The 55145-nt window shown below is 71.4% G+C and carries 57 protein-coding genes and 3 tRNA genes (1 of these 60 only partly in view); 24 read left to right on the top strand and 36 right to left on the bottom strand.

Going from position 1 to position 55145, the window contains the following annotated elements; translation table 11 throughout:
* Positions 1-321, top strand: partial view of a hypothetical protein gene (locus ABZ937_RS26930; RefSeq protein ID WP_361695891.1) — the 3' portion only. 795 nt of this gene lie to the left of the window's left edge; the window shows 321 of its 1116 coding nt (coding positions 796-1116); its start codon lies beyond the left edge, outside the window; it ends in the stop codon at positions 319-321.
* Here ABZ937_RS26930 and ABZ937_RS26925 read toward each other — a convergent pair.
* Entirely contained in the window at positions 318-851 is a 534-nt protein-coding gene (locus tag ABZ937_RS26925; RefSeq protein WP_361695890.1) for an HAD hydrolase-like protein, read from the bottom strand. The genes ABZ937_RS26930 and ABZ937_RS26925 overlap by 4 nt on opposite strands.
* Between ABZ937_RS26925 and ABZ937_RS26920 the strand changes: the two genes are divergently transcribed.
* From ABZ937_RS26920 to ABZ937_RS26910, 3 genes are all read left to right on the top strand, one after another.
* Positions 846-2084 (top strand): MFS transporter, encoded by a 1239-nt coding sequence (locus ABZ937_RS26920; RefSeq protein WP_361695889.1) that lies wholly within the window; start codon positions 846-848, stop codon positions 2082-2084. The genes ABZ937_RS26925 and ABZ937_RS26920 overlap by 6 nt on opposite strands.
* Before the next feature lie 98 nt (positions 2085-2182).
* A complete protein-coding gene (locus tag ABZ937_RS26915; RefSeq protein ID WP_361695888.1) occupies positions 2183-2446 on the top strand; it encodes a hypothetical protein in 264 nt (87 codons plus the stop codon).
* A 52-nt stretch (positions 2447-2498) separates the two neighbouring features.
* Complete coding sequence (locus ABZ937_RS26910; RefSeq protein WP_361695933.1) at positions 2499-2906, top strand: hypothetical protein; 408 nt, start codon at positions 2499-2501, stop codon at positions 2904-2906.
* Here ABZ937_RS26910 and ABZ937_RS26905 read toward each other — a convergent pair.
* The 3 genes from ABZ937_RS26905 to ABZ937_RS26895 form a co-directional block, all read right to left on the bottom strand.
* A tRNA-Ile gene (locus ABZ937_RS26905) sits at positions 2863-2939 on the bottom strand. The two genes, ABZ937_RS26910 and ABZ937_RS26905, sit on opposite strands and share 44 nt — an antisense overlap.
* Before the next feature lie 174 nt (positions 2940-3113).
* Positions 3114-3186 (bottom strand) — tRNA-Asn (locus ABZ937_RS26900).
* 6 nt (positions 3187-3192) lie between these two features.
* A tRNA-Asn gene (locus ABZ937_RS26895) sits at positions 3193-3265 on the bottom strand.
* Positions 3266-3423: 158 nt separating this feature from the next.
* Between ABZ937_RS26895 and ABZ937_RS26890 the strand changes: the two genes are divergently transcribed.
* From ABZ937_RS26890 to ABZ937_RS26875, 4 genes are all read left to right on the top strand, one after another.
* Entirely contained in the window at positions 3424-3729 is a 306-nt protein-coding gene (locus ABZ937_RS26890) for a YtxH domain-containing protein (protein WP_361695887.1), read from the top strand.
* Positions 3730-3802: 73 nt separating this feature from the next.
* Positions 3803-5254, top strand: a complete 1452-nt coding sequence (locus ABZ937_RS26885) for an FGGY family carbohydrate kinase (RefSeq protein ID WP_361695885.1) — start codon at positions 3803-3805, stop codon at positions 5252-5254.
* Positions 5255-5368: 114 nt separating this feature from the next.
* Positions 5369-7102, top strand: coding sequence for an ABC transporter ATP-binding protein (locus tag ABZ937_RS26880; protein ID WP_361695884.1), 1734 nt, complete (start codon positions 5369-5371; stop codon positions 7100-7102).
* Positions 7102-9030 carry an ABC transporter ATP-binding protein gene (locus ABZ937_RS26875; RefSeq protein WP_361695883.1) on the top strand — a complete coding sequence of 643 codons (1929 nt, stop codon included), beginning with the start codon at positions 7102-7104 and terminating at the stop codon, positions 9028-9030. Before ABZ937_RS26880 ends, ABZ937_RS26875 begins: the two co-directional genes overlap by 1 nt.
* A gap of 31 nt (positions 9031-9061) precedes the next feature.
* Here ABZ937_RS26875 and ABZ937_RS26870 read toward each other — a convergent pair whose 3' ends face one another.
* On the bottom strand, positions 9062-10264 hold the full coding sequence (locus tag ABZ937_RS26870; RefSeq protein WP_361695932.1) for a sigma-70 family RNA polymerase sigma factor: 1203 nt from the start codon (positions 10262-10264) through the stop codon (positions 9062-9064).
* A 146-nt stretch (positions 10265-10410) separates the two neighbouring features.
* On the opposite strand from ABZ937_RS26870, the gene ABZ937_RS26865 reads away from it, so the two are divergent.
* Entirely contained in the window at positions 10411-10677 is a 267-nt protein-coding gene (locus ABZ937_RS26865; protein ID WP_361695882.1) for a hypothetical protein, read from the top strand.
* 6 nt (positions 10678-10683) lie between these two features.
* On the opposite strand, the gene dnaG is transcribed toward ABZ937_RS26865, so the two are convergent.
* The 4 genes from dnaG to ABZ937_RS26845 all read right to left on the bottom strand — a co-directional run bounded on the left by dnaG (position 10684) and on the right by ABZ937_RS26845 (position 16216).
* A complete protein-coding gene (dnaG, locus tag ABZ937_RS26860) occupies positions 10684-12588 on the bottom strand; it encodes a DNA primase (protein WP_361695881.1) in 1905 nt (634 codons plus the stop codon).
* Between the two features lie 47 nt (positions 12589-12635).
* Positions 12636-13901 carry an FAD-dependent oxidoreductase gene (locus ABZ937_RS26855; RefSeq protein ID WP_361695880.1) on the bottom strand — a complete coding sequence of 422 codons (1266 nt, stop codon included), beginning with the start codon at positions 13899-13901 and terminating at the stop codon, positions 12636-12638.
* A gap of 137 nt (positions 13902-14038) precedes the next feature.
* The gene (locus tag ABZ937_RS26850; protein ID WP_361695879.1) at positions 14039-15313 is read right to left on the bottom strand and encodes a deoxyguanosinetriphosphate triphosphohydrolase; all 1275 of its coding nucleotides are present in this window, start codon (positions 15311-15313) and stop codon (positions 14039-14041) included.
* Positions 15314-15427: 114 nt separating this feature from the next.
* Positions 15428-16216 (bottom strand): sirohydrochlorin chelatase, encoded by a 789-nt coding sequence (locus ABZ937_RS26845; protein WP_361695878.1) that lies wholly within the window; start codon positions 16214-16216, stop codon positions 15428-15430.
* A gap of 165 nt (positions 16217-16381) precedes the next feature.
* Here ABZ937_RS26845 and ABZ937_RS26840 point away from each other — a divergent pair, with 165 nt between their 5' ends.
* The 3 genes from ABZ937_RS26840 to ABZ937_RS26830 all read left to right on the top strand — a co-directional run bounded on the left by ABZ937_RS26840 (position 16382) and on the right by ABZ937_RS26830 (position 20333).
* Complete coding sequence (locus ABZ937_RS26840) at positions 16382-17059, top strand: ElyC/SanA/YdcF family protein (RefSeq protein WP_361695877.1); 678 nt, start codon at positions 16382-16384, stop codon at positions 17057-17059.
* Positions 17060-17162: 103 nt separating this feature from the next.
* Entirely contained in the window at positions 17163-19445 is a 2283-nt protein-coding gene (locus ABZ937_RS26835; protein WP_361695876.1) for a molybdopterin-dependent oxidoreductase, read from the top strand.
* A gap of 57 nt (positions 19446-19502) precedes the next feature.
* On the top strand, positions 19503-20333 hold the full coding sequence (locus ABZ937_RS26830) for an arylamine N-acetyltransferase (protein ID WP_361695875.1): 831 nt from the start codon (positions 19503-19505) through the stop codon (positions 20331-20333).
* 1 nt (position 20334) lies between these two features.
* On the opposite strand, the gene ABZ937_RS26825 is transcribed toward ABZ937_RS26830, so the two are convergent.
* Entirely contained in the window at positions 20335-20766 is a 432-nt protein-coding gene (locus ABZ937_RS26825) for a gamma-glutamylcyclotransferase family protein (RefSeq protein ID WP_361695874.1), read from the bottom strand.
* A gap of 137 nt (positions 20767-20903) precedes the next feature.
* Here ABZ937_RS26825 and ABZ937_RS26820 point away from each other — a divergent pair, with 137 nt between their 5' ends.
* The 3 genes from ABZ937_RS26820 to ABZ937_RS26810 all read left to right on the top strand — a co-directional run bounded on the left by ABZ937_RS26820 (position 20904) and on the right by ABZ937_RS26810 (position 24234).
* The gene (locus tag ABZ937_RS26820) at positions 20904-22553 is read left to right on the top strand and encodes a M4 family metallopeptidase (protein ID WP_361695873.1); all 1650 of its coding nucleotides are present in this window, start codon (positions 20904-20906) and stop codon (positions 22551-22553) included.
* A 322-nt stretch (positions 22554-22875) separates the two neighbouring features.
* On the top strand, positions 22876-23424 hold the full coding sequence (locus tag ABZ937_RS26815; protein ID WP_361695872.1) for a hypothetical protein: 549 nt from the start codon (positions 22876-22878) through the stop codon (positions 23422-23424).
* A 120-nt stretch (positions 23425-23544) separates the two neighbouring features.
* The gene (locus ABZ937_RS26810) at positions 23545-24234 is read left to right on the top strand and encodes a class F sortase (protein WP_361695871.1); all 690 of its coding nucleotides are present in this window, start codon (positions 23545-23547) and stop codon (positions 24232-24234) included.
* A gap of 4 nt (positions 24235-24238) precedes the next feature.
* Here the strand turns inward: ABZ937_RS26810 and ABZ937_RS26805 are convergent, their stop codons facing one another.
* Positions 24239-24586 (bottom strand): helix-turn-helix domain-containing protein, encoded by a 348-nt coding sequence (locus tag ABZ937_RS26805; RefSeq protein ID WP_361695870.1) that lies wholly within the window; start codon positions 24584-24586, stop codon positions 24239-24241.
* Positions 24587-24683: 97 nt separating this feature from the next.
* Here ABZ937_RS26805 and ABZ937_RS26800 point away from each other — a divergent pair, with 97 nt between their 5' ends.
* The 4 genes from ABZ937_RS26800 (at position 24684) to nirD (ending at position 29943) form a co-directional block, all read left to right on the top strand.
* The gene (locus ABZ937_RS26800; protein WP_361695869.1) at positions 24684-25568 is read left to right on the top strand and encodes an NAD(P)-binding domain-containing protein; all 885 of its coding nucleotides are present in this window, start codon (positions 24684-24686) and stop codon (positions 25566-25568) included.
* Between the two features lie 119 nt (positions 25569-25687).
* Positions 25688-26995: an FAD-dependent oxidoreductase gene (locus tag ABZ937_RS26795; protein WP_361695868.1), complete on the top strand. Its 1308-nt coding sequence runs from the start codon at positions 25688-25690 to the stop codon at positions 26993-26995.
* Positions 26996-29593: a nitrite reductase large subunit NirB gene (nirB, locus tag ABZ937_RS26790; protein WP_361695867.1), complete on the top strand. Its 2598-nt coding sequence runs from the start codon at positions 26996-26998 to the stop codon at positions 29591-29593.
* The gene (nirD, locus tag ABZ937_RS26785) at positions 29590-29943 is read left to right on the top strand and encodes a nitrite reductase small subunit NirD (protein ID WP_361695866.1); all 354 of its coding nucleotides are present in this window, start codon (positions 29590-29592) and stop codon (positions 29941-29943) included. The genes nirB and nirD overlap by 4 nt, the downstream gene beginning before the upstream one ends.
* Positions 29944-30069: 126 nt before the next feature.
* On the opposite strand, the gene ABZ937_RS26780 is transcribed toward nirD, so the two are convergent.
* The gene (locus tag ABZ937_RS26780) at positions 30070-31053 is read right to left on the bottom strand and encodes an NADPH:quinone reductase (protein WP_361695865.1); all 984 of its coding nucleotides are present in this window, start codon (positions 31051-31053) and stop codon (positions 30070-30072) included.
* A 93-nt stretch (positions 31054-31146) separates the two neighbouring features.
* Between ABZ937_RS26780 and ABZ937_RS26775 the strand changes: the two genes are divergently transcribed.
* On the top strand, positions 31147-31731 hold the full coding sequence (locus tag ABZ937_RS26775) for a TetR/AcrR family transcriptional regulator (protein WP_361695864.1): 585 nt from the start codon (positions 31147-31149) through the stop codon (positions 31729-31731).
* 70 nt (positions 31732-31801) lie between these two features.
* Positions 31802-32605 (top strand): SDR family oxidoreductase, encoded by an 804-nt coding sequence (locus tag ABZ937_RS26770; RefSeq protein WP_361695863.1) that lies wholly within the window; start codon positions 31802-31804, stop codon positions 32603-32605.
* Between the two features lie 4 nt (positions 32606-32609).
* On the opposite strand, the gene ABZ937_RS26765 is transcribed toward ABZ937_RS26770, so the two are convergent.
* From ABZ937_RS26765 to ABZ937_RS26660, 22 genes are all read right to left on the bottom strand, one after another.
* Positions 32610-33443, bottom strand: coding sequence for a carbohydrate ABC transporter permease (locus ABZ937_RS26765; protein ID WP_361695862.1), 834 nt, complete (start codon positions 33441-33443; stop codon positions 32610-32612).
* Complete coding sequence (locus tag ABZ937_RS26760; RefSeq protein WP_361695861.1) at positions 33436-34338, bottom strand: sugar ABC transporter permease; 903 nt, start codon at positions 34336-34338, stop codon at positions 33436-33438. The genes ABZ937_RS26765 and ABZ937_RS26760 overlap by 8 nt, the downstream gene beginning before the upstream one ends.
* Positions 34335-35588 (bottom strand): sugar ABC transporter substrate-binding protein, encoded by a 1254-nt coding sequence (locus tag ABZ937_RS26755; RefSeq protein ID WP_361695860.1) that lies wholly within the window; start codon positions 35586-35588, stop codon positions 34335-34337. Before ABZ937_RS26755 ends, ABZ937_RS26760 begins: the two co-directional genes overlap by 4 nt.
* An 86-nt stretch (positions 35589-35674) precedes the next feature.
* On the bottom strand, positions 35675-36595 hold the full coding sequence (locus ABZ937_RS26750) for an oxidoreductase (RefSeq protein ID WP_361695859.1): 921 nt from the start codon (positions 36593-36595) through the stop codon (positions 35675-35677).
* Between the two features lie 37 nt (positions 36596-36632).
* Entirely contained in the window at positions 36633-37046 is a 414-nt protein-coding gene (locus tag ABZ937_RS26745) for a hypothetical protein (protein WP_361695858.1), read from the bottom strand.
* 197 nt (positions 37047-37243) lie between these two features.
* Positions 37244-38479 carry a tyrosine-type recombinase/integrase gene (locus ABZ937_RS26740; protein WP_361695857.1) on the bottom strand — a complete coding sequence of 412 codons (1236 nt, stop codon included), beginning with the start codon at positions 38477-38479 and terminating at the stop codon, positions 37244-37246.
* A 61-nt stretch (positions 38480-38540) separates the two neighbouring features.
* Positions 38541-38729 (bottom strand): helix-turn-helix domain-containing protein, encoded by a 189-nt coding sequence (locus tag ABZ937_RS26735; protein ID WP_361695856.1) that lies wholly within the window; start codon positions 38727-38729, stop codon positions 38541-38543.
* Between the two features lie 453 nt (positions 38730-39182).
* Positions 39183-40655, bottom strand: coding sequence for an ATP-binding protein (locus ABZ937_RS26730; protein ID WP_361695930.1), 1473 nt, complete (start codon positions 40653-40655; stop codon positions 39183-39185).
* Positions 40656-40657: 2 nt separating this feature from the next.
* On the bottom strand, positions 40658-41506 hold the full coding sequence (locus ABZ937_RS26725) for a bifunctional DNA primase/polymerase (protein ID WP_361695855.1): 849 nt from the start codon (positions 41504-41506) through the stop codon (positions 40658-40660).
* Positions 41503-42243, bottom strand: coding sequence for a DNA methylase (locus tag ABZ937_RS26720; protein WP_361695854.1), 741 nt, complete (start codon positions 42241-42243; stop codon positions 41503-41505). Before ABZ937_RS26720 ends, ABZ937_RS26725 begins: the two co-directional genes overlap by 4 nt.
* 88 nt (positions 42244-42331) lie before the next feature.
* Positions 42332-42889, bottom strand: coding sequence for a hypothetical protein (locus ABZ937_RS26715; protein ID WP_361695853.1), 558 nt, complete (start codon positions 42887-42889; stop codon positions 42332-42334).
* Positions 42886-43077, bottom strand: a complete 192-nt coding sequence (locus ABZ937_RS26710) for a hypothetical protein (RefSeq protein WP_361695852.1) — start codon at positions 43075-43077, stop codon at positions 42886-42888. Before ABZ937_RS26710 ends, ABZ937_RS26715 begins: the two co-directional genes overlap by 4 nt.
* The gene (locus ABZ937_RS26705) at positions 43068-43349 is read right to left on the bottom strand and encodes a hypothetical protein (RefSeq protein ID WP_361695851.1); all 282 of its coding nucleotides are present in this window, start codon (positions 43347-43349) and stop codon (positions 43068-43070) included. The genes ABZ937_RS26710 and ABZ937_RS26705 overlap by 10 nt, the downstream gene beginning before the upstream one ends.
* Before the next feature lie 150 nt (positions 43350-43499).
* Positions 43500-45581 (bottom strand): cell division protein FtsK, encoded by a 2082-nt coding sequence (locus ABZ937_RS26700; protein ID WP_361695850.1) that lies wholly within the window; start codon positions 45579-45581, stop codon positions 43500-43502.
* An 89-nt stretch (positions 45582-45670) separates the two neighbouring features.
* The gene (locus ABZ937_RS26695) at positions 45671-45877 is read right to left on the bottom strand and encodes a DUF6257 family protein (RefSeq protein WP_361695849.1); all 207 of its coding nucleotides are present in this window, start codon (positions 45875-45877) and stop codon (positions 45671-45673) included.
* Positions 45878-45954: 77 nt separating this feature from the next.
* Positions 45955-46332, bottom strand: a complete 378-nt coding sequence (locus ABZ937_RS26690) for a DUF6251 family protein (RefSeq protein ID WP_361695848.1) — start codon at positions 46330-46332, stop codon at positions 45955-45957.
* A complete protein-coding gene (locus ABZ937_RS26685) occupies positions 46316-46663 on the bottom strand; it encodes an RRQRL motif-containing zinc-binding protein (RefSeq protein ID WP_361695847.1) in 348 nt (115 codons plus the stop codon). Before ABZ937_RS26685 ends, ABZ937_RS26690 begins: the two co-directional genes overlap by 17 nt.
* The gene (locus ABZ937_RS26680; protein ID WP_361695846.1) at positions 46663-47670 is read right to left on the bottom strand and encodes a DUF2637 domain-containing protein; all 1008 of its coding nucleotides are present in this window, start codon (positions 47668-47670) and stop codon (positions 46663-46665) included. Before ABZ937_RS26680 ends, ABZ937_RS26685 begins: the two co-directional genes overlap by 1 nt.
* Positions 47667-48317, bottom strand: a complete 651-nt coding sequence (locus ABZ937_RS26675; protein WP_361695845.1) for a GGDEF domain-containing protein — start codon at positions 48315-48317, stop codon at positions 47667-47669. The genes ABZ937_RS26680 and ABZ937_RS26675 overlap by 4 nt, the downstream gene beginning before the upstream one ends.
* Positions 48317-48763: a Pycsar system effector family protein gene (locus ABZ937_RS26670; RefSeq protein ID WP_361695844.1), complete on the bottom strand. Its 447-nt coding sequence runs from the start codon at positions 48761-48763 to the stop codon at positions 48317-48319. Before ABZ937_RS26670 ends, ABZ937_RS26675 begins: the two co-directional genes overlap by 1 nt.
* Positions 48760-49029: a DUF6284 family protein gene (locus ABZ937_RS26665; RefSeq protein WP_361695843.1), complete on the bottom strand. Its 270-nt coding sequence runs from the start codon at positions 49027-49029 to the stop codon at positions 48760-48762. Before ABZ937_RS26665 ends, ABZ937_RS26670 begins: the two co-directional genes overlap by 4 nt.
* Before the next feature lie 116 nt (positions 49030-49145).
* Positions 49146-49316 (bottom strand): hypothetical protein, encoded by a 171-nt coding sequence (locus ABZ937_RS26660; protein ID WP_361695842.1) that lies wholly within the window; start codon positions 49314-49316, stop codon positions 49146-49148.
* Positions 49317-49820: 504 nt separating this feature from the next.
* On the opposite strand from ABZ937_RS26660, the gene ABZ937_RS26655 reads away from it, so the two are divergent.
* Both ABZ937_RS26655 and ABZ937_RS26650 read left to right on the top strand, forming a co-directional pair.
* Entirely contained in the window at positions 49821-50537 is a 717-nt protein-coding gene (locus ABZ937_RS26655; protein ID WP_361695841.1) for a helix-turn-helix domain-containing protein, read from the top strand.
* 2 nt (positions 50538-50539) lie between these two features.
* Positions 50540-51013: an NUDIX domain-containing protein gene (locus ABZ937_RS26650; protein WP_361695840.1), complete on the top strand. Its 474-nt coding sequence runs from the start codon at positions 50540-50542 to the stop codon at positions 51011-51013.
* Here ABZ937_RS26650 and ABZ937_RS26645 read toward each other — a convergent pair.
* The gene (locus ABZ937_RS26645; RefSeq protein ID WP_361695839.1) at positions 51001-51567 is read right to left on the bottom strand and encodes an HD domain-containing protein; all 567 of its coding nucleotides are present in this window, start codon (positions 51565-51567) and stop codon (positions 51001-51003) included. The genes ABZ937_RS26650 and ABZ937_RS26645 overlap by 13 nt on opposite strands.
* A gap of 1 nt (position 51568) precedes the next feature.
* Positions 51569-52030: a GntR family transcriptional regulator gene (locus ABZ937_RS26640; protein ID WP_361695838.1), complete on the bottom strand. Its 462-nt coding sequence runs from the start codon at positions 52028-52030 to the stop codon at positions 51569-51571.
* Between the two features lie 960 nt (positions 52031-52990).
* On the opposite strand from ABZ937_RS26640, the gene fxsT reads away from it, so the two are divergent.
* A partial coding sequence (fxsT, locus tag ABZ937_RS26635; protein WP_361695837.1) for an FxSxx-COOH system tetratricopeptide repeat protein occupies positions 52991-55145 on the top strand: 2155 nt, incomplete at its 3' end.

Raw genomic sequence — 55145 nt, 5'->3', positions numbered from 1 at the left:
GACTGGGCGGCGGGTTGCCGGCTGCTGGACGAGGCGTTCCTCTGCTTCCCGGACAGCCGTCCGCCGGCCCGCGTGTTCACGCCGGTCGTCCTGTCCGCGTCCGGCGCCAAGCTCTCCAAGTCCCTGATGCGGGAGGGCGGGGCGGCCCTCTCCCCGGACACCCCGCCGTGGATGCTGGACGCGACGCGCTGGCCGGGCACGCCGGAGGGCTACGCCGCGCTGCTGCACCGGCTGGTGTCGCTGATGCTGTCCGAGCCGCGGCACTTCGAGCGCGGGTACACCACCTCCGAGATCGCCCGGCTCATCGCCGGGCCGGGCTAGAGGTCGAGCGCCGCGGGGGCTCGGGCCGGGTCCGGCGGCGCGGGGGCGGACCAGGCCGCCGTGCAGGCCGCCCACAGTCCGGCGCCCAGGTCGCCGCGTCCCGTCAGCAGCAACTCCTCGTCCTCGACCCGGGCGTGCCAGCCCTGGCACCGCCACGACCCGTCGGCCTGCCGGCCGGCGGCCAGTGGCGGCGCGCACAACGCCCGTAGATCCCGGCCGACATGGGTGGGCCTGCGGTGCGGCGGCGCGGTCAGCAGGTCGGCCGGGCCGGTGCGGCCGGTGAGGACCAGCAGGCTGTCGTACCCGGCCCGGCGCGCGCCCTGTACGTCGGTGTCCAGGCTGTCGCCCACCATCAGCGGCCGGCGCGCCTCGGCCCGCTCGGCGGCCTCCCGGAGCAGGGCGGCCGACGGCTTGCCCGCGACGACCGGCTCCGCCCCGGTGGCGGCCCGTACCACCGCGACCAGCGCGCCGTTGCCGGGGGCGACGCCCCGCTGGGTGGGCGCGGTCAGGTCGGTGTTGGTGCCATGCACACCTTCCGCACCGTTCGAAGCTTTCCGCCGACCATCCGCCTGCTCCTCGTCAACCGACTCGGCATCGACGTCGGCTTCTACCTGCTGATCCCCTACCTCTCCACCCACCTCAGCGACGACCTCCACCTGTCCGCGGCGGCCACCGGCGCCGTCCTGGGCGCCCGCCAGCTCAGCCAGCACGGCCTGTTCGTGGTGGGCGGCACGGCCGCCGACCGGCTGGGCGCGCACCGGGTCATCCCGTTCGGCTGCGCGGTGCGCACGGCCGGCTTCGCGCTCTTCGCCTTCGGCGACGGCGTGCCGGCCGCGCTGGCCGCGTCGGTGCTCAGCGGGCTGGCGGGCGCGCTGTTCTACCCGGCGGTGCGGGCCTACGTCGCCGAGGCCGCCGCCGACCGCAAGGCCGAGGCGTTCGCCCTGTTCAACGTCTTCGCCACCACCGGCGGACTGCTCGGCCTGCTGCTGGGCAGCGCGCTGTGCCTCATCGACTTCCGGGTCACCGCGCTCGCCGCGGCCGCCGTGTTCGGCGTCCTGACGGTGGCTCAGTTCTTCGTGCTGCCCGAGCACCACGTCCGGCCCGCCGCGAGCACCGTGTTACGCGACTGGCGCGAGGCCCTCGGCCATCACGCGTTCCTGGCCTTCGCGCTCACCATGTCGGGCATGTCGGCGCTGGAGAGCCAGGTGTATCTGCTCTTCACCGAGAGCGCCCGCCGGGCCTCCGGCTGGGACAGTGCCGCCGCCCTGCTGCCCCTGGTGGGCACGGTGGCGAACCTGCTGCTCCAGCTGCGCGTCACCGCCCTGACCCGGCAGCGCGGCGGCACGGAGACGTGGATCGCGCCCGGCGTGCTGCTCATAGGGCTCGGCTTCCTCCCCCCGGCCCTGACGGACAGCCTCGGCACGACCGGCACCGCCGTACGGCTCGCCCCGCTCGTCCTCGGCGCGCTCCTGCTCCACCTGGGCGTGATGGTCGCCCAGCCGCCGGCCATGGAACTGGTCTCGCGGTACGCCACCGACCCTACGACGGGCGCCTACTTCGGCCTGTTCCACGTCCTGTCGGGCACCGTCGGCGCGGCCTGCACCGGCGGGGTCGGCTGGGTGATGGACCGGGCCGCCGACACCGGCCGGACCTGGCTCCCCTGGGCCTGCTGCGCCGCGCTCGGCACCCTGTCCGCCGCCGCGGTCGCCGTGCTGCAACGCCGGCACGCCCTGCCCACCGATCCTGCGGCGACGTACGCCTGACGCGGCGTCCGCTCGGGCGAACACTCGGTAAAGAGCGGGGAACAAATCAAACAGATGGGGAGGAACCGCACAGAAGCACGGATCGAAGGGACAGCATCGTGCGCACGTTCCTCGCCGCCGTCGGCGCCTGTCTCGCCACCGCTCTCGGCGCCGCCGGCACGCCCGCGGCGGGCGGCTTCCTGGTGTCCGTCGTCAACAACACGAACCGGACGGCCTACGTCTACCCGAACGCCGGCTGCTTCGGCCCGTACGAAGGCTGGGTGCTGCCCGGCGGACAGGCCACCATGAACGGCGCTTACGTCTCCATCGACCAGCGGCCGATCACCGCCAACGGCCCTCAGCAGAAAGGGACTTGCGGATGATCCCGCGTACTGGTGACAGGTTTCGATCCGTTAGACGTTCCGTTCAACTGCCGTGCAAGTACGCGAGTCCCTGAAGGTGCTGCGCAAGCCGGTACTGGAGACGGACCCGGACCTCGTCATGTCGCTCGGCCTCTCCCCCCGCGCCGGCATCTCGATCGAGCGTGTCGCCATCAACGTCAACGACTGTCCCGCCGCCGACAACGCCGGCCGGACGGCGAAGGGCGAGCCCATCGTCGCCGACGGCCCCACCGCCTGCTTCTCCACCCTCCCGAGCAAACGCTGCGTTGCGGAGGTGCCGTCGGGGCGAGTCACTGATGATCTCGGCGCCGCTCGGGTGAACGGTGGCCGCCCTCTCGGCGTGGCGGCCACCGTCCCCGCGTCACCACAGGTCACATCGTTTCTGCGCCTGCGGTGCCTGGTGGGGCGGGTGGGACTCGAACCCACGGCCGACGGATTATGAGTCCGCTGCTCTAACCGGCTGAGCTACCGCCCCATAGCGGCGTGTCGCGTACATGTGTGCGCGCCGTCTGCCGCAGCATAGCCGCTCATACGATCTCCTGCTTCGGATGGTCGGCTTCTGCGCTGCTCATGACCTTGAGGACAGCCCCGCGGGCGCGGTGGTTCCCGCGGACATGAAAAAGGACCCCGGAGGGGTCCTCGTTCAGCGCTCCCCCGACTGGACTCGAACCAGTAACCTGCCGGTTAACAGCCGGCTGCTCTGCCAATTGAGCTACGGAGGACCGAAGCTCCCCCGACTGGACTCGAACCAGTAACCTGCCGGTTAACAGCCGGCTGCTCTGCCAATTGAGCTACGGAGGATCGCCTCGTTGCATCGAACGTACCTACCTGGGTATTCGCCAGGGGGCGCTCGCTCGCTGCGACACATACATTAGCGCAAGCAGGGGGGTGCTCCGCCAATCGGTACCCCTCGGCACCAGCGCCGCACCACAGACCTACGCACGGGAAGGGTGGCAGCCATGCGCTACCGGCTCACGTTCCTCGCCGGACTGGCCCTCGGTTACGTACTAGGTACGCGGGCCGGACGGGAGCGCTACGAGCAGCTGAAGAAGTCGGCCCGCGGGATCGCGCAGAACCCCGCGGTCCGCAACACCGCCGAGACGGCCGCCCAGCAGGGCCGCGTCTACGTCGGCAAGGCCTTCCACACGGTCAGCGACAAGGTCGGCGACCGGGTCCCGGAGTCGGTGGCCCAGCGCGTCCGGTCCCTGCGCGAGCGCAGCGTCAACGGCACGCCGGAGGACGACTGGGGCACGAGCGACACGTAGGTCCGCGGCCGGCGGCCAGGGCGACTGGGCGTCCTGGCCGAACCATGCGCAGGGATGCTGCAAAATTCTCAGCATGGGGATAGTCGCCGGCTTGGACAGTTCACCGGACTTCACGCGCATCGTGGTCTGCGACACAGACACCGGCGCCGTACTCCGCCAGGGATACGCGCCGCATCCGGTCGAAGCGCCGGACGGCGCGCGCCCGAGCGACGTCGACCCGCAGGCCTGGCTGCTGTCCCTCGGCGAGGCCGCGGGGGGCGGCCTGCTGGAGGGCGTGCAGGCCATCGGCGTGTCGGCGCAGCAGAACGCGGTGGTCCCGCTGGACGCCCAGGGCAACACCGTCCGCCCCGCCCTGGTCGGCGGCGACAAGCGCGCCCAGGTCGCGGCGGCGGACCTCGTGGACGCGCTCGGCGGCCGGGAGGCATGGGCGCAGGCCGTCGGCTCCGTGCCCCAGGCGGCCCGCCCGGTCACCAAGCTGCGCTGGCTCGCGAAGAGCGAGCCGGAGAACGCGCTGCGCACGGCGATGCTGCTGCAGGCCCACGACTGGCTCGTCTGGCAGCTGCTCGGCCGGCCCGTGCGCCGGACCACCGACCGCGGCGGGGCCTCCGGCACCGGGTACTGGTCGGCGGCCACCGGCGCCTACCGGCCCGACCTGGTCGAGCTGGCGCTCGGCCACCAGGCGATGCTGCCGGAGGTGATCGGCCCGGCGGACGCGGCCGGTACGACCCCGGAGGGGCTGCTGATCTCCGCCGGCACCGGCGAGACGATGGCCGCCGCGTTCGGGCTCGGCATCGGACTGGGCGACGCGGTCGTCTCCCTCGGCGCGTCGGGCTCGGTGATGGCCGTGCACCCGGAGGCGCTCGCCGACCAGAGCGGGATGATCACCTCCCTGGCCGACGCGACCGGCATGCACCTGCCGGTCGTCACCACCCTGAACGCCGTACGCGCCCTGCGCGGCACCGCCGAACTCCTCGGCCTGCCGGATCTGGAGAGCCTGTCCGACCTGGCGATGAAGTCCACGCCGGGCGCCCATGGCCTCGTCCTCCTCCCCTATCTGGAGGGTGAGCGGACGCCGAATCTGCCGCACACCGCCGGGACCCTCGCCGGACTGCGGCGCGAGTCGATGAAGCCCGAGCATCTGGCGCGGGCCGCGTTCGAGGGCATGCTGTGCGGGCTCGCGGACGCGCTGGACGTGCTGCGCGGGCGGGGCGTGGACGTACGGCGGATCTTCCTGCTCGGCCCGGCCGCCGAGCTGCCCGCCGTGCAGGCCTCGGCGCCGTCGCTGTTCGGCGCCCAGGTCGTCGTACCGCAGCCCGCGGACTACGCGGCGATCGGCGCGGCCCGGCAGGCGGCCTGGGCGCTCGGGGTGTCGCAGGGCACCCTCGATCCGCGCACCCCGCCGGCCTGGCAGGGCGCGGCGGCGCAGGTGCTGGAGCCGGGCGACGAGCTGGCCGTCGGGCAGGCGGTCCGGCAGCAGTTCACGGCGGTGCGGGAGCAGACCCATCCGGGCGCGTTCCACGCCTAGCCGGAGCAATGCGTCCCGCCGGAATAATCGGTTGAGGTAACGCGGGTGGAGTGTTCGACGATAGGGGCCAAGGGCAACCGACCAGCCCCTGTCGTCGACTCCGAGAGACGTAGCGTGCTCATACGACTTCTGCGGACCTATCTCAGGCCCTACAAGAAACCCATAGCCCTTCTGGTGCTGCTGCAGTTCCTGCAGACCTGCGCCACCCTCTACCTGCCCACTCTGAACGCGGACATCATCGACAACGGTGTCGTGAAGGGCGACACGGGCTACATCCTGTCCTTCGGCGCCCTGATGATCGGCATCTCGCTGGCGCAGGTCGTGTGCAACATCGGTGCCGTGTACTACGGCGCCCGGACCGCCTCCGCGCTCGGCCGGGACGTGCGGGCCGCCGTCTTCAACCGGGTGCAGTCCTTCTCCGCACGTGAGGTCGGTCACTTCGGGGCGCCCTCGCTCATCACCCGTACGACGAACGACGTCCAGCAGGTCCAGATGCTGGCCCTGATGACGTTCACCCTGATGGTGTCGGCGCCCATCATGTGCGTGGGCGGCATCGTGCTGGCCCTCGGCCTGGACGTACCGCTGTCCGGGGTGCTGGTCGCGGTCGTGCCGGTGCTCGGCATCTCCGTGACGCTGATCGTGCGCCGGCTGCGCCCGCTGTTCCGGTCGATGCAGGTCCGACTGGACACGGTGAACCGGGTGCTGCGCGAGCAGATCACCGGCAACCGGGTGATCCGCGCCTTCGTCCGGGACGAGTACGAGCAGGGCCGGTTCGGGAAGGCCAACGCCGAGCTGACCGACATGCAGATGGCCACCGGCCGGATGCTCGCCCTGATGTTCCCGATCGTCATGACGGTGGTGAACCTGTCGTCCATCGCGGTGGTGTGGTTCGGCGCCCACCGCATCGACAGCGGCGGGATGGCCATCGGCGACCTGACCGCGTTCCTCGCCTATCTGATGCAGATCGTCATGTCCGTGATGATGGCCACCTTCATGTTCATGATGGTGCCGCGCGCGGAGGTCTGCGCCGAGCGCATCCAGGAGGTCCTGGAGACCGATTCCAGCGTCGTGCCGCCGGCGGCTCCCGTCACCGAGCTGCGCGCGCACGGGCACCTGGAGATCCGGGGCGCGGGCTTCCGCTATCCGGGCGCCGAGGAGCCGGTGCTGAAGTCCATCGACCTGGTGGCCCGGCCGGGCGAGACGACCGCCGTGATCGGCTCCACCGGCAGCGGCAAGTCGACGCTGCTCGGACTCGTCCCCCGGCTCTTCGACACCACCGAGGGCGAGGTCCTGGTGAACGGCGTGGACGTCCAGGAGGTCGACCCGCGGCTGCTCGCCGGGACGGTCGGACTCGTGCCCCAGAAGCCGTACCTGTTCGCGGGCACCGTCGCCACGAACCTGCGCTACGGCAACCCGGACGCCACCGACGAGGAGCTGTGGCACGCGCTGGAGGTGGCGCAGGCCAAGGACTTCGTGCGGAAGCTGGAGGGCGGCCTGGACGCCCCGATCGCGCAGGGCGGTACGAATGTCTCCGGCGGTCAGCGGCAGCGGCTCGCCATCGCCCGCACGCTGGTGCAGCGCCCGGAGATCTACCTCTTCGACGACTCCTTCTCCGCGCTCGACTACGCCACCGACGCGGCCCTGCGCGCCGCGCTGGCCCAGGAGACGGCGGAGGCGACCGTCGTCATCGTCGCCCAGCGAGTGGCGACCATCCGGGACGCCGACCGGATCATCGTGCTGGACGAGGGCCGGGTGGTCGGCTCCGGCCGGCACTCCGAGCTGATGGCGACGAACGAGACCTACCGGGAGATCGTGCTCTCCCAGCTGACGGAAGCGGAGGCCGCCTGATGGCCGGGCCCATGGGACGCATGATGGCCGGGGGCGGCCCCGACCAGCGCTCGATGGACTTCAAGGGGTCGGGCAAGCGGCTCGTCGCCCAGTTCAGACCGGAACGGCTCACGATCTACGGCCTGCTGCTGTGCGTGGTCATCAGCGTGGGCCTCAACGTGATCGGCCCGAAGATCCTCGGCCGGGCCACCGACCTGGTGTTCGCCGGCATCATCGGCCGGAACATGCCCCACGGCGCCACCAAGGACCAGGTGCTCGACTCCATGCGCGAGCGCGGCCAGGGTCAGATGGCGGACATGCTGAAGGGCACCGACTTCACCCCCGGCAAGGGCATCGACTTCGGCGCCGTGGGGGACGTGCTGCTGCTCGCGCTCGGTACGTTCCTGGTCGCGGGCCTGCTGATGGCCATCGCGACCCGGCTGGTCAACCGGGCCGTGAACCGCACGATGTACCGGCTGCGGGAGGACGTGCAGGCGAAGCTGTCGCGGCTGCCGCTGTCGTACTTCGACAAGCGCCAGCGCGGCGAGGTGCTCTCCCGGGCCACCAACGACATCGACAACATCGGGCAGACGCTCCAGCAGTCGATGGGCCAGCTGATCAACTCGGTGCTGACCATCATCGGCGTGCTCGCGATGATGTTCTGGGTCTCCTGGATCCTCGCGCTGGTCGCGCTGGTCACCGTGCCGCTGTCGTTCGTGGTCGCCACCCGGGTCGGCAAGCGGTCGCAGCCGCACTTCGTGCAGCAGTGGCGCACCACCGGCAAGCTGAACGCGCACATCGAGGAGATGTACACCGGGCACACCCTGGTGAAGGTGTTCGGCCGGCAGGACGAGTCGGCGCAGCAGTTCGCCGAGCAGAACGAGGCGCTGTACGAGGCCGGGTTCAAGGCGCAGTTCAACAGCGGTGTGATGCAGCCGCTGATGATGTTCGTGTCGAACCTGAACTACGTGCTGGTCGCGGTCGTCGGCGGTCTGCGCGTCGCCTCGGGCACCCTCTCCATCGGTGACGTCCAGGCGTTCATCCAGTACTCGCGGCAGTTCTCGATGCCGCTGACGCAGGTCGCGTCGATGGCGAACCTGGTGCAGTCGGGTGTCGCCTCGGCCGAGCGGATCTTCGAACTCCTGGACGCGGAGGAGCAGGAGGCGGATCCGGTGCCGGGCGAGCGCCCCGAGGAGCTGCGCGGGCGCGTACGCCTGGAGCACGTCTCCTTCCGGTACGACCCCGAGAAGCCGCTGATCGAGGACCTGACGCTCACGGTCGAGCCGGGGCACACGGTGGCCATCGTCGGCCCGACAGGGGCGGGCAAGACCACGCTGGTCAACCTGCTGATGCGGTTCTACGACGTGTCCGGCGGCCGGATCACCCTGGACGGGGTCGACATCCGGAAGATGACCCGCGACGAACTCCGGGCCGGGATCGGCATGGTGCTCCAGGACACCTGGCTGTTCGGCGGCACCATCGCGGAGAACATCGCGTACGGCGCGTCGCGGGAGGTCACCCGGGGCGAGATCGAGGAGGCCGCGCGCGCGGCCCACGCGGACCGCTTCGTCCGCACGCTGCCCGACGGGTACGACACCGTGATCGACGACGAGGGCACGGGCGTCAGCGCCGGCGAGAAGCAGCTGATCACCATCGCGCGGGCGTTCCTGTCCGACCCGACGATCCTGGTGCTGGACGAGGCGACGAGTTCGGTCGACACCCGGACCGAGGTGCTGATCCAGAAGGCGATGGCCAAGCTGGCGGCGGGCCGTACGTCGTTCGTGATCGCACACCGTCTGTCGACGATCCGGGACGCGGACACGATCCTGGTGATGGAGAACGGCTCCATCGTCGAGCAGGGCGCGCACACGGAGCTGTTGGCGGCGGACGGGGCGTACGCCCGGCTGTACAAGGCCCAGTTCGCGCAGGCCGTGGCCGAGGTGGACTAGGCGCAGGGGGCCGCTGCGCGGCGGCGGCCCCTCAGTCCAGGTAGCCCCTGAGCTGATCCGCGAAGGCGTGGTCCCGGAGCTTGTTCAGGGTCTTCGACTCGATCTGCCGGATCCGTTCCCGCGTCACCCCGAAGATGCGCCCTATCTCCTCCAGCGTGCGCGGGCGGCCGTCGGCCAGGCCGTAGCGGAGCTGGACGACCTTCCGCTCGCGTTCGCCGAGCGTGGACAGGACGGCCTCCAGGTGCTCCCGCAGCAGCAGGAAGGCGGCGGACTCCACCGGGCTCGCCGCGTCGCCGTCCTCGATGAGGTCGCCGAGGGCGACGTCGTCCTCCTCGCCGACCGGGGCGTGCAGCGACACCGGCTCCTGGGCCAGGCGCAGCACCTCGCCGACCCGCTCGGGCGGCAGGTCCAGATGGGCGGCGACCTCGTCCGCCGTCGGCTCGTAGCCGCGCTCCTGGAGCATCCGGCGCTGGACCCGGACGACCCGGTTGATCAGCTCCACCACGTGGACCGGGACGCGTATGGTGCGGGCCTGGTCGGCCAGGGCGCGGGACATGGCCTGGCGGATCCACCAGGTCGCGTACGTCGAGAACTTGTAGCCGCGCGCGTAGTCGAACTTCTCCACGGCCCGGATCAGCCCGAGGTTGCCCTCCTGGACCAGGTCGAGCATGGTCAGCCCGCGGCCGACGTACCGCTTGGCGACGGAGACCACGAGCCGCAGGTTCGCCTCGATGAGCCGGCGCTTGGCCATCCGGCCCATGACGACGAGCCGGTCCAGATCGAGCTCCAGCCGGCTGTCCAGGTCGGGGGTGTTGCCCAGCTTCTCCTCCGCGAACAGGCCGGCCTCCACCCGGCGGGCGAGTTCCACCTCCTCGGCGGCGGTGAGCAGCGGGATGCGGCCGATCTCGCGCAGGTACTGGCGGAACAGATCGGCCGAGGGGCCCCCGGAGTCGGCCCGGACGACGGCTGGCGCCTCGGGCTCCTCGGGCTCGTCGGCGAGTGCCTCGGCGGGCGGTTCCGCCGGCTCCACGGGCACCGCCTCCGGGTGCAGGGCGCCGGGGCCCTGCGGGGGTACGGCCGCGAGGACGTCCGCCTCCGCGTCCTGCTCGTCCGCGGTGATGATGGTGGCGCTGGTGCTGCTGTGGGTCTGGGTCTGCACGGGGGCGACCTCCAGGATGATCGCTGCTGAAGATGTGCGGCAGCGTGCGCTCCGAGGCTCGGGCACCGCCCCCAGTGTGGAGTACGACACAACCCCGCCACGAGGGTCGTGCGGTGACTTTTTGCGTCCGCCCCGTCACCGGTCCGTTACTCAGCTCGTTGGACTATGCGATTGGCAACTGCGCCCACTGGGCCGGGGAGATTTGGGGCAGGATGGAACGCATGGGTGAGATCGAGGAGCTGCGGCGGCGCGTGGAGGCGCTGGAGGCACCGCTCGACCAGGTGCAGAAGGAACAGGTGGTCATCCGGCACCTTGCCGAGACCGCGGAGATCGACGCGGCGACGCTGCGGGGCCACCGGCGCTCCGACATGGAGTTCATTCGCGCCATGCGCGACACCCAGTTGAGGCACGGCGAGATGCTCCGTTCCCTCGTCACGGGCCAGCGGCAGTTGCTGGCGCACTTCGGGATCACGCCGCCGGGGCAGTAGCTGCCGTTACAGCGCCTCCGCGCCCCGCTCCCGCAACGCCTGGTCGTACTGCTGGAGTACCCACAGCTCGTTCTGTACGGCCGCCAGCTGGGCCGGGTCACCGCCGGTGGCCAGGCGGGTCATCTGGGACTGGATGTCGCGGATGCGGCGTTCCACGGCGCGGCGGCGGATCACCACCAGGACCGTGCCGGCGTACGTGTCGTCCACCGTGCGGCGCAGGATCGGTTCGACGGCCAGCTCGGTGACCATCGCGCGGACCGTGTCGTCGGGCGCGGCCTCGCGGACACGGACCAGGTACTCCTGCGGGTCCGCGACGCCGTACTCGGCGCCGCCCGCCTCCGCGACGGCCTGGCGCACGGCGGCGTACGGCGGGGCCGTGAACTCGTCCACACCGTAGGCGTCGAACGCCGGGGAGACCAGCTCGGGGCGCTGGAGGGCGAGTTTGAGCAGTTCGCGTTCCGCGGCGAACACCGGGTTGCGCAGGGTGAGCGCCGGGCCGGAGTTCGCGGGGCGTGGGGACTCGGCCCACTGCTGTTCGGGCCGGCGGCGCCGGTCCTCCTGCTGGGAGCCCTTGCCGTCGCGGGCCCAGCGGGCCAGCTGGGCCACCCGGCGGACCACGAACTGGGTGTCGAGGATGCCGAGCATGCCGGCCAGCTCGACGGCGACCTCGTGCTGGGCGCCGCTGTTCTTGATCCGGGCGACGATCGGCGCGGCCTCGTCCAGCGCCGCCGCGCGGCCCGCCGGGGTGTCCAGGTCGTACCGGCTGACGATCTGGCGGAGGGCGAACTCGAAGAGCGGGGTGCGGGGTTCGACCAGGTCGCTGACCGCCTCGTCGCCCTTGGCCAGGCGGAGTTCGCAGGGGTCCATGCCGTCCGGCGCGATGGCGATGTACGTCTCCGCGGCGAACTTCTGGTCGTCCTCGAAGGCGCGCAGGGCGGCCTTCTGACCGGCCGCGTCGCCGTCGAAGGTGAAGATCACGCGGGCCGAGCCGTTGTCCATCAGGAGCCGGCGGAGGATCTTGATGTGGTCGCCGCCGAAGGCCGTACCGCAGGTGGCGATGGCCGTCGTCACTCCGGCGAGGTGGCAGGCCATGACGTCGGTGTAGCCCTCGACCACGACCGCCCGGCTGGCCTTGGCGATGTCCTTCTTCGCCAGGTCGATGCCGTAGAGCACCTGCGATTTCTTGTAGATCGCCGTTTCGGGGGTGTTGAGGTACTTGGGGCCGTTGTCCGCCTCGTAGAGCTTCCTCGCACCGAAGCCGACGACCTCGCCGCCGATGTCCCGGATCGGCCACATCAGCCGGCCCCGGAAGCGGTCGATGGGCCCGCGGCGCCCCTCCTGGGACAGCCCGGACAGCACCAGCTCCTTGTCGGTGAAGCCCTTGCCGCGCAGGTAGCGGGTGAGGTGGTCCCAGCCCTGGGGGCTGTAGCCGACGCCGAAGTGGACGGCGGCGGCCTGGTCGAAGCCGCGCTCGGCGAGGAAGATCCGGCCGGTCTCGGCCTCGGGGCTGGTGGCCAGCTGCTCCGCGTACCACTGCGCGGCGATCTTGTGCGCCTCGACCAGGCGGATGCGCTCGCCGCGCTGGTGGGCCGGGTTGTACCCGCCCTCCTCGTACCGCAGCGTGATGCCGGCCTGGGCGGCCAGCCGCTCGACCGCCTCCGAGAAGGAGAGGTGGTCCACCTTCATCACGAAGGTGATGGTGTCGCCGCCCTCCTGGCAGCCGAAGCAGTGGAAGAGTCCCTTGCTCGGGCTGACCTGGAAGGACGGCGACTTCTCGTCGTGGAACGGGCACAGGCCCTTGAGGTTGCCGCCGCCCGCGTTGCGCAGCTGGAGGTACTCGGAGACCACGGCGTCGATCGGGACCGCGTCCCGTACCGCCTTCACGTCCTCGTCGTTGATCCGTCCTGCCACGAGTGAATTCTACGGGGGCGCGGTGACAGTCCCGGTGCTCGCCGGGGTCAGGAGGCGAGGCTGTCCAACGGTACGTGCGGGTCCGAGAGCGCCTCGATGTTCACCTGGGCCCGGGAACGGATCAGGTTCTGGATCTGCTCTGTGACATCCCACACGTTCACGTTCATCCCGGCCAGCACGCGTCCCTCCTTCATCCAGAACGCGATGAACTCCCGCTTGCCGGCGTCGCCCCGGATCACCACCTCGTCGTACGAGCCGGGCGGCGCCCACCCGCTGTACTCCATGCCCAGGTCGTACTGGTCGGTGAAGAAGTACGGCACGCGGTCGTAGGTCAGCTCCTGGCCGAGCATCGAGCGTGCCGCGGCCGGGCCGCCGTTCAGGGCGTTCGCCCAGTGCTCCACGCGGACCCGGGTGTCGAACAGGGCGAGCGGGAAGGACGCCACGTCTCCGGCCGCGTAGATGTCCGGGTCCGAGGTGCGCAGCCGTTCGTCCACGAGGATGCCGCCGCCGTGCGCCCGGTCGGCGATCTCCAGGCCCGCCGCCTCCGCGAGGGCGGTCCGCGGGGCGGCGCCGATCGCCGCGAGGACGTCGTGCGCCGGGTGTTCCTCGCCGTCGTCCGTGCGGGCCGCGAGGACCATGCCGTCCTGGCCGACGATCTCGGTGAGCCGCACCCCGAAGTGGAAGCGGACACCGTGCTCGCGGTGCAGCTCGGCGAAGACGTTGCCCAGCTCGGGGCCGAGGACGCCGTGCAGCGGGGTCGGCGCCGGTTCGATCACCGTGACCTCCGCGCCGTACTCGCGGGCCGCCGCCGCGACCTCCAGGCCGATCCAGCCGGCGCCGGCGATCACGAGGTGCCCGTTGTCCCGGCCGAGGTGCTGCAGGACGCCCTTGAGGCGCTCGGCGTGCGCGAGGCGGCGCAGGTGGTGGACGCCCACCAGGCCGGTGCCGGGGATGTCGAGGCGGCGCGGTTCGGCGCCGGTGACCAGGAGCAGCTTGTCGTAGCGGACGATCGTGCCGTCGTCGCCGAAGCGGACCGTCTTCGCCGTGCGGTCGATCCGGTCCACGGTCTGGCCGAGGTGCAGCTCGATGTCGTTCTGCGCGTACCAGGCGGGCTCGTGCACGAAGACGCTGTCCCGCTCCTCCTTGCCGAGCAGATAGCCCTTGGACAGCGGGGGACGCTCGTACGGGTGGTCGCGTTCGTCGCAGATCAGTATCACCCGTCCGCTGAAGCCCTCCGCCCGGAGCGTCTCGGCCGCCTTCGCGCCGGCGAGACCGCCTCCGACGATGACGAATGTCTGGTCCGCGTCGACCACTTGATGCCTCCTACGGGGTGTCCGAGGGGTGTCCCCTCAGAAAACACGGCGGGTGCCGCCATAGGCGAGCGTCCCGCACGCGGCGTGCTGCGGGAAGAGGGAGTGACCCGATCAGGCCACGGAGGGTCATGTTCCTCTCACATATGCCCCGTCAGTCTCGCGTGCAGCGAGCGGGCGGAGGCGTCCGTGAGGGAGGCGATCTGATCGACGATCACCCGCTTGCGCGCCCGGTCGTCCTCCGCCTCGTCGAACAGCGCCCGGAACTGGGGCTCCAGCCCGTCGGGCGCGCGGGCGGTGAGCGCCTCGGCCAGCTCCGCGACGACCACCCGCTGGTCGGCGCGCAGCCGCTCCTGCTCGGCGCGCTGCATCACATAACGGTCGGCGACCGCCTTGAGCACCGCGCACTCCATGCGGGTCGCGCGGGGTACGACCAGTTCGGCGGCGTAGCGGGTGAGCCGGCCGGTGCCGTACGCGGCGCGCGTGGCGGTCTCGGCGGCCAGGCAGAACCGGCCGATGAGCTGGCTGGTGGCGTCCTTCAGGCGGGCCTGGGCGACGGCGGTGCCGTCGTAGCCGTGCGGCCACCACTCCTCGTCCTGGAGGCGGTCGAGGGCGGCGGCCAGCTCGGCCGGGTCGGTGTCCGCGGGCACGTACCGGCCGATGGCCACCTCGAACACGGCCTGCCGTTCCGGCTCGGCGTGCAGGCAGTTGGGGTCGATGTGGCCGGCGTGCAGGCCGTCCTCGACGTCGTGCACCGAGTACGCCACGTCGTCCGACCAGTCCATGACCTGGGCCTCGAAGCAGGTGCGGGTGCCGGGGGCGGTCTTGCGGACCCAGTCGAACACCGGGCGGTCGTCCTCGTACACACCGAACTTCCGCGACGCCGGGTCGGTGGGGTGCGTGCCGCGCGGCCAGGGGTACTTGGTGGCGGCGTCGAGGGCGGCGCGGGTCAGGTTGAGGCCGACGGAGCGGTCCTCGGTGAAGCGCTTGGGCTCGATGCGGGTGAGGAGCCTCAGGGACTGGGCGTTGCCCTCGAAGCCGCCGCAGTCGTCGGCGAACTCGTTCAGCGCGGTTTCGCCGTTGTGGCCGAAGGGCGGGTGGCCGAGGTCGTGGGAGAGACAGGCCGCCTCCACCAGATCGGGGTCACAGCCGAGGGCCGCGCCGAGCTCCCGGCCGACCTGGGCGCACTCGAGGGAGTGGGTGAGCCGGGTGCGGGGGCTGGCGTCCCAGGCGTGACCGCGGGTGCCGGGGGTCACCACCTGCGTCTTGCCGGCGAGACGGCGGAGCGCGGCGGAGTGGAGGATGCGGGCGCGGTCGCGTTGGAAGGCGGTGCGGCCGGGGCGTTTGTCGGGTTCGGGGGCCCAGCGTTCGACTGACGTCGGGTCGTATGCCGTGTTGAGTGCGGTGCCTTCCATGAGTCGACAGTAAGCCCACTCGTCTGCCTGGTTCTGTTTTCGGGCGGCTGCGGGTTCGTTGTGGCTTGTCGCGCCCACGCGGCGGAGCCGCACATCGATACAGCCCCGCGCCCCTCAGGCGGCTTCGGCCGACCTTGTCGACAAGCTCTCGTCGTAGCGGTGCAGGACCAGGCCGGCCATCGCCTCGTGGGCTCCCAGCGGGGCCGAGGCGATCCAGGGCGCCGCCTGCGCGCACTGCGTCGCGAACCGCCCCGGTGCCGTGAAGTACGACGCGACGGCCACGCTGTGCCGGCCCCGGGCCGCCAGCGCGCGCAGCGCCTCCGGGACCGTCGGGCTCGCCGCCGAGGCGTACGCGGGGACCACCGGGACGCCCAGGCGGGCGGACAGGAGGCGGGCCGTGTGCGCGGTGTCCGTGGCCGAGTCGGGGTCGCGGGAGCCGGCCGCGGCGAGGACGACGGCGGTCGAGCGGCGGGCGGTGTCGTCCGTCTCGGCCGGCCAGCCGGCCTCCAGCAGGCGGGCGTGCAGGGCCTCGGCGAGGAGGGGGTGCGGGCCGAGGGGCGGGGCCGTGCGGATGCCGCGGGAGGCCGCCGCGGCCATCTCCGGGATGTCCTGCTTGACGTGGTAGCCCCTGCCCAGCAGGAGCGGGACGAGGACGGCGGGGGCGCTGCCGAGGGCGGCGAGGGTGCCGGGGAGCAGGGGCTCGTTCAGCTCGATGTGGCCCAGGTGGACGGGGAGGGCGGGGCGCAGCTCCCGTACGCGTGCCATGAGGGCCCGTACGGTGGTGAGCGCCCGGGGGTCGCGGCTGCCGTGGGCGACCAGGACGAGGGCCGGCGGGGCCGGGCGGCGGCCGCCGAGCGGGGAGACGAGCCGGCCGCTGGTGCGGGGTGGGGTGGACGCCGTCATGGAAGGATCCTGGCGGCCGGACGTTGCGTCGCCGTTGCCGGACCGTCACGGGGATTTTCCGTACGATCACCGTGGGCGGCCACGGAGTGTGAGGCGAACCGGATCGGTGCCGGTGGCGTCCTCCAGGGTCGGAGCCGATCACCGGAACCGATCTCAGGGGGGCGCATGAAGATCCGTCGGCCGCGCTGGCCGCGTACGCGTACCGGGCAGCGCCGGCTGGTGCAGGCCGTCATGGCCGGGTGTGTGCTGGCGCTGTTGCCGGCGACCTGGCTGTACGTGTCCACGGCGGACCGGCTGCGGACGACGGCGGACGTGCCGCGTACCGAGGTCGCGATGGTGTTCGGGGCGGGGCTGTGGGACGGGGAGCCGTCGCCGTATCTCGCGCACCGGCTGGACGCGGCGGCGAAGCTGTACCGGGCGGGCCGGATCGAGGTGGTCCTGGTCACCGGGGACAACAGTCGCGAGGACTACGACGAACCGGACGCCATGCGCGCGTACCTGACGAAGCACGGGGTGCCGGACCGGCGGATCGTCAGCGACTACGCCGGGTTCGACACCTGGGACTCCTGTGTCCGGGCCAAGAAGATCTTCGGGGTGGACCGGGCGGTGCTGATCAGCCAGGGCTTCCACATCCGGCGGGCGGTGGCGCTGTGCGAGGCCGCGGGGGTCGACTCGTACGGTGTCGGGGTCGACGCGAAGCACGACGTGACCTGGTACTACGGCGGTACGCGCGAGGTGTTCGCGGCGGGCAAGGCGGCGCTGGACGCGGTGTTCCGGCCGGATCCGCGGTTCCTGGGGCCGAAGGAGCCCGGGGTGGCGCGGGCGCTCGCCGCCGGGCGGTGACGGGGGCCTCACGGTGGCCGGGGACTGGCGGGGAGGTCGCCGTGCCGGGCGTGTAACCGGATGCGACCCGGGGCCGTAACACGCCGGACGCACGCTGGGCGGTATGGAGAACGCCTCGACGCCCACCCACTGCCCGTACTGCGCCTTGCAGTGCGGGATGAACATCACGCCCCTGCCGCAGGGGGGCGTCGAGGTCACCGAGCGCGCCGACTTCCCCGTCAACCGGGGCGCGCTGTGCGGCAAGGGCCGCACGGCGGCCGAGGTGCTGTCGCCGGCGGTGCGGCTGACCGCGCCGCTGGTGCGGGAGGGCGGCCGGCTGGTGGAGGCGGGCTGGGACCGGGCGCTGGGCCTGATCGCCGAGCGGCTCGGGGCGACGCGGGAGCGGTACGGCGCGGACGCGCTCGGGGTGTTCGGCGGGGGCGGGCTGACCAACGAGAAGGCGTACGCGCTGGGCAAGTTCGCGCGGGTGGTGCTGGGCACCTCGCAGATCGACTACAACGGCCGGTTCTGCATGTCGTCGGCCGCGGCGGCCGGCACGAAGGCGTTCGGTCTGGACCGGGGGCTGCCGTTCCCGCTGGAGGACATCCCGAAGACGGGGTGCGTGATCCTCGTCGGGTCCAACCTGGCCGAGACCATGCCGCCGTCGCTGCGCTTCTTCACGGAGCTGCGGGAGAACGGCGGCACGCTGATCGTCGTGGACCCGCGCCGGACCCGGACCGCCGAGCAGGCCGACCTGCATCTGGCGCCCCGGCCCGGTACCGATCTCGCGCTCGCCCTCGGCCTGTTGCACCTGGTGGTGGCGGAGGGGCGGACGGACGAGGAGTTCATCGCAGAGCGGACCTCGGGCTGGGAGGAGGCCCGGTCCGCGGCGATGGCGCACTGGCCGGAGTACGTGGAGCGGATCACCGGGGTGCCGGTGCCGCAACTGCGCGAGGCGGTCCGGCTGTTCTGCGAGCCGGAGGCGGCGATGGTGCTCACCGCGCGCGGGCCGGAGCAGCAGTCCAAGGGCACGGACACGGTGGGCGCGTGGATCAACCTGTGCCTGGCGACCGGCCGGGCGGGCCGCCCGCTGTCCGGGTACGGCTGCCTCACCGGGCAGGGAAACGGGCAGGGCGGGCGCGAACACGGCCAGAAGGCCGACCAGTTGCCCGGCTACCGCAAGCTGGACGACCCGGCGGCGCGGGCGCACGTGGCGGGTGTGTGGGGCGTGGACCCGGACAGTCTGCCCGGGCCGGGGCGCAGCGCGTACGAGTTGCTCGACGCGCTCGGCACGGACGTGCGGGCGCTGCTGCTGATGGGCTCCAACCCGGTGGTGTCCGCTCCCCGCGCGGCCCACGTCGAGGAGCGGCTGCGGTCGCTGGACTTCCTGGCCGTGGCCGACGTCGTCCTGTCGGAGACGGCGGAACTGGCGGACGTCGTGCTGCCGGTGACCCAGTGGGCGGAGGAGACGGGCACGACGACCAGCCTGGAGGGCCGCGTGCTGCTGCGCCGCCGGGCCGTCGCTCCCCCGCCCGGCGTCCGCAGCGACCTGTACGTCCTGCACGAGCTGGCCGGCCGGCTCGGCGTGGAGAAGGGCTTCCCGGCCGACCCGGAGGAGGTCTTCGAGGAGCTGCGGCGGGCCAGCGCGGGCGGTCCGGCGGACTACTCGGGCATCACCTACCGGCGGCTGGCCGAGGAGGACGGTGTCTTCTGGCCGTGCCCGGAGGAACCGGCAGAACCGGCGGATCCGATGGCCGGGGGTGCCGCCGGGGACGCGGTCGCGGACGGAACCGCGGCGGGAGCCGAGGCGGGAGCCGGAGTCGCGGGCGCGGACGGCGGCACGGCAGGAACCGTCGCCTCCGCGGTTGCCGGCGAGGACCCGACGCCGGCCGCACTGCCGGACGACCCGGCGGCGGACGCCGGCGGTGTCGTCGTGCACCCCGGCACTCCCCGCCTCTTCCTCGACCGTTTCGCCACCCCCGACGGCCGTGCCCGGTTCGTTCCCGTGACGTACCGGGCCACCGCCGAGGAGCCGGACGCCGAGTACCCGTTGCTGCTGACCACCGGGCGGGTCGTGGCGCAGTACCAGTCGGGGGCGCAGACCCGGCGGGTGGCGGAGCTGAACGCGGCGGCGCCGGGGCCGTTCGTGGAGTTGCATCCGCGGCTCGCCGCCCGGCTGGGGGCGGCCGACGGGGACCCGGTGGCGGTGGTCTCGCGGCGCGGCCGGGCCGTGGCGCCGGCCCGGATCACCGGTGCCATCCGCCCGGACACCGTGTTCATGCCCTTCCACTGGCCGGGCGAGGGCCGCGCCAACACCCTCACCAACCCGGCCCTGGACCCGACGTCACGGATGCCGGAGTTCAAGTCGTGCGCGGTGCGGGTGGAGGTCGTAGGGCCAGGGAAGTAGTCCGGTTCGGTCCGCCGGACGCGGTGCGGGCGGACGGGTTCGCGTAGGTTCGACGGCATGTCCGACACCGAGCAGTACGACCTCGACGCCTATCTCGACCGCATCGGATGGAAGGGCGAACGGCGGGCCGGCCTCGACACCCTGCGGGGGGTGCATCTGGCGCACGCGCTGTCGCTGCCCTTCGAGAACCTGGACCCGCTGCGGGGCTCGGCGCCCTCGCTCGCGCCCGCCGACCTGATGGCCAAGATGATCCACGGTCGGCGCGGCGGCTACTGCTACGAGCACAACATCCTGCTCCGGCTGGCGCTGGAGGCGCTCGGCTTCCGGGTGACCGCGCTGGCCGGCCGGCCCACGGTGGGCGCCGAGACGCCGGAGAGCCGGCCGCGTACGCACGCGATGCTCCAGGTCGAGGTGGAGGGCGAGCCGCAGCCGTATCTGGCGGACGTCGGCTTCGGCGCGCCGGGCGCGCTGCTGCTGCCGGTGCCGCTGGTGACCGGCACCGAGTTCGAGGGCGCCGGGCGCCGGCACCGGCTGGCGCGGCTGCCGCACCACGGGCCGCTGGAGCTGCTGGAGTTGCAGCTGTACGACCGGCGGAGCGGGGACTGGGCAGGGCAGTACGCGTTCACGCGGGAGCCGTTCGCCGCGAACGACTTCGAGGTGTTCAACTGGTTCGTCGGCACCCACCCGCGTTCCCCCTTCACCCGCCGCCCCTATCTGCAGCGGACCACCGCCGGGCGCCATCTCTCGCTGGACGGCGCCCGGTTCACCGAGACCCTCGCGGACGCCACGGTGACCGAGCGCACGCTGACGGACGAGGCCGAGGCGCGCCGCCTGGTGACGGAGGAGTTCGGCGTCGAGGTGCCCGAGGGGCTGCTTCTGCTGGGCTGAGTCAGCGGCGGGAGAACCAGTCGCCGCCCCCGATGCGCGTGCCGGTGTCGCGCAGCCGGGCGGCGACGCGCGGGGCGGCCAGGTAGACCCAGGCCCGGACGGTGCCGCCGGCGGCGCGTACGACGTCGCGGGCGGCGCGCTCGTAGAGGTTGCGGGGGTCGCCCGGCACGTACTCCTCCAGGCAGTCCAGCGCGGCGAGCAGCTCCTCGTACGCCTCCGGCCGGGCGGTCACCAGCTCCCCGCGCACGGTTTCGCCGGGCGCGTCGACGGCGTAGGGGTAGCCGGGGCCGTTGTACAGCACGGCGTCGGTGAGGTGGCCCGGTTCCGCGGAGAGGGTGTGGCCGCGCAGGAACAGGTCGTGGTTGACCTCGCCGGGGCGGAGCGTGCCGTAGACGAAGAAGGGCAGGGGGCGGGAGGCCTCGTCAGCGATCACGGAAACGATTCTGTACCCTCGCCGGCTCCCCACACATCTCCATGAAGATTCTATGGACATGACATGTCATGGACTCTTAAATCTCAGGGAACCAGCGCCACCCCCACGCCCAGCCTGGCGCCTCCCCGAGGAGACAGATGAGCCGGATACGGCAGCACGTCCGAGGAACCCGTCGCACAGCCACCGCCGGTGTCGCCGTCACGACCGCGACCCTGCTGGCCGTCAGCCTCTCCCCCGCCGCCCACGCCGACGGCAGACCGACCCCGGCCACCGCGATCGAGAACGCGGCGTCGGCACTCCTGGCCCACGCGGCGACCCTGGGGCTCACCTCCCCCCAGGACACCAGCGTCCGGGACGTGATCGTGGACAAGGACGGCGTCCAGCACGTCCGCTACGACCGCACCTACCGCGGACTCCCCGTCCTGGGCGGCGACTTCGTCGTCCACCTCGCCCCGGACGGCGCCTACCGCGGCGCCGACCGCGCCACCCGGCAGGCGATCTCCGTGCCCTCCGTCACCCCGAAGGTCTCCGGCCCGAAGGCCGCCGGCCTCGCGGTGAGCGCGCTGCGCGCGGCCAACCCGGGCACCACGCTGAAGCAGGCCAAGGCCAAACCGGTGCTGGTGGTCGACGCCCTGCACGGCAGCCCGAAGCTGGCCTGGCGCACCGACGCCGTCGGCCTGGACTCGCTCGGCAACCCGGTCGCCCGGACCGTGCTGACCGACGCGCGCACCGGCGCCCGGATCGACGCCTGGGACAGCATCGAGACGGCCACCGGCGACGGGAAGGCGCTCTACAGCGGGACCGTGCCGCTGGAGACCACCCAGTCCGGGTCGTCGTACCAGCTCAAGGACCCGACCCGCGGGAACACCTACACCGGTGACGCGGAGAACAAGACCGACCTGTGCCTCTTCGGCATCTGCTTCAGCCGGGCCCCCGCGACCCTGTTCACGGACGCCGACAACCACTGGGGCTCGGGCACCACCGCGGACCGCGCCTCGGCCGCCGTCGACGCCCAGTACGGCACCGACGAGACCTGGGACTACTACAAGAACGTCCACGGCCGCACCGGCATCGCCGGTGACGGCAAGGGCTCGTACAACCGCGTCCACTACGGCAGCAACTACAACAACGCCTTCTGGGACGACAGTTGCTTCTGCATGACGTACGGCGACGGTGACGGGACCACCTTCGGACCGCTGGTCTCCCTGGACGTCGCCGGGCACGAGATGACGCACGGCGTGACGTCCAAGACCGCCGCGCTGACCTACTCGGGCGAGTCCGGCGGGCTGAACGAGGCCACCTCCGACATCCTCGGCACGATGGTCGAGTGGTACGCGGACAACTCCTCGGACTCCGGTGACTACCTCATCGGCGAGAAGATCGTGAAGCCCGGTTTCGGCAAGGCGGCCCTGCGGTTCATGGACAAGCCGTCCAAGGACGGGAACTCCGCCGACTACTGGAGCAGTTCGGTCGGGAACCTGGACGTCCACTACTCTTCCGGCGTCGCCAACCACTTCGCCTACCTGCTCGCCGAGGGCAGCGGTGCGAAGACCATCAACGGCGTCAGCTACGACTCGCCGACGTACAACGGCTCGACGGTCACCGGCATCGGCCGGGACAAGGTCGGCAGGATCTGGTACCGGGCGCTGACGGTCTACATGACGTCCTCGACGAACTACAAGGGCGCCCGGACGGCGACCCTCAGCGCGGCGAAGGACCTCTACGGCGCGGGCAGCACGGAGTACAACGCGGTGGCCGCCGCCTGGAGCGCGGTCAACGTCACCTGACCCGGCGAGGACAGCGGAAGGCCGGTGCCCCGGGCGGGCGCCGGCCTTCCGTCTGCCGTGTCCCGCACTGATACCCCGTCACCCGTTCATCGGTGCCCGCCGCTCCATTCGTGTGTTCTTCATACCGCAGTCTTCCGGTGGCCCCGCGCACGCCCGTGACCTGCCGGAATCCCGGCCGGACTAGCCCGCCCGGGTGGCGCGGCCGACACCCGTTCACCGTATTCCTGACGTCCCCTCAGGAAGCGGGCCGGACCGGGAGCCACTTACCTCGGAAGGGCAGGGGCGCACCCCTGGACGAGTCGGACAAGCTCTGGGGAGCACCATGCGACGCACTGCCCGTCTGCTGGCCGGTACCGCGCTCGCCGTGGCCGCCGCGGCACCCGCTCACGCCGGTGACGCCGTGCCCGCGGCGGCCCTCCGGAGTGCGCAGCCCGGCCGCCTGGACATGGCCCCGGCCACCGTGGCGCCCGGTGCCGAGGTCACGGTGAGCACGGCCGCGTGCGGGGACCCGGGCGCCGCGACCGGGGACGCGAGCGCGGTCGACGCCGGTGTCTTCCCGCTGGCGCCCGGCGCTCAGCAGGGCGAGGCGACCGGCCGGTTCCGGGTGCCGCCGAGCGCGCAGCCGGGGACGTACGAGATCGTCGCCAAGTGCGCCGAGGGCGACCGGGTGGTGGCGGGCGACCTGGTGGTGGCACTGGCCGCGGCAGCGGCACCCGAACAGGTGCAGCCGCGGGGAAGCGTGAAGACGGGGGTCGGCGGCGGACTCGGCCCCGACCCCGTACAGACCGCGGCGGGTGTGGCGGCGCTGGCCGTCGCCGCCGCGGGCGGTACCTGGCTCCTGCATCGCCGGGCGAGAGGCGACGGGATCTGACGGACACCCTCCGCTGTCCGTCCGCCGGTACCGCACATCCCGCCCCCTCCGGGTCCGATGCCCCTCGCGGCCCGGAGGGGGAGGGGACCCAGGGGGTTCGCCTCCGCGAGAGGGGTTCGTATGCGCAGGAGCGCCAAGACCGCCCGGCGCGAGAGAGGCGCCAGGACCGCCAAGGGGGCCGGCCGCGGCCCGGGTGCCCGGCTCGGCGACACCGCCATAGCCGCCGTCACCGTCGTGGCCCTCGGCTCCGGTGTGTGGCTGCTGGACGGCACCGGCACCCACGCGCCACCGCAGCCGACGGCCGCCGAGGGCCGCTCCGATCCGCGCGTCGAGCGGCTCGCGGCCCCCGCGCTCGCACCGTCCCCGCCCCTGCGGATCCGCATCCCCGCGATCCGGGTGAACGCCCCCCTCACCGGCCTGGCCCTCACCCGCTCCGGCAGCCTGGACGCGCCGCCCGCCAAGGAGAAGAACCTGGCCGGCTGGTACGAGGCCGGCACCACCCCCGGCGAGACGGGCACCGCGATCGTCGCCGGCCACGTCGACAACACCGAGGGGCCCGCCGTCTTCTACGACCTGGGCGCGCTGAAGCGGGACGCCCGCATCGAGATCGACCGCCGGGACGGCACCGTGGCCGTGTTCACCGTGGACGCGGTGGAGGTGTACTCGGCCCGCGGCTTCCCCGACGACAAGGTGTACGGAGCCGCCCCCCGCCCCGAACTCCGCGTCATCACCTGCGGCGGCGGCTACTCCAGGACCACCGGCTACCAGGGCAACGTGGTGGTGTTCGCCCATCTGACGGGCAGCCGCTGAGGCTTCAGTGCGGCGCCGGCTCCCCGCCCAGCACGTGCTTCGTCCCCCACACCCCGAGCGGCGCCAGCGCCTCGTTCAGCTGGGCGCCGACCTCGGTCAGCGAGTACTCGACGCGGGGCGGCACCTCGTCGTACTCCTCGCGGTGCACGATGCCGTCGGCCTCCAGTTCGCGCAGCTGCGCGGCCAGCACCTTCTCCGTGACACCCGGCAGCAGCCGGCGCAACTCGCCGAAGCGGCAGACCCGCCGCTCCCCCAGCGCCCACAGGATCGACACCTTCCACTTGCCGTCGATGATGTCCATCGCCGCGTCCGTCCCGCAGACGTACGCCCCCGGCCGCCGTCCCACCGGCATGGTGTTCCCCCTCCGACCTGCACCCTTCCCCGTAGGTAACCACCCACTTCGAAGTAGGTACTTACGCGGGGCGCTCCTCGGGGCGAGCCTAGTCGCCATGAACGACGACTTCTCCTCCTCTGCTCCCCGTACGCCCCTGACCCTGCTCGGCACCGGTGCGATGGGCACCGCGCTCGGGCGGGCCTGGCTCGCCGCCGGGCATCCGCTGACCGTCTGGAACCGCACGCCCGAGCGGACCGCCGAGCTGACCGCCGAGGGCGCGGTGGCGGCCGGCAGCGCGGCCGAGGCGGTGGCCGCGAACCGGCTCGTGGTGGCCTGTCTGCTGGACGACGCCTCGGTCGGCACCGCCCTGGAGGGCGCCGACCTGACCGGCCGGGACCTGGTGAACCTCACCACCGGCACGCCCGCCGACGCCCGCGCGCGCTCCGCCTGGGCGACGGAGCGCGGCGCCCGCTTCCTGGACGGCGGGATCATGGCCGTACCGCCGATGATCGGCGCACCCGGCGCCTTCGTCCTTTACAGCGGCGACCCGGGCCTGTTCCAGGAGCACCGGGACACGCTCGCCGTCCCGGCCGGCACCGAGTACGTCGGCGCCGACCCGGGCCTGGCCGCGCTGTACGACGTGGCGCTGCTGAGCGGGATGTACGGCATGTTCGCCGGCGTCACGCACGCCTTCGCGCTGCTGCGCGGGGCGGACGTGGCGCTCAAGGAGTTCGCCGGGCTGCTGGTGCCCTGGCTGAACGCGATGGCCGGCATGGCGCACGACACGGCCGGGCGGCTGGAGTCCGGCGACTACACGACCGGGGTGGTCTCCAACCTGGCGATGCAGGCGGGCAACGACACCCTGCTGCGTACGGCCGTCGAACAGGGCGTGAGCACGGAGCTGCTCGCCCCGTTCGTGGAGCTGATGCGCCGCCGTCTGGCCGACGGCCACGGCGACGAGGACACCACCGGCCTGGTGGACCTGCTGCGCACCCGGTGACCCGCCGGATCGTCCGCCGGCACCCTCACATTCCCCGCCCGCGCCCGCTGAGCGCAGCGTTCCTCGTGGGAAACAGAGGTGATGCTGCCGGGTAACGAAGGAGCCGCACGCTCAAGGGCATGACCTCGAATACGCGTGTGGTGGTGATCGGCGCCGGCCTCGCGGGCGTACGGCTCGCCCGGCGGCTCGGCGAGCTGGGTGCGTCCGCGCTGCTCGTCGGTGAGGAGGAGCACGCGCCGTACAACCGGGTGCTGCTCGCCGAGGTGCTGGCCGGCCGGTACGCCCCGGAGGTGATCGCCCTCCCGGCGCCCGCCGGCCTGCTGCGCACCCGGGTGACCGGCATCGACCGGGCCGCCCGGACCGTCGACTGCGCCGACGGCACGTCGATCGCATACGACGCGCTCGTCCTGGCCACCGGCTCCAACCCGGTGCTGCCCCCGCTGCGCGGCCTGTTCGCAGACACCCACCTCGCATCGACACACCGGGCAGGCGGTCCGACCCGCTTTTCCGGCCGGGGGTCCGGGGGTTGTCCCCCGGGAAGGCACAGCGCTGCGGACCGTCAACTTCCCGAAGGCGTCCACGCCTTCCGCACCATGGACGACTGCCTGGGCCTGGCCAAGGCGGTCCGGCCGGGGGTGCGCGCCGTCGTCATCGGCGGCGGACTGCTCGGGGTCTCCGCGGCCCGCGCGCTGGCCGTGCGCGGCGCCCAGGTGGTGCTCGCCCAGCAGGCCGAGCGGCTCATGGAGCGCCAGCTCGACCCGGACGCCTCCCGGCTGGTGCTGCGGCACCTCACCGACCTGGGCGTCGAGGTGCACACCGAGTGCCGGGTACGGGACGTGCGCTGCGTCGCCGGCGCGGTCCGCTCGGTGGAGCTGGCCGACGGCTACGCCCTGGACGCCGACCTCGTGGTCCTCGCCTGCGGGGTACGGCCCCGCACCGGCCTCGCCGAGCAGGCGGGCCTCGCCGTCCACAAGGGCATCCTCGTCGACGACGAGCTGCGCACCTCCGACCCGCACATCCACGCCATCGGCGACTGCGCCCAGCACGACGGCACCGTCTACGGTCTGGCCGCGCCCGCGCTGGAGCAGGCCGACGCGCTCGCCGAGCTGCTCGCGGGCGACACGGGCGCCCGCTACGCCGGCACCCGCTCCCTGACCCGGCTGACCCTCACCGGTCCCGACTCCCCCTTCGACCTCGCCGCGTTCGGCGAGACCGAGGCGCGCCCCGGCGACGACGTCGTCCGGATCGCCGACGCCACCCGGGGCACCTACCGCAAGGTCGTCGTGCGTGAGGACCGCCTGGTCGGCGGGGTCCTCGTCGGCGAACTCGGCACCGTCGGCGCGCTCGCCCGCGCCTGGGAGGGAGCAGAGCCGCTCCCCGGTGACGGCCCCCTGCTCCACCTGCTCACCAACGATGGAGGCTCCTGAATGTCCGCCACCCTGGGGGCCACCCCCACGATCGTGCTCGTCGGCCACGGCATGGTCGGCCAGCGCTTCCTCGAAGCGCTCGCCGAGCGCGGCCTGACCGCCACGCACCGCGTGGTCGTGCTGTGCGAGGAGCCGCGTCCGGCGTACGACCGCGTGCAGCTCACCTCGTACTTCTCGGGCAGGACGCCCGAGGACCTCTCCCTGACCGACACGCGGTTCATCGAGGACCACGGCATCGAGCTGTACGTCGGCGACCCGGCGGAGACGATCGACCGCGAGGCGCGGAAGGTGACCGCCCGCTCGGGCCTGGTCGTCGACTACGACGTCCTCGTGCTGGCCACCGGCTCCTACCCGTTCGTGCCGCCGGTGCCGAACAAGGACGCCACCGGCTGTTTCGTGTACCGGACCATCGAGGACCTGCTGGCGATCGAGGAGTACGCGAAGACACGGGCGACGACGGGTGCCGTGGTCGGCGGCGGTCTGCTCGGCCTGGAGGCGGCGGGCGCGCTCAAGGGCCTCGGCCTCAACGCGCATATCGTGGAGTTCGCGCCGCGCCTGATGCCGGTGCAGGTGGACGAGGGCGGTGGCGCGGCCCTGCTGCGGACCATCGAGGAGATGGGCCTGAGCGTCCACACCGGCGTGGGCACCCAGGAGATCGTGACCGACGCGGCGGGCGCCGTGACCGGCATGAGGCTGTCCGACGGCTCCGAACTCGCCACCGATCTGGTGGTGTTCAGCGCCGGTGTCCGCCCCCGCGACCAGCTGGCCCGCGACGCGGGCCTCACGGTCGGCGAGCGCGGCGGCATCGCGGTGGACGAGCAGTGCCGGACCGTGTCCGACCCGCACGTGTTCGCGATCGGCGAGTGCGCGCTGGCGGCGGACGGCCGGGTGTACGGCCTGGTGGCGCCGGGCTACGAGCAGGCCGAGACGGCCGCTGCCACCATCGCCTCCGATGAGGCCGCCTTCGTCGGCGCCGACCTGTCCACCAAGCTGAAGCTGCTCGGGGTGGACGTGGCCTCCTTCGGCGACGCCCACGGCACCGCCGAGGACTGCCTGGACGTCGTCTACGCCGACTCCCGTGCGGGCCTGTACAAGAAGCTGGTCATCGGCCGGGACGGCACGCTCCTCGGCGGCATCCTGGTCGGCGACGCGGAGGCGTACGGCACGCTGCGCGCGCTCACCGGCTCGGTGCCCCCGATCTCCCCCGAGTCGCTCGTCCTGCCCGCCGGAGCCGGCTCGGGGGCCCAGCTCGGACCGTCCGCCCTCCCGGACGACGCGATCATCTGCTCCTGCCACAACGTCAGCAAGGGCACGATCCGCGGCGCGGTCACCGAGCACCGGTGCACGACCGTGCCCGAGGTGAAGAAGTGCACCAAGGCCGGTACCGGCTGCGGCAGTTGCGTCAAGGTGCTCGGCCAGCTGGTCACCGCCGAGCTGGAGGCGTCCGGCGTCGACGTCGACAAGGGCCTGTGCGGCTGCTTCTCCCAGACCCGCGAGGAGCTGTACGAGATCGTCCTCGCCCTGCGCATCAACACCTACCAGGACCTGCTGGACCGCTACGGCCGCGACGGCGCCAAGGGCGGGGACGGCTGCGAGATCTGCAAGCCGGCGGTCGGCTCGATCATCGCCTCCCTCGCCCCGACGATCGGCGCGAGCGGCTACGTCCTGGACGGCGAGCAGGCGGCCCTGCAGGACAGCAACGACCACTTCCTCGCCAACCTTCAGAAGAACGGCTCGTACTCGGTCGTCCCGCGCATCCCCGGCGGTGAGATCACCCCCGAGGGCCTGATCGTGATCGGCGAGATCGCCCGGGACTTCGGCCTCTACACGAAGATCACCGGCGGTCAGCGCATCGACATGTTCGGCGCCCGGGTCGAGCAGCTCCCGCTGATCTGGACCCGCCTGGTCGACGCGGGCTTCGAGTCGGGCCACGCCTACGGCAAGGCGCTGCGCACGGTGAAGTCCTGTGTCGGGCAGACCTGGTGCCGCTACGGCGTCCAGGACTCGGTCCGCATGGCGATCGACCTGGAGCTGCGCTACCGGGGCCTGCGCTCCCCGCACAAGCTCAAGTCCGCCGTCTCCGGCTGCGCCCGCGAGTGCGCGGAGGCCCAGTCGAAGGACTTCGGCGTGATCGCCACCTCCAACGGCTGGAACCTGTACGTCGGCGGCAACGGCGGCGCCACCCCGCGCCACGCGGACCTCCTGGCCCAGGACCTGTCGGACGCCGAGCTGATCCGCCTGATCGACCGGTTCCTGATGTTCTACATCCGCACCGCCGACCGGCTGGAGCGCACCTCCACCTGGCTGGAGCGGATCCCCGGCGGCCTGGACCACGTGCGCGACGTGGTCGTGGAGGACTCCCTCGGCATCTGCGAGGAGCTGGAGTCCCTGATGGCGGACCACGTCGCCCACTACGCCGACGAGTGGGCGACCACCATCAACGACCCGGAGAAGCTCGCCCGGTTCGTGTCGTTCGTCAACGCGCCGGACACCCCCGACCCGGTCGTCGGGTTCGTGCCCGAGCGCGACCAGATCAAGCCCGACCTGCCGCTGCTGACCATCGGCCACCGTCCCCTGGAAGGAAGCGCCCAGCGATGACCCTGGCACCCGAGACGACCGACCTGAAGGTTCAACTGCGACTGGAGGACGGCTGGTTCACGGTCTGCGACCTGCACCGGCTGGTGCCCGGCCGGGGCGTCGCGGCCCTGCTGCCGGACGGCCGCCAGGTGGCCGTCTTCCGCGACCGCGCCGACCGGCTGTACGGGATCGACAACCGCGACCCCTTCGGCGGCGCGGCGGTCCTCTCCCGCGGCCTGACCGGCACCCACCAGGGCCGCCCGTTCGTGGCGTCCCCGCTGCTCAAGCAGCGCTTCGACCTGGAGACCGGGCAGTGCCTGGACGACGAGGCGGTGCGGGTGGCGGCGTACGAGGTGCGGGCGGGCGGGTGAAGAGGCGTGCGGGCGGGCGGGTGAAGAGGCGTGCGGGCGGGCGGGTGAAGAGGGGTGCGGGCGGGCGGGTGAAGAGGGGTGAGGGCGCTGCAGGCGGTGGCGTACGGGCCGGCCGGTGGCTCGCGCTCAGGTCAGGTCCGTACGCAGCACGACCCGGCGCCCCCGCAGCTCGCCCTTCTCCATCCGCGCGTGCGCCTCGGCGGCGGCGCTCAGCGGGAGCACGTCGACGCTCCGGGGGCGCAGCAGGCCCTGCCCGAGCAGGTCGTTGACGGCGGTGGCGGCCTCGGTGAGTTCACCGGTCGTCGCGTGCGAGATGACGAAGCCCACGACGGAGCGGTCGTTCATGTACAGCGCTCCGGCGGGCAGCACGGGCCGGGTCGTGGCACCGGCCAGCAGCACCACCCGGCCACGGCGGGCGAGCAGGCCGACCGAGGTCTCCAGGTCGTTGACGCCCGCCGTGTCCAGGTACAGGTCGACGCCTCTCGGTGCCGCCCGGCGGATCTTCCCGGTCAGCTCCGGGTCCCGGTAGTCGAACACCTCGGCCGCGCCCGACTCGGCGCAGTATCCGGCGTCCCGCGCGCCGGCCGTGGCCAGGACCCGGGCCCCCGCCCGCGCCGCGAACGTCACCAGGGCGCTGCCGACATTGCCGGCGGCGCCCGCGACCAGCACGGTCTCGCCGAGGCGGAGGCGGCCGTGGACGAACAGCGCGAGATACGCGGTGGCGGCCGGGTGCAGCGCCGCCACGGCGAGGTCGGGATCGACGCCGTCGGGCAGCGGGTAGAGCCGGTCGGCCGCCACCACCGCCCGCTCGGCCGCCGCGCCCTGCCGTCCCTCGTGCCCGAGGCTGTTGCACCACACCCTGTCCCCGGCCCGGAAGCCGGTCGCGCCCGGTCCCGCTTCCGCGACCGTGCCCACCAGGTCACGGCCGATGACGAACGGGAAGTCCACGGCCGTACGGAACACCCCCGACCGTACGTAGGCGTCCACCGGGTCCACGGCGGTGGCGAGGACGTCCACCAGGACGTCGGCCGGGCCGGGCCGGGGCGCGGGCAGTTCGCCGTACCGGATGACGTCCGGGGGACCCAGCTCCTGAATGTACGCGGCACGCATGGCATCCCATGCTGCCACCGGCGGCGGGAGCACGCGCGGGCGACGCACCCAAGATTTCTTGACCGATCGTTCCGATAAACCTAGGCTGCATCCGTGGCCAGGACCAAGGAATTCGATCCGGACGCCGCGCTGCAGTCAGCCCTGGAGCTGTTCTGGCGGCGCGGCTACGAGGCGACGTCGATGGCCGACCTGGTCGCGCACCTGGGCATCGGCAAGGCGAGCCTGTACGCCACCTTCGGCAGCAAGCACGAGTTGTACCTGAAGGCGTTGGACCGGTACGAGCAGGCAGGTCTGGTGCCGATCGTGCGGGAGCTGTCGCAGCCGGGGCCGGCCCTGCCCGCCGTACGAGCGGTCGTGCGCCGGTACGCGGCCGAGGCCGCCGACGCCCGTCTGCGGCTGAATGGCTGCCTGGTCACCAACGCGGCGGCCGAGCTGGCCCCGCACGACCCGGCCGCCGCCCGACGGGTCGAGCGCAACTGGGACCACGTCGAGACCGTGCTGCACTCGGCACTCGTGCGCGCCCAGGCGCAGGGCGAGCTGCCCGCCGGGCGCGATCCGCTCACCCTCGCCCGCATGCTGCTCGTGCTGATGCAGGGCCTGCGGGTCGTCGGCAAGGCGTCGCCGGACCCCGCCCGGGTGCGGGACGCGGCGGAGCAGGCGCTGGCGCTGCTCGACTGACACACCCCTCACCCGAGGGGCGTGTTTCCTGCCTTCATACTGAACCAATCGGTCAAGAAAAGGGGAGATCATGACCACCACCCGCTTCACCGGCAAGACCGCTCTCGTCACCGGCGCGGGCTCCGGCATCGGACGTGCCGTGGCCCTCGCCCTCGCCGCGGAGGGTGCTCGGGTGGTCGTGGCCGGGCGCCGGCCGGAGCCGCTGGAGGAGACCGTCCGCCTGGTCGAGGAACAGGGCGGCAAGGCCCTCGCGGTGACCGCCGACGTCTCCCGGGCCGCGGACGCCGAGGCGCTGGTCCGGGCCGCCGTCGAGCTCCCCCACCCTCGGCTTCGCTCGGGCGGGGGGACCCCCATCGGCTCGCTCGACGTGGCCGTCAACAACGCCGGTGTCTTCCGGGGCGGGCAGCCCCTCGCCGAGCTGCCGGAGGAGGACTGGCACACCCAGCTCGCCATCAACGTCACCGGCGTCCACCTGGCACTCCAGGCTCAGATCCGCCAGATGCGCACCCAGCCGTCGGGCGGCGCGATCGTCAACGTGTCCTCCACGTTCGGACTGCACGCCGCGTCCGCGGGAGCCGCCGCGTACGCCGCGACCAAGGCCGCCGTGACCGCCCTCAGCCGGGGCGCCGCCCTGGACCACATCGGCGACGGCGTCCGCATCAACGTGGTCAGCCCCGGTGCCACCGCCACCTCCATGTCGCTCCGCCCCGGCGAGACGGAGGCCGGCCGCACCGAGCGGGCGAAGGCCACGCTCCCGCTCGGCCGGATCTCCACCACCGAGGAGGTGGCCGCCGCCGTCCTCTACCTGGCCTCGGACGACGCGGCATCGGTCGTCGGCACCGACCTGGTGGTGGACAGCGGCGGCTCGCTGTAGCCCGTCAGTCGATCCCCGACCGCTCCACGCCCGCCACGATCCACCGCTGGAAGCACAGGAACACCAGCAGCAGCGGCAGGATCGACACGGCCGCCGCGACGAACAGCTCGTGCAGCCGCACGACCTGGGCGGTGGTGAACGAGGACAGGGCCACCTGCACCGTCCAGGCGCTCTGGTCCTGCCCGATCACCAGCGGCCACAGGAAGGAGTTCCAGGCGCCGAGGAACACGATGGTCCCGACCGCCGCGAACACCGGACGGGCATGCGGTACGACGACGAGCCAGTACGTCCGCCAGTACCCGAGCCCGTCCACCTGCGCCGCGTCCTCCAGCTCCCGCGGGAATCCGAGGAAGTACTGCCGGAAGACGAAGCAGGCGAACGCGGAGAACAGGGTCGGGACGATCAGCCCCCGCAGCGTGGAGACCCAGCCCAGCGACGACACCAGGACGAAGCTGGGCACGAAGGTGACGGCCGCCGGGACCAGCAAAGTGCCCAGGATGCCGTAGAAGACCTTGTTCGCGTGCCGGTAGGGGATGCGGGCGAGGCCGTAGCCGGCGAGGGAGGCCAGGAGCAGGGTGCCCAGCGTCGTCGCGACGGCGATCAGCGCGGAGTTGAGCAGCGAGCGGGCGAACGGAACGGACGGGTCCGCGAACAGCTCCCGGACGTTCCCCCATCTCACCTCGTCGGGGAAGAAGGTCCATCCGGGCGAGGTGATGTCCTGCTCGTCGGCCAGCCCGTTGCGTACGAGCAGATAGAAGGGGATCAGGAAGAGCAGGGCGAGCACGATCAGCACCACCAGCCTGAGCGCCCGCCCGGCCCGCACCAGGGCGTCATCCATCGCCGTCCGTCCTTCCCAGCCGCAGCCAGCGCGCCTGCCCCACCGTGACGACGGCGATGACCAGCGCGAGTATCACCGCGCCCGCGCTGCCGAGGCCCAGGTTCTGCCCCTGCCCGAGAGCGGTGTAGTAGAGGTAGACGAGCGGCGGCCGGGCATACGGCGGGTACCCCCTCGCATCCGACAACAGGTTGTAGAACTCGTCGAACGCCTGGAAGGCGTTGATGACGAGCAGCAGCACCACGGCGACCGAGGTGGCCCGCAGCTGGGGCAGGGTGATGTGCCGCAGCACCGTCCAGCCGGGCCGGGCCCCGTCCACGGCGGCCGCCTCGTACAGCGCCGGGTCGATCCGCTGCAGCCCGGCGAGGAGGAGGATCATGTAGAACCCGGCCTGCAGCCACAGCCGTACGGTCACGATGACCAGCCAGTACCAGGGCGGGTCGGTGGTGGACAGCCAGGCGACCGGGTCGCCGCCGAACCACCCCAGGACGGTGTTCGCCAGCCCGAACCGCACGCCGTTGAACAGGGACATCTTCCAGACGAGCGCCGCGACGACATAGCTGCACGCGGCGGGCAGGAAGAACACCGACCGGAAGAACGCCCGGGCACGCCCGATGCGGTTGACCATCAGGGCGAGGGAGAGGGAGAACACGTAGGTGACGGGCACGATGAAGGCGGTGAAGACGAGGAACGTCTTCAGGCTGTCGACGAACGCGTCGTCCCGCAGCATCGCCGTGTAGTTGTCGAGTCCGACGAAGTGCGTGGGCGTGACGGTGTTGTGCGCGTCGAAGAAGCTCAGGCCCACGCTCCACAGCAGCGGAACGTAGGTGAACAGCGCGAGCCCGAGCGCGAACGGCCCGACGAACACCCAGAACCACAGGGCCCTGTTGCGCCTCACGACGTCCTCTGCGCTTTCTTCACGCGGTCGAGTTCGGCCGACACCTTCCGTACGACGGCCCGCAGTTCGCTCTCCGGACTCGCCCCGTCCTTGATGATCCGGCTCAGCGCGTCCTGGTAGGCGGTCTGGCCAGCCGGGGTCCACAGCAGCGGCTGGGCGTAGCCGTGGTCGGTGGCGAACCGGACGGCGTCGGCGGCCGGGCCCTTCCTCAGCCGGGTGGCCTTCTCGGCGAGGGAGATCCGGGCGGGGATGTGGAAGCCGTAGGACAGCGCGAAGTCCTCCTGGTAGTCGGTGTGTTCGACCCAGAGCCACTTCACGTAGTCCTTGGCGGCCTCCTTGTTCCTGCTGCGGGCGCTGACGGCGGCACCGTAGGCGCCGACGGGCACGGAGGGCCGGCCGTGGCCGCCGTCCCCCGGGAAGGGCAACACCCCGAAGTCGTCGCCGAGTTCCCTCTCCACCTGCGGCAGCGCCCACAGCCCGGACCACTGCATCGCGGTCAGGCCCTGGAGGAAGGCGGACGGGTCGGACCAGTCGGAGGGCGCGCCGAGGAGCAGGGACCTGTCGGCGTACAGCTGGTGCAGCTTGCCGAGGGTGCGGGCGGCCGCGGGGTCGTCGAAGCCGACCTTGCCGTCGTCGGTGACGAGCGGGAGCCCGGCCGCGTACAAGGGGGTGCCGCCGAGGACGCCCGCGCCGCCGTCGTTGCCGAGGAAGAGCCCCTTGACCTTGCTGTCGGTGAGCTTCCCGGCAGCGTCGACCAGGGCGTCCAGGGTGGTCGGCGGCTCGACTCCCGCCTTCTTGAGCAGGCTCTTGCGGTAGTAGAGCAGCTGCGTGTCGATGACCTGGGGGATGCCCCAGACCCTCCCGTCGTACGTCTTGGGCGTGAGCACGGCCGGATTGAAGTCGTCCTTCACCCCCTCCAGCAGCTCGGTGAGATCGAGGACCTGGCCGCCCTGGATCTGGTCCAGCGTCGGCCCGTTGACCTCGAAGACATCGGGCCCGGAGTCGGTGAGCAGCGCGGCGGCGGTCTGCTGGTCGTAGTTCCCCGGCCGCCATTGCACGCTGACCTGCGCCTTCTTGAAGGCGGCGGCGTACCGCCGGACGGCCTGCTCGGTGCCGGCCTCGCCGTACTGGTGGTACCAGTGCGACAGCCGTGGCCCGGAGCCGCCGCCTCCGCGCCCGGTGTTCGACCCGCACGCCGTGAGCAGTCCGGCGCCCGCGGCCAGCAGCGTCCTACGGCTGAAACTCCCCATCGTGTGCCCCCTGACGTTCGTCATCGATGCACGGCCCAACGATCAACCATGCGGGGCGATTACGAAAGGCGAGTTGCGGCCGTGTGTCACCCGCCGAGGGAGTCGAAGTCCACACCGGTCAGCCGGACCGAGGCGGCCCAGAGCGCGGCCGACGCCCGGTCGTCCACGGTCCACGGGGCCCGCCGGGACGGCGCCGGCGCGCCGCGCCACATCGCGAACGACGGCCCGAAGAAGGAGTCGGTGCGTACGCCGGGCGCGGTCGCCGCGTACAGCGTGGGCAGCGCCCCGGCCTCCGCGGACTGGGCGAACACCCGGTTCGCCAGCTCCATCAGCCGCTCGGCACCGCGCCGCCCCTCGGCCCGTGGCCCGGCGGTCAGGAGGTTGGTGGCCGCGTACCCCGGGTGCGCGGCCACCGCAAGGAGGTCACGGCTGCCCACCCGGCGCGCCAGCTCGTGTGTGAACAGCAGATTGGCGCTCTTGGCCCGGGCATAGGCCACCCACCTCCCGTATCTCTTCTCACTGTTGAGGTCACGGAGATCGATGTTGGCGAGGGCGTGCATCATGCTGGACACGGTCACGATCCGCGCGCCCGGGGTGGCGAGCAGCCGTGGCAGCAGCAGCCCGGTGAGGGCGAAGTGCCCGAGGTGGTTGACGCCGAACTGGGTCTCGAACCCGTCGACGGTCGTCCCGTACGGTACGGCCATCACGCCGGCGTTGTTGACGAGCAGGTCGATCCGGTCGTACGGCAGCGAGTCCGCGAAAGCCCGCACGGACGCCAGCTCCCCGAGGTCCAGCCGGCCGACCTCGACGGACGCCCGGGGCACCTCCCCCACCAGCCGCTCGACGGCCGCCCGCCCCCGCGCCTCGCTCCGGCAGGCGAGCACCACCTGGGCCCCCTTGCGGGCCAGCTCCCGCGCGGTGACGTAGCCGAGGCCGCTGTTGGCGCCGGTGACGACGGCCGTACGGCCGGTGAGGCCGGGGATGTCGGTGGTGGTCCATCCTGACATGAGCACGCTCCTCCGCCGGTGAAGGGTCCGGACCAGACTAGACGCGGGGGTGACCCGGATCGCGGCCCGCTGGGCACCACTGACGGCGGAGGACACGTACGAGAAGGGACTGCGGGCTCTGCTGAACGGGCTCCTGCCCAACGGCTGACGACCACGCGCCCCAGGAGCCACCGATAGCGAACTTGACGTCAAGGTCGGTCTCCACGATGTGCTCGGCCGTCGGGTCCGTCGTCGGCGCGGAGGTGTGAACGGTGATCAGCGACTCGACCATGTCGTCCCGAGCTGTGCCGACGGAGATCGAGTGCGGTTCAACGCCGATGCGATGGACGTGGACCGCTTCTTTCGTCCAGCCGGCGGGTGGCAGGTCCGGGTCCGTCGCGTGTTCGGCGATCCACGCGTCGTAGGGGTCGAGGTCCTGGACGTAGAACTGACCGTGATCGGCGTCGATCACGAATCTCAGTGAAGCATCAGCCACCCGCGCAGGTTATCGAAGCCGATGGCGACTGCTGAGGCGAGTGCTTCCACCTGGTCAGCCCGAGGCGGAGCCGCGAGCAGGGGCATGCACGAAGGGGCGGCACCTCCGCACAGGGTGTACGGCTGACCTCCTGACGAGGGAAGTCAGCCGTCTCCCATACCTGGAGGGCACTCTCAGGGCACATCGCTCAGCGCGGCTTCCATCATGCCGGCGGTCTGGTCTTCCTCCGCCTCCCACAAGTGCGTGTAGACGTTCAGCGTGATCGATGGCTTAGCGTGACCAAGCCTCATCTGCACCTGCTTCGGCGTCGCTCCGTTCTTGATCAGCACTGAGGCATAGAAGTGCCGCAGATCGTGAAGCGTCGCGTCCTCGGGGACACGTACCTTGCTGCCCGACTTCTTCAGGTGGGCGTTCGCCCGCTTGACGTTCCGGGCCCACACCTTTGCCCAGCTCCCACGCCGGATCGCTCCGCCGGTCTCGCTGGTGTACAACAACCGAGCATGGCGCCATAAGGGCTTCCTGGGGTTCGTCCGATCCTCGATGTACACGACCCGCGGCGGGAACTCCTCGCGATGCCGTGCGATCTCGTCTACGACCGAACGCCCTTGAGGAACAGCCCGATAGCTCTGCTTGGTCTTCGGTTCCCCGAGGTATGGCACCCCCTTGTCGGGACCGATCAGTTGCTGCTTGACCGTCACGGTCTCGGTAGGCTCTTCGTCCTCCAGCCCGAACAACTCACCCTGCCGCAGACCCGTCGATGCAGCCTGCCTCACCAAGGCGCGGTACCGGGGAGACGCGGTCACGATCAGTGCCTTCACTGCCTCGGGGTGGAGCGGGTGAATCTCCGGATAGAAGACCTCTGGGGGTTTCAGCCCTTCCCATGGGTACTTCGGGATGATCCCCTCTTGGTGCGCCATCTTCAGGATGCTGGTGCAGACGTTCCAGGGCGTCGCGAAGGTCGACGGGGCGATGACCGCGGACCGATCTTTGATCCATTTCTGGCCGTCTGCCCGCTGGATGCTGCCGATCTGCCGGTTGCCGAACGTTGGGTAGATGTGCAGCCGTAGGGCCCGCTCGACATTCGTCTCGGTCCGCTCGCGGTGTACGGCCGTCTCCTGCCAGCGCTCAGCGACAGCCTTGAACTTCTGCTTGCCAAGCTCCCGGTTCACGAACGTGCCGCCGTCGAGTTCAGCCTTCACCTTGGCGGCACGGGAGTCCGCAGCCGTCTTCTTCTCGTAGTTCTCCTTGCACTGCTTGCCGGACAAGTCCCGGTAGCGCACCTGCCAGCGTTTCCCTGTGCCGTGCTCGGTGCTCGGATACAGCGTCTGGGTCTTGCTGCTGTGCGCCTCGCACGGCTTGGCATCGGCCGGCGGCCGGGACAGGTGCCAGCGGTCGTACACGTCAGCCATCAGTTCCCCTCCTCTGGGCAAGCCGAGTCAGCTGTGAGGCGGGGTCGGTTGCTGTTTCGGGTCATGCTGCGCGTCGGCCTCCGATCTCGTCAGCGTCGTACTTGTCCAGCGCTTCGGCGTCGTACAGAACATGTCGACCGCGCCTGATGAAGCACTGCGGGCCGGTTTCGGCGTAGCGCCAGTAGCGGACGGTTGAGGGCGACGTGCGGTAGCGCTCGGCGACTTCCGCAGTCGTCAGGTACTTCTTCATGACGTCCTTCCTGTGGGGAAGGGGGGAGAGCAAGTCCCGCCCCGGCGTTTCGGGCTGTGTCCGAGGTGCGGATTTCTGCGTCACCGCGTCACCTGCGTCATTCAGGCTTCTGACCTGCGGGTTTTGTGTGACGCAGAGGGATGGGGGTGCGTCACGCGTGACGCAGGCTGTCCGTCACGCGTGACGCAGGTGACGCGGCGTGACGCAGAGATGGGCCGTCTGCGTCACGCCTGTAGGCGCAGGTCACTCGCCGTTTTCGCGGGCCCCGTGACGCTGTGACGCAGCGTTCCCCTACTTAGGAAAAAAGAGGGGGTGTCTGCGGTGGTGCGGCGCGGCTCAGGGCGTGAAGAAGGAGCCGCTTCGCGGCGCGACCATCGAGGCGGCGCGAGCGCCGAACAACAAGAGGAGCACGCCGGGCCTGTGGTGCTCCTCTTGCTCGTACGGCCGTGGCGGTCAGAGCGCCTGCTGCTCGTGCGACGGCGCGGCGAGCGTGCAGGTCATCACGAGGTAGCGCCCCTCTCGGGTGCGGCCCGAGTCGATGAGTACGCCCCGGGCGGCGAGGGTGGGCTGTAGCCGCTTGAGGCGGTCGGAGAGCACCTTGCCCGTGGTCGGCCAGCCCTTGGGCAGGGGACGGAAGTCTTCCCCGATGTAGACGCGGCTGAGGCAGTGCAGCCACTCCGTGGACGTCATCCGCTGCTCGGTGCCCGGGTCGATGCCGGCGGCGTACTTGAGTACGGTCTGCGCCAGCAGGTCGCCTTCGATGACGTCGTCGTTGAGGTCGTCCAGGCTGGCCCGATAGGCGGTCAAAGCTCCCAGACCGGTGGCAGCGTCGAGTTGGGCGCACAAGTGGGCGAAGTCGGCCATGCGCAGGTCGGTTGGGATGTCCGCCTGTGCTGCGCGGACCTTGACCGTGAGGTCCAGGAGCGAGCCGAGGATGACCGGCAGCGCCTCTGTGTACTCGGCCCACAGTTCCGCTTCCGTGCGCCTGACCTTGGGACGCTCCAGCCGCAGGGGCAGCAACCGCTCCGCAAGGTCGGGCTTGATGATGCCCACGTCGATGCCGGTCAGGAGCAGGGGGCGGCGGTAGCCGATGCGGAAGACGTCCCCGTCGGTGAACAAGGCGCGTTTGACGTCCTCTGCTCCGGTGACGATGCGGCACATGGCGTCGGACAGGTCGGGGGTCATGTGGGAGAGGTTGTCCAGGGCGGTGACCCATCCGGCCGCCACGGTCGTGGTCAGGTTCTCTTCATCCTTCGGGGCCCGGCGCAGGTCACCGCTCATGCCCTCGATGATCCGCACGAGCATCCTGCCGCCGGTGGACTTGCCCGCGCCCTGCGGGCCGGTGAGGAACGGCGCGGGAACGGGCACGGACGGAGCGAGGCAGCCGACCAGCCACGCGATGGCCAGGCACTCGGTCTCCGCGGTGGCGAAGTTGCACAGCCGCAGCAGTAGATCGATGCCCTTGCCGTCCGTGTTCTTGGCCGGCAGCGGCAGTTCGCCGGTGAGCTGGGTGCGCCGCCAGCACACCTCACGCGGATCGGGAACGGCGATGTCCCATCCGGTGGGGTGGATGCGGACGGACTGCCCGTCGGCGCGGCCCAGGTCCAGCCACGTCGCGCCGTCGAACCCCGGGGCGACGCGGATGTACACAGGCTGCACCTCCTCGGACAGTGCGAGTGCTTCGATCAAGTCGAGTGCCTCCTTGAGCGCGGTCCCGTTGAACACGCCCAATCCGTCCCTGTACAGGCCGACCATGAGTTCCTGGCGGTGGCTGCCGGTCGTGCCCTGGGAGCGGATCGGGCGGGCGACGGGGTGGCCGTTCCTCTGCGCGTACACGGTCCCGTCGGCGGTGCGGAAGTACCGGAAGTGCGCCTGTGCGTAGTCGGTGATGACCTCGCGGGCCGGGTTCTTGTCGTCCTCGGACATGGTCACAGTCCCAACGTGGTGCAGGCGTTGGTCCACGCGTCGGTGCAGTGCCGGGGGGATTCGCCCTTGGCCTGAGCGGCGGTGAACAGCCGCGCGATGTGCGCCTCGGTGAGGCAGCCGCACCGGCCGTGCGTCGACAGCACCGCAAGGAACGTCCGGTACACGGTCGCGTGGACGGCGCTACGGGCCTCGGTGATGCGCTGCACGGCCATGGTGATGCCACGGTCCAAATAGGTGGGCGTACGGTGTCGGCACTCGCCCCCAGGACCCCTCACAGGCACTGAGAGCGTCTGTGGCGCCCTACGGGCCGGGGACGGGTCCTTTACTGCCAGGGCGCGCACAGCGTCCGGTAGAGCGCCCATGGTGCCCGCGCCGTTGCCGAGCCAACGGGCGTACGACATAAGGGACTTGATGTCGACGCCGGGTCGGACCGCGTTCGAGGACGGCATGGTGCCTCGGTAGATCCAGTGCTCGCCCCGCGTCGTAGGCACGGTCCGGGTCGCGGGCAGAGTCTCGCGGGCCCACTGGACGGCGGCCGGGTCGTCCAGGTCGACCACGGTCACCCCGGCGCCGCCGGGGTGGTAGGCCACGGCCGCCGCCTGCCGCCACGCCGGGCCCCACGCGGTGGAGTTGAGGACGTGCGGGTCGGTGGTCGCGGCGGCCCACGCGTGGCACGGCGCCAGGCATCCGCAGGCGCCCGCCGCCTTCATGTTGGGCCGGCCACCGCACGCGTTCCGCGCACAGGAGGGGCAGTTCCCGAACGGCAGCTTCCCCCGGCGCAGGGGAAGCACCGGCAGACCGTCGGCCGCCAGACGCAGCGCGGTGCGCAGGTGGCTGGTCGGGGCGCTCACGCGGCCACCCCCAGACCGGCCGTCGCTTGCGCGGCGAGGAAAGCCCGCCCGATCCACTCGGTGTAGGCCGGAGGCAGCGCCTCCCGCAGCCGGAGATGGTCGGTGGACCAGTCGATGCCCTTGGCGGCCCGGATCTCCTCCACTGTGGCCTTGCCCCCGCCCTGGCCGTACGCGGCGACGTAGGGGCCGTCGTGGTACTCGCCGTGCCGCCACCCGCGCACGCGGCCCCGGTGGCGGGGGTGGGTCGGTCGGGCGGTGGTCCAGCGGCCGAGTTCGAAGTAGCGGTGCATCAGCACCGCCAGCCCGAACTGTTCCCCGCACAGACGGACGTCCTTGCGGACCTCGCTGCCGGCCACGTTCTCGATCACGTACGGCCGCCCCGTCGCCTCCAGCGCGGCCCGGGTGGGGGCGATGAGCCGGGGGTAGGTGCGGCCGATGGCGGCGTTGCGGGCCTTGTTGGTGCCCTTGGTCGGGCCGCCCTCTCCCTGGCAGGGGGGTGAGGTGTGGATGAAGTGGAATTCGTGGCCGTGGGCGCGGATGAACTCGATCGCGTCGCCCTGGTGGAAGGCGTCGCCCCGGTAGTCCGGCTGCGGTTCCTTGTCGACGCCGGTGATGTGGCAGCCGGGGAAGGCGCGGCGGTAGCCCTCGGTGGCGCCGCCGATGCACGAGTAGGCGTCCAGCACCCGGAAGGGTCCGGGCAGGGCGAGCACTCGCCCGATGTCGGTCGGATGGGTCATGCTGGGTGACCTCCACTGTTCAGTTGGATGAGTGGAACAAGGGCGGCCCCGGATCTTTGGCGAGACGGAGGGGCCGCCCTTGGCGTAGCTAGTGGTCGGGGTCCGGGTGCGCGAGGCAGACGCCCTCGCCCGCGTCGTCGCAGACGCACCCGGCCCGCTGGGCGTACTGCTGGCGGACGTAGCCGCGCGGGTCCTGCTCGGCCTGTTCCGCGAGGTCCGGGGCGATGTGCGGCCAATCGGTGTCAAGCAGCATCACGGCCGCCGCGAGCGCGGTCTCGGTAGATTCGCCGCCGCCAAGCAGGACGGGCTCATCGAGCAGCGCGATGCGGTCCAGGAGCGCGGCTTTGCGCAGGTAGTAGTCCCGGTCCAGTTCGGTGAAGCACTCGGTCGTGGCGAGGGTGCGGGCGGTCCAGCCGATCTCGCTGACGATGCTGGGCGCGAGCGTGTACGCCGCTTCCGGGGCCGGGAAGGGCTCCGGGTCGTGGCGGTAGGCGGCGGTGGCGTACAGCCGGGTGCGCTTGCCGTCCCGGGTCGGGTAGGCGCGCACGGCGCCGGTGACGAACGCCTTGTCGAGGGCGGTGGTGAGTCGGTCGGTGTCGGCGGGGTCGCAAATGATGCGGATCTCGAACACGGCGCTCCAGTTCACGGGTTGGGGATGGCGTGGACGACGACGGCGGCGGCGAGGGAGTTGATGGGTCCGGCGGCTCCGGTGGAGGCGAGGAAGAACCCGAACATGACGGCCGCGAACGCGGCGCCGAAGCTGAGGCTGTGGTTACGGAGCAGGAAGAACAGGACGAGGCCGAACAGGAAGACGAGCGAGACGGTCACGGCCATTCGGGGAACTCCCTGTCGTGGTAGTGGTCGGGGTCGTGGTGGTGGTGACGGCGGGTGCCGGCGCGGTGGATGTCGCGGCCGGTGTTGAGCAGACGCCGGCCGATGCGGAGCCGGTAGCGCTGCCCGCGGCAGCGGCGGCACAGCTTGACCTTGCGGCGGGCCTGCCGGATGCCGGTGCCGGAGCACTTTCGGCAAGGGGTGAACGGCTGGACCGTACATAACAATGCGTAACCAGCGGCGGCCAGGAAGAGGGCGAGGCTAGCGAAGCCCACAGGGGCTCACATCCCTTCTCAGGGCGGTTTCGGGGTGTTTCCGCAGATGAGCCGCTAGACGCTAGTTCGCTGATCAGCGGCCCTTAGGGGCGCTAGTGGCGGTGCTAGATCTAGCGGTGGCGGCTGCTAGGTCTAGCACCTCTGCTCGGGCTAGGCGGCGGCCCGATCGGCGTTACGCCGTGTAATCGCGGCGAGGACATCGGCGCGCTTGATGCCGCGCCGGTTGGCGCCCTCGCCGTCGTCGGTGGTGCCCCAGACCTGCCCCGGCTTGACGCCCCAGGGCTTGAGGGCGGCGGTGACGTTCTCGCCCTGCCAGCCGGCGTAGGTGTCGGGGTGGGCATCGGAGAGGCGGACGGCGATGCGCTCGCACCACACGGCCTTCTCGTCATCCGCGATGACGTCGAGGATGTCGGCGAGGATGTCGGACCCGGCGCCGGTGGTCTCCGGGCCCTGGCCGATGGCGTGGCCGGTGACGTTGCCGTACTCCTCGCGCATCTGCCGCGCCCGGGTGACGACCAGCTCGGCCTTCGGGGCGTCCACGAACGCGGACGCGACGATGCGCGGGTCGTCGCCCTCGCCGGCCATCCAGCAGATGCCCAGGTCGCGGCGGCTGAACATGGTGGCCCGGATCCCGGACTTGTAGGTGCCGGTGCCAAGCACCATGTCGTTGGCCTGGTGGTTCATCACCTTCAGGCAGAACCGCAGGACCGCGTTGGCGGAGATGCCGGGGGGCAGGGACTTGGCGTCGGGCCGCTGGGTGGCGAACATGCCGATGATGCCGAGGGCCGGACCGCGCTTGGTGATGTCGGTGCAGATGGCCTCGATCTCCGGGCCGTGCTTCTCGTGCTCGAACAACATCTGGCACTCGTCAATGCCGATGACGATCGGGTGCAGGCCCAGGCCCTTGTCGCTGGCCAGGTCCGGCGTCACCTTCGACTCCGGGCAGCGCGAGCGCGGCAGGCTGCGGATCACCTTGGCCCGGCGGCGGATCTCCTCCTTGACCTCCCGCAGGGCGTTCAGGATGTACTCGACATCCTCGTCTTCCTCGCCGGAGCGATAGCGGTGGCAGACAGGCTCCAGCGGGCCGAGGTCGCCGGTGCCCTTCAAGTCGAACGCGTACAGGGCCGCGCGGGGGTCGAGGGCGCAGATCAGCAGGAGCAGACGGAGCAGGAACGTCTTGCCCATGCGAGGGATGGAACCGATGACGATGGCGGCGAACATCAGCGTCACCTCGACCCAGCGCATGCGCTGGTCGTTGCCGAAGATGACCGGCTTGAACAGGTCGACACGGCCGTCCTTCAGCAGCGGCCAGGCCGGCTTCGTCGTCTCGTTCATGGGCCGGTCGCCGACCCACAACACCAGACGCCCTTCGTGCTCGTGCTCGTCGCCGGACGGCCAGACGCAGCCGACCTTGCGGCGCAGGCCGGACGCGAGGGCCTCTCGCTTGTCCATGATGTCGTCCGGGGTGACGCCATACGGAAGGTCGAGGTCGGCGCGGTAGCCGGGCCCGTCCCGGACGATTTCGCTGGTGAAGCGCATCCCGTCCATGTCGCCGCCCTTCTTGATCGCGGCGGTGATCTTCGGGTTGCCGATGGACTCCAGACCACGCAGGACGATCGTGCCGGTGAGCTTCTGCAACTCGGTCTTCAGCACCGCCGGACCCACAACCGGGGCGTCCGGCTGCTGTCCGCCCAGACCGAGCAGGAGCACCCCGCCGGCCGCGAACGCGAACAGGAACTCGGGGGCCAGGACGTACAGGTACAGGGCGAACCCGAGACCGAACACGGCCGCAACCAGGGTGACCAGTCCGCGCAGCCGGATGCGGCCGGCGCGGAGCCGGGCCAGGCGCATGTACTCCTCAACGTCCTCGGTGCGCACCGCGAACTCCCGCAGGGGCGCGGCCTCGCGGTCCCATACCCACCGGTTCGTTGCCGCGATGAACCGGCACGCTCCCCGGGGTGCCATGAGGGTGAGGTGTCCGGCATACACGGGGATCCGCACCCCGTGGTAGAGGGCGGCGTAGCCAACGTTCGCGCTGGTGTGGCGGGCGGTGGCGAGGAAGTCACGCCGGTTGGTGAGCCATCCCGCCAGGACCGGCTTGCGCTTCTCGATGCGCACCTTCGGGTCCGGCAGCGCCGGGTTGTCCACCGGAACGGGCGCCGCCGGGGCGTCGTCATCGGAGGCGGTGTCGGGCACGGGACGCAGATGCGGGCCCACGGTGCTTTCCGTCATGCTGGGGTCTCCCTGCTGCTCAAACGGGTGGTGGGTGGCCCGGGGGCGGCCCTGTTTCCTTGGCCGGGACGGCCGCCCCCGGGGCGTTGCTACTTGCCGTTCTTGCTGTTCTTGGCGCGCTCTTCGCGCTTGCGGGCCTGGTCCAGGACGCGGTCGAACTTGCGCTGCAGGTCGCTCTGGTCGACCCGGCCGCCGAACTGGCGGTCGTCGGCGAGGCTGCGCTTGGCCATCCGGGCGACGTACCAGGCGAGCTGTGCCTTCTCACCCGCGGTCAGACGAGGCTGGTTGCTGCTCACGGCTGTCTCTCCGTTCCGGGCCGGACTGTCCGGCTCCCCACGGCCCCGGGCACATGGTCCGGGGCCACAGGCAGCCGTCAGCGACGGCCGCGGGCGCGGCGCACGTTGCTCGCGGCGCGCTTGCCGTCCTCGCCGCCCACCGAGCGGACGACGGTGACGACACCCCACGCGCACACGGCAGCGATCAGGGCCAGCAGGGCGAGGTTGGCGGCCATGGCGGTCAGCACCCCGACCAGCAGCGGGCCGAAGTAGACGCCGGCCGCGACCGCGCCGGCCCCGACCCCGGAGCCGAGCGCGACGCGCTGCACGGTGCGGTCCGGCGGCGCCTGGTGCACGTGCTGGTGGATGACCTGCGGCCCGCTGTAGTGCTGCGGCGGGGCGGACAGGCGGTCGGTGTAGGCGTAGGTGCCGTCCGGGAGCTGAACGACCCGGGGCACCTCAGGCAGCGATTCCATCGCAGGTTCCTTCGGGGTAGGCGCACGGCACGCACATGCCGAGCGAGGCGGGGATGACGTAGCCGGCGTCCCGGCGGCAGGCGGGGCAGATGCGGCGGGCGGCGTTCGCCTTGCCCAGGGCCGCCCACTTGGCCGGCGTCATGGGCCGTACAGGCTTGGCCAGGTCGATCCGGTACAGGTAGGCGACCAGCGGTCCACGCCAGCGGCGCGGACGCTCGACCTGCGCAGCCACATCCTGGCCACCCGGCCGCAGCCCCTGCGCGCGTAGCTGACGGCGGGTAGCAAGACCGTCCGGGGCCAGTCGCCAGACGTAGACGGGAAGGGCGGCCATCAGCGGCCGACGATGGCCAGATCGGCCCCGACTTCGGCCGGGGTGCGATGTTCGGCGTAGCGGGCGGAGACCCAGCCCACCGACCAGCCGCACAGCTCCGCCGCAGACCGCACCGGCAGCCCGGCGGTGAACGCAGCGGTCACGATGGCGCGGGCTTCGTGCTCCGGGAGCTTGCCGGTCGCCGGGCCGCGCTCCAGCAGTGCGGTGCGTTCGCGCTCGGCCCGCGCCTGCTGCTCGGCCCGTTCACGGCGTTCACGCTCTACCCGCTCACGGCGCTCGTGCTCGCGGCGTTCAGCGGCCTCCCGCTCAGCCTGTACACGTTCGCGCTCACGCTGTTCACGCTCGCGTTCACGGCGTTCACGCTCGGCCTGTTCGGCGCGTTCGCGGGCCTCTTCCCGCTCGCGTTCCTCGCGGCGTTCGGCGGCTTGCCGCTCGGCCTGTTCCCGGGCCATGAGGGCTTCGTGTTCACGCTGTTCACGGGCCAGCAGCACGGCGTGCTCCCGTTCCTCCCGCGCCCGCCGCGCGGCATCCTCGCGCCGGGCGGCGGCGGCCTGCTCGCGAGCCTCGCGTTCGGCCCGCTCCCGCTCCTGCAACGCCACGACGGCGGCGGCGATGGCACGGCGGTAGGCCAATCCGGTCTCCGCCGTCACGATCAGCAGCAGCGGCGCCACGGCGTGGACCGCCACGCCCACCATGTCGTTCTTCAGCGCGGAGTCGGCCACGTTCAGGGCCAGCGTCATGCAGCCGGTCATCCACCGCAGCGCGACGGGCCACCGGCCGCCGTGCCCGCCCAACCGGGCCAGGACCGCATCCAGGCGGACCACGATGACCACCGCAGCGTCCACGACCAGGGGCAGGATCGGTGCGGTCCACGACCACTTCGCCGGGGTGTGAGCGGCGGCGAGCGGCGTCACGGTGAGCACCGAATAGAGCATCGCCCCGGCCACGATCAGCCACGTGCCAACCGACAGAGCCTTCTCGGCTGAACGGATATGAACGGCGTTCACGCCGCCTCCCTTCCACCCGTTCCCGGGCGGCCGGCGCGGCGGCCGTTCCGGCTGGTGTGGGTCGGCTCCGGGCCGTCCGCGACGCACCAGCCGCCCCCGGCGCGCTTGGCCGTGTACATGGCCTCATCCGCCCGCCGCAGCGCCAGCGGCAGCGACGGCGAAGGAAGCTCAGCGGTCAGGCAGGCACCCACCGAAGCCCCGACGCGGACGGTGCGGCCCCGGTATGTGAACGGGGCGGTGAGCGCGCCGTGCAGATCGTTCAGTAGCCACGACAGCGTGAACGGATCCTCCAGCGGCACGACAGCGGCGAACTCATCCCCGCCCAGCCGGGCCACGACCGCACCGCGCCGCGAGGTCAGCGCCTCGGTCAGGCTCGCGGCGGTGGCGCGGATCGCCGCGTCACCGGCGGCGTGCCCGAAGGTGTCGTTCAGGGCCTTGAAGCCGTCCAGGTCGACCAGCACCACGATCACGTACTCGTAGCGGGACAGCAGCCGGGCCGCACGCCGCTCGAACGGGGCCCGCGTCCACAGGCCCGACAGCGGGTCCCGGCGCGCTGCCGATAACCGGCGCCGCATCCACAGCCCGTGGACACCCCAACCACCGGCCAACGGCCCTGCGGCCGACACCATGGCCAACAGATCGTTCATCAGGCACCCCCGACCGCGAGCAGGGCAGCGAAAACGAGCAGGGCGCCGCCGGCCAGGGTCAGATCGACCGCGCGGCGCAGAGTGGTGAACTTGCCGACCGCCAGGCGGGACAGGCCCGCGATATCAGCGGCTAGGTCCCGCGAAACTGTTTCGGTGATCTCCTGCGCGGTCAGGGTGGCCCACAGCGGGAAGCCGTGCCGGCCGCTCAGGTTCGGGCGGACCGAGCGCAGCAGCAGCCCGGCCGCCGTGAGCAGCGCCGCCATACCGGCACCCCCGATGATGCGGGCGGGCCAGGCGAGGGAGAGGTCGTGGCCGACGGTCCAGGCTCCGGCGAGAACGGCGCCGACGAACGCCAGCAGCAAGCTCGTCTTGCCGTCGGTCCGCGCGATCTCCGCCTTCACCTCGGCGTGCGCGGCCATGAGGTCCCGTCCGGTCGTGGCGGTCATGCCGCACCCCCCGGCAGGCTCGCCGTGGCCGCACGGTTCGCCAGCGCCGCCCGCTCAGCCAGCACGCGGCGGCGGGCCCGGCGCATCCGGCGCTCGTCCAGCTCGCTCGGGGTGCGGTCGAGCGTGATGATCTGCGAGTCGAGCAGCTCGACCTCCGCCAGGATCAGCGGGATCTCCTGCTCGATCGCGTCCAGCTCCGCGGCGGTCGGCTCCCGCCAGTCCGCGAACGCGGTAACAGCGTCCTGAACAGTGACGATGTGTTCCATGGGTCGTGGTTCCTCTCACAGGTGAACGGCCCGAACAGCGCCCCCGGAGCTGCAACTCCGGGGGCGCGCGCCGTTGGGGTGTGGATCAGCCCTCACACGGGCGGAAGTCCTACGCGCTACTTGCCCCTGGCCCTGGCCTTGGCCTTGGCGACGTGCTCGTTGCCCATCTGCTGCGCCCGCTGGGAACTGGAGGTCTCCCACCCCTGGGCGCCGCAGGAGCAGCGGTACTGGACCTTGCGCCCGCCCCGGGCGGGCCAGATGAAGAAGGTGTGCCTGGTGCCGAACATGCGGTGTCCTCTCCGAAAGGGGGATCAGGCGGGTAGTGCGCGCCCCGGGCCGCATTCGATGCGACGCCCTCACGGCGGGATGCCGGGGCTGTACCAGGCCGACACTGGAAACGTCGCCCGGCGGCCGTCACCCGGGCCGTGCGGGGACAGGGACTCGAACCCCGTCGAAATTAGGCACCCTGTTGAGTTTTCAAGGAACGACCGCTGCCTTCGTACTCACCCTCATGGGCTTTCCTCCGGGCGCCTGCTTGCAGTACCTGTTTTACAGGTACTGCATGGGGGTCCGTCAAGTACGGGCGCGGACCTTCTTGGCTTTGCGCCGGGACTTCTTGGCGCACCATCAGAATGTCTGCAGCTCAGGGGAGTTGGTCACCCCCTACGTGGACAGGGCGGGGAGTTCTGGTTACCGTCAAGAGCTCCCTGCTGCCGTCAAGAGCTCCCTAGATGTCCCTTGGGGGATGGATGCCCAACGAGCGTTTGCGGTCCGCCATGTTGGCCCGGAACATGACCGTTCAGGACTTGGCAGAGGCGATCCAGGTCAACCCGAAGACGGTCGAACGCTGGATCACGCAGGGCAAGGTGCCGTACCGGCGCCACCAGTACGCGACTGCCTCCGTGCTGCAGGTCGACGTCACGGCGCTGTGGGACGACGACCGCAATGTCGACAGCGCAACGGACATGACGAAAGCCGAGATAGTCGCTGTCTATCCCCACAGGCACACCGTGCCGCCGGGTCTCTGGCGCGACCTGTACGAGAGGGCGGAGAGGAACCTCGACGTTCTCGTCTACTCCGGGCTCTTCCTGTCCGAGGATCCCCTGTTCCTGGACCTCGTGAAGAAGAAGGTTGAGGGATCCACCCAGGTACGGATCCTGCTCGGAGACCCCGACTGCGAGGCCGTCCGGCAGCGTGGCATCGATGAGGGACACCGGATCATGGACGGCAAGATTCGGAACGCGCTGGTGAACTACCGGCCGCTCTTCAAGAGTCACCCCGAAATCGGGTTCCGGCTCCACGCGACGACGCTCTACAACTCCATCTACCGGTCCGATGACGAGATGCTCGTCAACCCGCACGTCTACGGCATCGGCGCCTACATGGCACCGGTCTTCCACCTGCGACGCATGCCGGGCGGCAGCCTGTTCGACACCTACGCGAATAGCATCGAACAGACCTGGGGAGGCGCACGCCAGGTCACGGACCAAGACATCACGGGAGCCTGAGCATGGGACGCATTGACTACCTTCACGACCCCGACGCCCCGCCGGCCAACTCGGTCGTGCCCTCCGTCGTTGCGCTCGTGCAGAACGACGCGGGACAGGTGCTCATGATTCAGCGCTCCGACAACGGGCGTTGGGCACTCCCGGGCGGTGGCCACGACGTCGGGGAGTCGATCAGCGACACCGTGGTACGTGAGGTCTGGGAAGAGACTGGCATCAAGGCCGAGGTCATCGACATGTCCGGGATCTACACCGACCCCGGGCACGTCATGAAGTACGACGACGGGGAAGTGCGCCAGCAGTTCAGCATCTGCTTCCGCGCGCGGCCGGTCGGCGGTGAGCTGCGTACGAGCAACGAGACGACTCAAGTCCGCTGGGTGGACACGGCTGACCTGCGCGACCTGGACATCCACCCCACCATGCGACTCCGCATCGAGCACGCCATGGACCGGACGCGTACGACTCCCTACATCGGCTGACGCTTGACGGCAGCGACGCGTTCGAGCACGCGCGATGTGCTGGCAAGGATCTCCGGTTCCGCACGGCGGATGAACGTGCCGATGAGGCTGTCCGGGCCGTAGCGTCCTGCGATCTCGTTGACTCGGTCGATCGGGTTCGTGGGCGTGCCGTCCGGCGTGGTGTTCATGTCGCAGTAGCAGAGCGCGTCGTTGAGGTGCGCGCCCTCACGGGGGAACTCCCCCGCCAGCTCGTCATGCAAGCCGCGGGCCTCTGCCTCCATCCACGCGCACGAGTGGTGGGCTACGAGGTTCACGACCCGTCCGTCGGCGTCGGCGACGTCGCGGAGGTAGCGGGCGCCATCAAGCGGGTGAAAGCCGGTCTTGGCGAGGTCGGGGGCGTACCCGATGTCATGGAGAACGGCCGCTGCTTCAAGCAGGTCGGCATCCTCGCCCAGGATGGGCGCGATGGTACGGGCCCGCTCAGCGACGCCCAAGCAGTGCTGCCAGCGTCGAGGCAGCGGCTCGGCAAGCAGCGACTCGGCGAGGGGGTAGGCCCACTCGGTCAGCTTCGACAAGCTACGAACGCTCCTCTCGAATCGGCGCGGCGCGGACCGTCCGCACCCTGCCTTGCCCACCACCGGCCAGCACGCCGGCCGCCTCCAACTTGTCGAGAGCCTTGGTCACGGTGGGCCGCGACACCCCGAACCGGGCGGCCAGGACGGAAGCACTGGGAAAGGCTGTCCCCGCTTCGAGCCCTTCATCCGTGATGATCGCCGCGATCCGTTCGTCCAACGGGCGCCGGTCGGCCGACTCGCCCGCCCGCACAACACGCCACCGCCCACCAGGCACCGGTTCGGCGACGCCCTCGCGCTGGAGTACACCGAAGGCGCGTAGAGCGACCCCTCGGGAGATCTTGTAGTCGCGCACGAGATCAGCAGCAGACGGAAGTTCCGTCATGCCCGGGTCTGCCTCGATACGGACCCTCAGCGCATCGGCGATCTTCAGGAAGGTACCCCGGGGGCTGGCCTGTTCTGCCACGCGCTCTCCCTCTCGGTCAGCCAATCGTCCTACCCCAGCTTCCCATGCTGCCCCGTCAGCTTGATAAGACCGTCTCTGCCTCATCAAGGCCCGCGCACGGCGCGGGCGCGCGCCACCTCTGCGGCGCGGCCTGCCTCCTGTCTTCGCCCCGGCTGGCCGCGCCCGGCGGCGCGCTCGGCGGCGCGCTCGGCGGCTACGGGCATGAAGTGGGAAGACACCCTCTGTGGCTGGGGCGTCGATCCGGCGGTCATGTGCTTGGTTCTTCAGCAGCAGTGCTCTGGCGGCTCGGTGCGTGCAACCATGCTCTTGTAGGCGTTTTGCGTGAATCGGATGGTGGTCGGCATGGTGGCGCTGCGGTGGGTGGTGGCAGTGGGGGCCTCGGTAGCGGCGTTCTTTGCCGTGGCGGTGCCGTGGGCCGTGCTGTCTGTAGGCGGTAACGACCCTTGGGACGTGATCGGTCCGGTCGCGGGAGTGGTCGCGGCCGGTGTGCTGGCCGCTTTGGGTTGGTGGGCCTCCCAGGCGGGTGCGTCCGGCGGTGTTGGGCCGGCGCGCAAGGTGCGGCAGTCGGCTCGTGCGAAGGGGAGTGTCAAGCAGACCGCTGGCAGCCGCGGAACGCCTGCGCGGTCAGGGCGTCGCCCGCTGCTAGAGAGCATCCGACAGAAGGCGCGGGGCGGGGGTGACGTCGACCAAGTCGCCGGCGACCGGTCCTGACCAAGCCGAACGCAGGAGGATCCCGTGAGGTCGGAACGGAGACAGACGCAGCAGCGCGCCCGCGCGGGTAGGGACGTCACGCAGCTTGCGGCCGACATACATTTTCAGGTGCCACCTGCGCGGGAGCCTGAGGTGGCCTGGCCAGTTTGGGTGGGCAGCGTTCCCAAGCTCGCGGCGGCGTTCCAGCCGCGCATGACAGCCCAGGCGGCCCTTAATGAGGCTCGCAATGAGCCGGGTGCGGGAGGGCCGGTGCTGTCGCAGGTCCTGTCGGGAGATGGCGGAGTCGGCAAGAGCCAGCTCGCCGCCGCGCTGGCACGGGAACTGCGCGACAAGGACCGCGAACAGGGCGGCGGCTTGGACCTGCTCGTGTGGATCAGTGCTACTGAGCCCGACCAGATCATCACCGGCTATGCCGAGGCCGCCGAAGAGTTGCGCCTCCCGGTCAGCGGCAGCGGGGATGACACCACCGCCGCGCGTGCATTCCTGGCCTGGCTGTCGGTTACCGGTCGGCGCTGGCTGGTGGTGCTTGACGACATCACCGACCCGGTGGCCGTTGATGCGTGGTGGCCGGACGGCAATCCCCGCAACGGTCGTGTCCTGGCTACCACCAGACGTAGAGACGCCTTGCTGAGCGGCCAGGGCCGCCGCCTGATCCACCTTGGCCTCTACACCCCCGCAGAGGCGACGGCCTACCTGCGCCGCCGCCTGTCCGACGCTGGACATCCCCAGCTGTTCGAGGATGGTGCCGCAGGTGAGCTGTCCCAGGCGCTGGGCCTCTTGCCGCTCGCTCTCGGTCACGCCGCCGCCTACATGATCAACAAACGGTGCGACGTCGGCACGTACCTCACCCGCTTCCAGGACACGAACAGCAAACTTGCCGACCTCCTCCCGCCGGAGGCGGACACCGAAGGCTACGGCCGGCCCGTCACCGCCGCGCTCCTACTCTCCCTCGACGCCGTCCAAGCCGCCGACACCACTCAACTGGCCCGGCCACTGCTCCAGCTCATCGCGCTGATGGACCCGCTCGGACACCCAGCAGACCTGTGGACCACATCACCGGTGCAAAAGCACCTACGCACCGCACGCCCGCCCCGCCGCCGCTGGCTGCGTAGACAGCAGCCGACCGTCACCGAAGAGGACATCCACTCCGCGCTGGACTGCCTGCGCATCTACGCCATTGTCGCGCAAGACAGCACCCGAGGACCGATCCGCATGCACGCCCTGACAGCACGGGCCATACGCGAGACGATCCAACCCAGTGCACTATCTGCCATCGCCCACACTGCAGGCGATGCAGTCCTCAGCCTGTGGCCCGACCTCGACCACCACGACCGAGACCTGTCCGCGGTCCTGCGCGCGAACACCATGCTGCTGGACCAGCACACCTACCCGCTGCTGTGGCAGCCCACCACGCATAGGTGTGTGTACCGGGTCAGTAGCAGCCTGACAGCGGTGGGCTTGTACGAACAGGCCGTCGAATATGACCGGGTTCTTGTTCAGCGCAGCACCGAAAGTCACAGCCTGGACCACCCCGACACCCTTAGAGTCCGCACCAGCCTGGCCAACTCCTACGCCGGGGCCGGGCGCACCCGGGAGGCCCTCGAACTGCACGAGCGGGTGCTGACCGACTGTGAGCGCCTGCTCGGCCCGGACCATCCCGACACCCTTAGCGCCCGCCACAACCTGGCTATCTCCTACCGGGCCGCCGGACGCACCCAGGAGGCCCTCCAACTGGAGGAGCGGGTGCTGACCGACCGCGAACGCCTGCTCGGCCCGGACCATCCCGACACCCTTAGCGCCCGCCACAACCTGGCTATCTCCTACCGGGCCGCCGGACGCACCCAGGAGGCCCTCGAACTGCGTGAGCGGGTGCTGGCCGACTATGAGCGCCTGCTCGGCCCGGACCATCCCGACACCCTTAGCGCCCGAGGCAACCTGGCTGTCTCCTACAGCGACGCTGGACGCACCCAGGAGGCTCTCCAACTGGAGGAGCGGGTGCTGGCCGACTATGAGCGCCTGCTCGGCCCGGACCATCCCGACACCCTCACCACCCGCCACAACCTGGCTATCTCCTACCGGGCCGCCGGACGCACCCAGGAGGCCCTCGAACTGCGTGAGCGGGTGCTGACCGACCGCGAACGCCTGCTCGGCCCGGACCATCCCGACACCCTTAGCGCCCGCAGCAACCTGGCTGTCTCCTACAGCGCCGCCGGACGCACCCAGGAGGCTCTCCAACTGGAGGAGCGAGTGCTGGCCGACCGCGAACGCCTGCTCGGCCCGGACCATCCCGACACCCTCACCACCCGCCACAACCTGGCTGTCTCCTACAGCGCCGCCGGACGCACCCAGGAGGCTCTCCAACTGGAGGAGCGAGTGCTGGCCGACCGCGAACGCCTGCTCGGCC

Origin of the sequence: Streptomyces sp. NPDC046727, assembly GCF_040645635.1 — a bacterium.
Taxonomy (GTDB): Bacteria; Actinomycetota; Actinomycetes; order Streptomycetales; family Streptomycetaceae; genus Streptomyces.
This window is presented reverse-complemented; position numbering and strand designations above follow the sequence as displayed.

What these genes read in the sequence shown, in the direction of transcription:
- ABZ937_RS26830 (WP_361695875.1), top strand. Translation starts at nt 19,503, where the DNA reads ATGTCCGACACCGAGCAGTACGACCTCGACGCCTATCTCGACCGCATC.
- ABZ937_RS26795 (WP_361695868.1), top strand. Translation starts at nt 25,688, where the DNA reads ATGACCTCGAATACGCGTGTGGTGGTGATCGGCGCCGGCCTCGCGGGC.
- ABZ937_RS26805 (WP_361695870.1), bottom strand. Translation starts at nt 24,586, where the DNA reads ATGCCGGTGGGACGGCGGCCGGGGGCGTACGTCTGCGGGACGGACGCG.
- ABZ937_RS26675 (WP_361695845.1), bottom strand. Translation starts at nt 48,317, where the DNA reads ATGAACGATCTGTTGGCCATGGTGTCGGCCGCAGGGCCGTTGGCCGGT.
- nirB (WP_361695867.1), top strand. Translation starts at nt 26,996, where the DNA reads ATGTCCGCCACCCTGGGGGCCACCCCCACGATCGTGCTCGTCGGCCAC.
- ABZ937_RS26800 (WP_361695869.1), top strand. Translation starts at nt 24,684, where the DNA reads ATGAACGACGACTTCTCCTCCTCTGCTCCCCGTACGCCCCTGACCCTG.
- ABZ937_RS26700 (WP_361695850.1), bottom strand. Translation starts at nt 45,581, where the DNA reads ATGACGGAAAGCACCGTGGGCCCGCATCTGCGTCCCGTGCCCGACACC.
- ABZ937_RS26735 (WP_361695856.1), bottom strand. Translation starts at nt 38,729, where the DNA reads ATGAAGAAGTACCTGACGACTGCGGAAGTCGCCGAGCGCTACCGCACG.
- ABZ937_RS26740 (WP_361695857.1), bottom strand. Translation starts at nt 38,479, where the DNA reads ATGGCTGACGTGTACGACCGCTGGCACCTGTCCCGGCCGCCGGCCGAT.
- ABZ937_RS26765 (WP_361695862.1), bottom strand. Translation starts at nt 33,443, where the DNA reads ATGGATGACGCCCTGGTGCGGGCCGGGCGGGCGCTCAGGCTGGTGGTG.
- ABZ937_RS26920 (WP_361695889.1), top strand. Translation starts at nt 846, where the DNA reads ATGCACACCTTCCGCACCGTTCGAAGCTTTCCGCCGACCATCCGCCTG.
- ABZ937_RS26865 (WP_361695882.1), top strand. Translation starts at nt 10,411, where the DNA reads ATGGGTGAGATCGAGGAGCTGCGGCGGCGCGTGGAGGCGCTGGAGGCA.
- ABZ937_RS26665 (WP_361695843.1), bottom strand. Translation starts at nt 49,029, where the DNA reads ATGGAACACATCGTCACTGTTCAGGACGCTGTTACCGCGTTCGCGGAC.
- ABZ937_RS26885 (WP_361695885.1), top strand. Translation starts at nt 3,803, where the DNA reads ATGGGGATAGTCGCCGGCTTGGACAGTTCACCGGACTTCACGCGCATC.
- ABZ937_RS26845 (WP_361695878.1), bottom strand. Translation starts at nt 16,216, where the DNA reads ATGACGGCGTCCACCCCACCCCGCACCAGCGGCCGGCTCGTCTCCCCG.
- ABZ937_RS26815 (WP_361695872.1), top strand. Translation starts at nt 22,876, where the DNA reads ATGCGACGCACTGCCCGTCTGCTGGCCGGTACCGCGCTCGCCGTGGCC.
- ABZ937_RS26810 (WP_361695871.1), top strand. Translation starts at nt 23,545, where the DNA reads ATGCGCAGGAGCGCCAAGACCGCCCGGCGCGAGAGAGGCGCCAGGACC.
- ABZ937_RS26720 (WP_361695854.1), bottom strand. Translation starts at nt 42,243, where the DNA reads ATGACCCATCCGACCGACATCGGGCGAGTGCTCGCCCTGCCCGGACCC.
- ABZ937_RS26710 (WP_361695852.1), bottom strand. Translation starts at nt 43,077, where the DNA reads ATGGCCGTGACCGTCTCGCTCGTCTTCCTGTTCGGCCTCGTCCTGTTC.
- ABZ937_RS26875 (WP_361695883.1), top strand. Translation starts at nt 7,102, where the DNA reads ATGGCCGGGCCCATGGGACGCATGATGGCCGGGGGCGGCCCCGACCAG.
- ABZ937_RS26750 (WP_361695859.1), bottom strand. Translation starts at nt 36,595, where the DNA reads ATGTCAGGATGGACCACCACCGACATCCCCGGCCTCACCGGCCGTACG.
- ABZ937_RS26755 (WP_361695860.1), bottom strand. Translation starts at nt 35,588, where the DNA reads ATGGGGAGTTTCAGCCGTAGGACGCTGCTGGCCGCGGGCGCCGGACTG.
- ABZ937_RS26650 (WP_361695840.1), top strand. Translation starts at nt 50,540, where the DNA reads ATGGGACGCATTGACTACCTTCACGACCCCGACGCCCCGCCGGCCAAC.
- ABZ937_RS26690 (WP_361695848.1), bottom strand. Translation starts at nt 46,332, where the DNA reads ATGGAATCGCTGCCTGAGGTGCCCCGGGTCGTTCAGCTCCCGGACGGC.
- ABZ937_RS26655 (WP_361695841.1), top strand. Translation starts at nt 49,821, where the DNA reads ATGACCGTTCAGGACTTGGCAGAGGCGATCCAGGTCAACCCGAAGACG.
- ABZ937_RS26730 (WP_361695930.1), bottom strand. Translation starts at nt 40,655, where the DNA reads ATGTCCGAGGACGACAAGAACCCGGCCCGCGAGGTCATCACCGACTAC.
- ABZ937_RS26840 (WP_361695877.1), top strand. Translation starts at nt 16,382, where the DNA reads ATGAAGATCCGTCGGCCGCGCTGGCCGCGTACGCGTACCGGGCAGCGC.
- nirD (WP_361695866.1), top strand. Translation starts at nt 29,590, where the DNA reads ATGACCCTGGCACCCGAGACGACCGACCTGAAGGTTCAACTGCGACTG.
- ABZ937_RS26685 (WP_361695847.1), bottom strand. Translation starts at nt 46,663, where the DNA reads ATGGCCGCCCTTCCCGTCTACGTCTGGCGACTGGCCCCGGACGGTCTT.
- ABZ937_RS26850 (WP_361695879.1), bottom strand. Translation starts at nt 15,313, where the DNA reads ATGGAAGGCACCGCACTCAACACGGCATACGACCCGACGTCAGTCGAA.
- ABZ937_RS26780 (WP_361695865.1), bottom strand. Translation starts at nt 31,053, where the DNA reads ATGCGTGCCGCGTACATTCAGGAGCTGGGTCCCCCGGACGTCATCCGG.
- ABZ937_RS26770 (WP_361695863.1), top strand. Translation starts at nt 31,802, where the DNA reads ATGACCACCACCCGCTTCACCGGCAAGACCGCTCTCGTCACCGGCGCG.
- ABZ937_RS26820 (WP_361695873.1), top strand. Translation starts at nt 20,904, where the DNA reads ATGAGCCGGATACGGCAGCACGTCCGAGGAACCCGTCGCACAGCCACC.
- ABZ937_RS26670 (WP_361695844.1), bottom strand. Translation starts at nt 48,763, where the DNA reads ATGACCGCCACGACCGGACGGGACCTCATGGCCGCGCACGCCGAGGTG.
- ABZ937_RS26890 (WP_361695887.1), top strand. Translation starts at nt 3,424, where the DNA reads ATGCGCTACCGGCTCACGTTCCTCGCCGGACTGGCCCTCGGTTACGTA.
- ABZ937_RS26660 (WP_361695842.1), bottom strand. Translation starts at nt 49,316, where the DNA reads ATGTTCGGCACCAGGCACACCTTCTTCATCTGGCCCGCCCGGGGCGGG.
- ABZ937_RS26835 (WP_361695876.1), top strand. Translation starts at nt 17,163, where the DNA reads ATGGAGAACGCCTCGACGCCCACCCACTGCCCGTACTGCGCCTTGCAG.